The 57,671-nt window shown below is 51.7% G+C and carries 50 protein-coding genes and 1 tRNA gene (2 of these 51 cut by a window edge); 17 read left to right on the top strand and 34 right to left on the bottom strand.

What is annotated here, in order from left to right:
* The 20 genes from HZB62_14100 to HZB62_14005 all read right to left on the bottom strand — a co-directional run.
* On the bottom strand, positions 1–64 hold the start of the coding sequence (locus HZB62_14100) for an SCO family protein (GenBank protein ID MBI5076281.1). Its footprint begins 452 nt before the window's first position; 64 of the gene's 516 nt are visible here — the first part of the coding sequence; the start codon lies at positions 62–64; the stop codon falls past the left edge of the window.
* Positions 65–213: 149 nt separating this feature from the next.
* Complete coding sequence (locus HZB62_14095) at positions 214–1,107, bottom strand: FKBP-type peptidyl-prolyl cis-trans isomerase (protein ID MBI5076280.1); 894 nt, start codon at positions 1,105–1,107, stop codon at positions 214–216.
* Between the two features lie 553 nt (positions 1,108–1,660).
* Entirely contained in the window at positions 1,661–1,873 is a 213-nt protein-coding gene (locus HZB62_14090; protein MBI5076279.1) for a type II toxin-antitoxin system HicA family toxin, read from the bottom strand.
* Complete coding sequence (locus HZB62_14085; GenBank protein MBI5076278.1) at positions 1,866–2,102, bottom strand: type II toxin-antitoxin system HicB family antitoxin; 237 nt, start codon at positions 2,100–2,102, stop codon at positions 1,866–1,868. Before HZB62_14085 ends, HZB62_14090 begins: the two co-directional genes overlap by 8 nt.
* A 172-nt stretch (positions 2,103–2,274) precedes the next feature.
* A complete protein-coding gene (locus HZB62_14080; GenBank protein ID MBI5076277.1) occupies positions 2,275–2,604 on the bottom strand; it encodes a type II toxin-antitoxin system PemK/MazF family toxin in 330 nt (109 codons plus the stop codon).
* Positions 2,585–2,797 (bottom strand): DUF2281 domain-containing protein, encoded by a 213-nt coding sequence (locus HZB62_14075; GenBank protein MBI5076276.1) that lies wholly within the window; start codon positions 2,795–2,797, stop codon positions 2,585–2,587. The genes HZB62_14080 and HZB62_14075 overlap by 20 nt, the downstream gene beginning before the upstream one ends.
* A 198-nt stretch (positions 2,798–2,995) precedes the next feature.
* Positions 2,996–4,696: a sigma 54-interacting transcriptional regulator gene (locus HZB62_14070; protein MBI5076275.1), complete on the bottom strand. Its 1,701-nt coding sequence runs from the start codon at positions 4,694–4,696 to the stop codon at positions 2,996–2,998.
* A 9-nt stretch (positions 4,697–4,705) separates the two neighbouring features.
* The gene (locus HZB62_14065) at positions 4,706–7,297 is read right to left on the bottom strand and encodes a PAS domain-containing protein (protein MBI5076274.1); all 2,592 of its coding nucleotides are present in this window, start codon (positions 7,295–7,297) and stop codon (positions 4,706–4,708) included.
* A 48-nt stretch (positions 7,298–7,345) separates the two neighbouring features.
* Complete coding sequence (locus HZB62_14060) at positions 7,346–8,359, bottom strand: NAD-dependent epimerase (GenBank protein ID MBI5076273.1); 1,014 nt, start codon at positions 8,357–8,359, stop codon at positions 7,346–7,348.
* Positions 8,360–8,514: 155 nt separating this feature from the next.
* Positions 8,515–8,871 carry a four helix bundle protein gene (locus HZB62_14055; GenBank protein MBI5076272.1) on the bottom strand — a complete coding sequence of 119 codons (357 nt, stop codon included), beginning with the start codon at positions 8,869–8,871 and terminating at the stop codon, positions 8,515–8,517.
* 9 nt (positions 8,872–8,880) lie between these two features.
* Positions 8,881–9,231: a MarR family EPS-associated transcriptional regulator gene (locus tag HZB62_14050; protein ID MBI5076271.1), complete on the bottom strand. Its 351-nt coding sequence runs from the start codon at positions 9,229–9,231 to the stop codon at positions 8,881–8,883.
* Positions 9,232–9,520: 289 nt separating this feature from the next.
* On the bottom strand, positions 9,521–10,021 hold the full coding sequence (locus tag HZB62_14045) for a hypothetical protein (GenBank protein ID MBI5076270.1): 501 nt from the start codon (positions 10,019–10,021) through the stop codon (positions 9,521–9,523).
* A 67-nt stretch (positions 10,022–10,088) separates the two neighbouring features.
* Positions 10,089–10,802, bottom strand: coding sequence for a hypothetical protein (locus tag HZB62_14040; GenBank protein ID MBI5076269.1), 714 nt, complete (start codon positions 10,800–10,802; stop codon positions 10,089–10,091).
* Positions 10,803–11,030: 228 nt separating this feature from the next.
* The gene (locus HZB62_14035) at positions 11,031–11,684 is read right to left on the bottom strand and encodes a DUF192 domain-containing protein (GenBank protein MBI5076268.1); all 654 of its coding nucleotides are present in this window, start codon (positions 11,682–11,684) and stop codon (positions 11,031–11,033) included.
* A 143-nt stretch (positions 11,685–11,827) separates the two neighbouring features.
* Entirely contained in the window at positions 11,828–13,258 is a 1,431-nt protein-coding gene (locus HZB62_14030; protein MBI5076267.1) for an O-antigen ligase family protein, read from the bottom strand.
* On the bottom strand, positions 13,248–14,795 hold the full coding sequence (locus tag HZB62_14025; GenBank protein MBI5076266.1) for a DnaJ domain-containing protein: 1,548 nt from the start codon (positions 14,793–14,795) through the stop codon (positions 13,248–13,250). Before HZB62_14025 ends, HZB62_14030 begins: the two co-directional genes overlap by 11 nt.
* The gene (locus HZB62_14020) at positions 14,723–16,030 is read right to left on the bottom strand and encodes a tetratricopeptide repeat protein (protein ID MBI5076265.1); all 1,308 of its coding nucleotides are present in this window, start codon (positions 16,028–16,030) and stop codon (positions 14,723–14,725) included. The genes HZB62_14025 and HZB62_14020 overlap by 73 nt, the downstream gene beginning before the upstream one ends.
* A complete protein-coding gene (locus HZB62_14015; protein MBI5076264.1) occupies positions 16,020–18,323 on the bottom strand; it encodes a polysaccharide biosynthesis tyrosine autokinase in 2,304 nt (767 codons plus the stop codon). Before HZB62_14015 ends, HZB62_14020 begins: the two co-directional genes overlap by 11 nt.
* A 7-nt stretch (positions 18,324–18,330) precedes the next feature.
* Positions 18,331–19,326, bottom strand: a complete 996-nt coding sequence (locus tag HZB62_14010; GenBank protein ID MBI5076263.1) for a polysaccharide biosynthesis/export family protein — start codon at positions 19,324–19,326, stop codon at positions 18,331–18,333.
* A 47-nt stretch (positions 19,327–19,373) separates the two neighbouring features.
* Positions 19,374–20,117, bottom strand: coding sequence for a FecR domain-containing protein (locus HZB62_14005; GenBank protein MBI5076262.1), 744 nt, complete (start codon positions 20,115–20,117; stop codon positions 19,374–19,376).
* A 184-nt stretch (positions 20,118–20,301) separates the two neighbouring features.
* Here HZB62_14005 and HZB62_14000 point away from each other — a divergent pair, with 184 nt between their 5' ends.
* From HZB62_14000 to HZB62_13960, 9 genes are all read left to right on the top strand, one after another.
* A complete protein-coding gene (locus HZB62_14000) occupies positions 20,302–20,595 on the top strand; it encodes a hypothetical protein (GenBank protein ID MBI5076261.1) in 294 nt (97 codons plus the stop codon).
* A 117-nt stretch (positions 20,596–20,712) separates the two neighbouring features.
* Entirely contained in the window at positions 20,713–21,843 is a 1,131-nt protein-coding gene (locus tag HZB62_13995) for an FtsX-like permease family protein (protein ID MBI5076260.1), read from the top strand.
* Positions 21,844–21,975: 132 nt separating this feature from the next.
* Entirely contained in the window at positions 21,976–22,659 is a 684-nt protein-coding gene (locus HZB62_13990; GenBank protein ID MBI5076259.1) for an ABC transporter ATP-binding protein, read from the top strand.
* A gap of 186 nt (positions 22,660–22,845) precedes the next feature.
* Entirely contained in the window at positions 22,846–23,838 is a 993-nt protein-coding gene (locus HZB62_13985; protein MBI5076258.1) for a hypothetical protein, read from the top strand.
* Between the two features lie 85 nt (positions 23,839–23,923).
* On the top strand, positions 23,924–24,907 hold the full coding sequence (locus HZB62_13980; protein ID MBI5076257.1) for a hypothetical protein: 984 nt from the start codon (positions 23,924–23,926) through the stop codon (positions 24,905–24,907).
* The gene (locus tag HZB62_13975) at positions 24,904–25,788 is read left to right on the top strand and encodes a phosphate/phosphite/phosphonate ABC transporter substrate-binding protein (protein ID MBI5076256.1); all 885 of its coding nucleotides are present in this window, start codon (positions 24,904–24,906) and stop codon (positions 25,786–25,788) included. Before HZB62_13980 ends, HZB62_13975 begins: the two co-directional genes overlap by 4 nt.
* A complete protein-coding gene (locus HZB62_13970; protein ID MBI5076255.1) occupies positions 25,785–27,764 on the top strand; it encodes a HAMP domain-containing protein in 1,980 nt (659 codons plus the stop codon). The genes HZB62_13975 and HZB62_13970 overlap by 4 nt, the downstream gene beginning before the upstream one ends.
* A gap of 7 nt (positions 27,765–27,771) precedes the next feature.
* Entirely contained in the window at positions 27,772–28,881 is a 1,110-nt protein-coding gene (locus HZB62_13965) for a DUF362 domain-containing protein (protein MBI5076254.1), read from the top strand.
* A gap of 172 nt (positions 28,882–29,053) precedes the next feature.
* The gene (locus tag HZB62_13960; GenBank protein MBI5076253.1) at positions 29,054–29,527 is read left to right on the top strand and encodes a hypothetical protein; all 474 of its coding nucleotides are present in this window, start codon (positions 29,054–29,056) and stop codon (positions 29,525–29,527) included.
* Between the two features lie 61 nt (positions 29,528–29,588).
* On the opposite strand, the gene HZB62_13955 is transcribed toward HZB62_13960, so the two are convergent.
* Positions 29,589–29,665 (bottom strand) — tRNA-Met (locus tag HZB62_13955).
* A gap of 175 nt (positions 29,666–29,840) precedes the next feature.
* On the opposite strand from HZB62_13955, the gene HZB62_13950 reads away from it, so the two are divergent.
* The 7 genes from HZB62_13950 to HZB62_13920 all read left to right on the top strand — a co-directional run bounded on the left by HZB62_13950 (position 29,841) and on the right by HZB62_13920 (position 39,887).
* Positions 29,841–30,611 carry a TIGR00159 family protein gene (locus HZB62_13950; GenBank protein ID MBI5076252.1) on the top strand — a complete coding sequence of 257 codons (771 nt, stop codon included), beginning with the start codon at positions 29,841–29,843 and terminating at the stop codon, positions 30,609–30,611.
* Positions 30,608–31,252 carry a hypothetical protein gene (locus tag HZB62_13945; protein MBI5076251.1) on the top strand — a complete coding sequence of 215 codons (645 nt, stop codon included), beginning with the start codon at positions 30,608–30,610 and terminating at the stop codon, positions 31,250–31,252. Before HZB62_13950 ends, HZB62_13945 begins: the two co-directional genes overlap by 4 nt.
* Positions 31,249–32,598, top strand: coding sequence for a phosphoglucosamine mutase (locus HZB62_13940; protein MBI5076250.1), 1,350 nt, complete (start codon positions 31,249–31,251; stop codon positions 32,596–32,598). Before HZB62_13945 ends, HZB62_13940 begins: the two co-directional genes overlap by 4 nt.
* The gene (locus tag HZB62_13935; GenBank protein MBI5076249.1) at positions 32,598–34,937 is read left to right on the top strand and encodes a DNA internalization-related competence protein ComEC/Rec2; all 2,340 of its coding nucleotides are present in this window, start codon (positions 32,598–32,600) and stop codon (positions 34,935–34,937) included. Before HZB62_13940 ends, HZB62_13935 begins: the two co-directional genes overlap by 1 nt.
* Positions 34,938–35,210: 273 nt before the next feature.
* A complete protein-coding gene (locus tag HZB62_13930) occupies positions 35,211–37,280 on the top strand; it encodes a TonB-dependent receptor (GenBank protein MBI5076248.1) in 2,070 nt (689 codons plus the stop codon).
* Positions 37,280–37,963: a YfiR family protein gene (locus tag HZB62_13925; GenBank protein ID MBI5076247.1), complete on the top strand. Its 684-nt coding sequence runs from the start codon at positions 37,280–37,282 to the stop codon at positions 37,961–37,963. The genes HZB62_13930 and HZB62_13925 overlap by 1 nt, the downstream gene beginning before the upstream one ends.
* A 1-nt stretch (position 37,964) precedes the next feature.
* Positions 37,965–39,887 (top strand): response regulator, encoded by a 1,923-nt coding sequence (locus HZB62_13920; GenBank protein MBI5076246.1) that lies wholly within the window; start codon positions 37,965–37,967, stop codon positions 39,885–39,887.
* A 23-nt stretch (positions 39,888–39,910) separates the two neighbouring features.
* Here the strand turns inward: HZB62_13920 and hemB are convergent, their stop codons facing one another.
* Together hemB and HZB62_13910 are read right to left on the bottom strand one after the other, a co-directional pair.
* Complete coding sequence (gene hemB / locus HZB62_13915; protein MBI5076245.1) at positions 39,911–40,882, bottom strand: porphobilinogen synthase; 972 nt, start codon at positions 40,880–40,882, stop codon at positions 39,911–39,913.
* A 9-nt stretch (positions 40,883–40,891) separates the two neighbouring features.
* Entirely contained in the window at positions 40,892–41,233 is a 342-nt protein-coding gene (locus tag HZB62_13910) for an iron-sulfur cluster assembly accessory protein (GenBank protein ID MBI5076244.1), read from the bottom strand.
* Positions 41,234–41,387: 154 nt separating this feature from the next.
* On the opposite strand from HZB62_13910, the gene galE reads away from it, so the two are divergent.
* Positions 41,388–42,368, top strand: a complete 981-nt coding sequence (gene galE / locus HZB62_13905; protein MBI5076243.1) for a UDP-glucose 4-epimerase GalE — start codon at positions 41,388–41,390, stop codon at positions 42,366–42,368.
* A gap of 6 nt (positions 42,369–42,374) precedes the next feature.
* On the opposite strand, the gene HZB62_13900 is transcribed toward galE, so the two are convergent.
* The 11 genes from HZB62_13900 to HZB62_13850 form a co-directional block, all read right to left on the bottom strand.
* Entirely contained in the window at positions 42,375–44,735 is a 2,361-nt protein-coding gene (locus tag HZB62_13900) for an O-antigen ligase family protein (GenBank protein MBI5076242.1), read from the bottom strand.
* 60 nt (positions 44,736–44,795) lie between these two features.
* Positions 44,796–47,006: a polysaccharide biosynthesis tyrosine autokinase gene (locus HZB62_13895; protein ID MBI5076241.1), complete on the bottom strand. Its 2,211-nt coding sequence runs from the start codon at positions 47,004–47,006 to the stop codon at positions 44,796–44,798.
* The gene (locus tag HZB62_13890) at positions 47,006–47,809 is read right to left on the bottom strand and encodes a polysaccharide biosynthesis/export family protein (protein ID MBI5076240.1); all 804 of its coding nucleotides are present in this window, start codon (positions 47,807–47,809) and stop codon (positions 47,006–47,008) included. The genes HZB62_13895 and HZB62_13890 overlap by 1 nt, the downstream gene beginning before the upstream one ends.
* A 98-nt stretch (positions 47,810–47,907) precedes the next feature.
* On the bottom strand, positions 47,908–49,506 hold the full coding sequence (locus HZB62_13885) for an outer membrane beta-barrel protein (GenBank protein ID MBI5076239.1): 1,599 nt from the start codon (positions 49,504–49,506) through the stop codon (positions 47,908–47,910).
* Between the two features lie 130 nt (positions 49,507–49,636).
* Complete coding sequence (locus tag HZB62_13880) at positions 49,637–50,281, bottom strand: hypothetical protein (protein MBI5076238.1); 645 nt, start codon at positions 50,279–50,281, stop codon at positions 49,637–49,639.
* 26 nt (positions 50,282–50,307) lie between these two features.
* A complete protein-coding gene (locus HZB62_13875; GenBank protein MBI5076237.1) occupies positions 50,308–50,823 on the bottom strand; it encodes a S24/S26 family peptidase in 516 nt (171 codons plus the stop codon).
* Positions 50,824–50,860: 37 nt separating this feature from the next.
* Positions 50,861–51,766, bottom strand: a complete 906-nt coding sequence (locus HZB62_13870) for a hypothetical protein (GenBank protein MBI5076236.1) — start codon at positions 51,764–51,766, stop codon at positions 50,861–50,863.
* Positions 51,767–51,872: 106 nt separating this feature from the next.
* Complete coding sequence (locus tag HZB62_13865) at positions 51,873–52,046, bottom strand: hypothetical protein (GenBank protein ID MBI5076235.1); 174 nt, start codon at positions 52,044–52,046, stop codon at positions 51,873–51,875.
* The gene (locus tag HZB62_13860) at positions 52,036–53,136 is read right to left on the bottom strand and encodes a radical SAM protein (GenBank protein ID MBI5076234.1); all 1,101 of its coding nucleotides are present in this window, start codon (positions 53,134–53,136) and stop codon (positions 52,036–52,038) included. Before HZB62_13860 ends, HZB62_13865 begins: the two co-directional genes overlap by 11 nt.
* An 8-nt stretch (positions 53,137–53,144) precedes the next feature.
* Complete coding sequence (locus tag HZB62_13855; GenBank protein MBI5076233.1) at positions 53,145–53,408, bottom strand: PqqD family protein; 264 nt, start codon at positions 53,406–53,408, stop codon at positions 53,145–53,147.
* Between the two features lie 52 nt (positions 53,409–53,460).
* Positions 53,461–57,671, bottom strand: the 3' portion of a protein-coding gene (locus tag HZB62_13850; GenBank protein ID MBI5076232.1) for a DUF11 domain-containing protein. Its footprint extends 3,637 nt past the window's final position; only the last 4,211 of its 7,848 coding nucleotides appear in the window; the start codon falls outside the window, past its right edge; it ends in the stop codon at positions 53,461–53,463.

The raw sequence follows: 57,671 nt of genomic DNA, 5'->3' as shown, positions 1-57,671 counted from the left end.
CATCAGGCATCGCATATTTCTCAACAGAGCGCTGATAGGTCTTGCTGTCGGCGTGAGCCGGCATAGCCGGCAGGCTGGCAAGCGCGAAAGCTGACAAGCTGGCAAGCGCGAAAGCTGGCAAGCTGGCAAGCAGGCAAGCTAACAAGCTGGATAGCCGACGAGCTGGATAGCTGAAAAGCCGGAAAGCCTGACCGCTGATAGCTGATTCAGACACTATTTCTTCACCTCAAGCAATTCGATCTCGAATATAAGCGTGGCGCCGGGCAGGATGAGATCTCCGGCGCCGATATCGCCGTATGCGATTGATGCGGGGCAGACCAGTTTGGCCTTGCCGCCGGGCTTCATCAGCTGCAGGCCTTCTGTCCAGCACTTGATCACCTTGTCCAGTTTAAACTCAAGCGGCTTGCCCTGTTTGGCAGAACTGTCAAACTCCTTGCCGTCAGGAAGCGTGCCGCGATAGTTGACCCTTACGGTATCGGCTGCTGTCGGACTTGTGCCGGCGCCTTCCTTGAGCGGCACATAGACCAGGCCGGAGGCAGTCTTCACTGCTCCCTTTTCTGCAGAAGCCTTGTCCAGAGCAGCCTTGTTCTGAGGAGCCATCTTATCGCCCTGAGCCTTGCGGCGGGCACGCGCCATCTCCTGGATCTTGTTGTTGTACGCACTTAATTCAATGCCCGGTTTTTTGCCGGTAACAGAGTCTGTTATGCCCTGCTTCACAATCTCGAGTTCAGCAGGGGTGAGGCTGAAGGGCGCCAGCGTACGGCCGACACTCAGGCCGATGGCATAAAGCGTCTTCTGCTCCTCGGTCTTCGGAGCCTCTGCTGCAAAGGCAGGCGTAGTTAGAGACAGGCAGAGGAATAGGTAAAGAACTGAGAGCTGACAAGAAGGCAAGAAAAAGCGTAAGGCGTGAATGCGTAAATGTGTAAATGCGTGTAAAGGCCCGACTGCTGATGACTGACTGCTGATGACTGACGGCTGGCAAGCTGGCAAGCCGGGAAGCTGACAAGCTGGCAAGCTGGAAAGCCGGAAAGCTGGAAAGCTGGAAAGCCGGAAAGCAGGCAAGCAGGCAAGCCGGAGAGGCCGCAAAGCGTTAAGCGTGAGAAGCATGTTGTATCTCCTGGTTATGATAGTTTTGATAGATGTCGCATTCTCTGAAATTACCGCCGCAAAATTTGATCACTTTTTCGATCATCTGACTGTTCATGCGTGAGCAGTAACATTCAGCATGCGGAGCCCCCAGATGTGGACACTTATCCTCATTGCATGATCTTTTCATATTCCACCCGTGTCTGTAATATGAAAATTTATTAACAATTAGCATGCCTGAAATGGAAAAAAGTTAATAAGGAAAAGACTTTAATAAAATAATTACGAATCAATAAGTTGCATAACAATAATATAATTGATGCTATAAAAAGTTGTTATATTGCATGTGCCATGACACATTACTGTGCGGCACGCTTGTGTGGCAGGGCAGGCAAGCTAACAGGCTGGCAAGCTGGCAAGCTAACAAGCTGGCAAGCTGGCAAGCCGGGAAGCTAACAAGCTGACAAGCTGGCAAGCTGGCAGGCTATCAAGCTGGCAAGCTATCAAGCTGGAAATCGTGAATAGTTCAAAAGCAAAGAATAAAAGACGGTGATTCATGAGACTTAGTAATGAGTTATTCAAACTCCTCTTCGAGTTCTGCAGCTTTGATGATCGACATTAGCGTACCCTTTGGGAGATCCTTCTTGTGATAAGGAACAATTACCCGTTTTTTTGTTGACGCATTGAGATAGACCCTGTGACTCCCGGTTTGATGATCAAGCGAAAAACCATTTTTCGTAAGTATCTTGATGAGTTTGTCTGGTGTTAAGGCCGGAACTTTAGGCATATTGAAGCGTCAGCATTCCCTCGAATGTGTCTGCATCATCACGAACAGGTTCCCGGTGCTTCTTCATGCTTGCCAGATATGCGGCTATTGCATCTTGAGCCATATTTTTTGCTTCGGTCATGTCATCGCCATAGGTTATGCATCCCGGTAGAGAAGGGACAATGACAGTGTACCCACCCTCTGGTTCAGGTCTGAATATGATCCGAAATGATGCTTTTTTTGTCTTCATGGGTATGCCTCCTTTGTAAAGATCTTTGGGGACGTTGTTTCTTATGTTGCATAACTCAATAAAGTTTATAGTTCCAGCCACTGTTTCAAGGCTTTGTTGAGCGATACAATATCCCTCTTTGTGTAAAGATCTTTGGGGACGTTGTTTCTTACGTTGCATAACTCAATAAAGTTTATAGTTCCAGCCACTGTTTCAAGGCTTTGTTGAGCGATACAATATCCCTCTTTGAAAGTCTCCCAACCTTTAGCTTAATCAGCCCGGTGTCCACGAGGACACAGCCACGCTTTACTGCTGAAGTAATATTCAGACCGGCATTGCCCCAATCACGCAGCTCAAATTCACCGATATTAAGATTTTCAATCCTGCTGGTGACAGGTACAACGAAAACATCTGAGTACCTTCCGTCTTCGGAGGACGCCACAACGGCTGGACGGACTTTTGTAGTTTTCAGGTCAGTAAATGGGTAACTGAGAAGGATAACGTCACCTTTTGAGTAGTTCATTGTAAACATCATCCTCTTCATTATCCCATATTCTTCCCAGCGATTTTTCTCCAAGAGTCGACCAGTAGGCAGTGTCCTCATTCACCGCTGGCGTCTTTTTCCTGCGATATTTCTGTTTAAGAAACGCGACAAAATCCATCACTTCCATTCTTGCAGCCGGCGGCAATGAATTGACAGCCTGTTCAAGTTTCATGTCGAAATTCTCCTTATTGACTTCCCTTCTCATACTCATATTATACATTTCCTGCGCGGAGGCGGCCCCATTTTCCCAGAAGTCGGGGCAGCTGGCAGGCAGGCAAGCTGGCAAGCTGACAGGCTATCAAGCTGGCAGGCTATCAAGCTGGCAAGCAGGCAAGCAGGCAAGCAGGCAAGCAGGCAAGCAGGCAAGCTTTCAAAGCGTAATATCCGGAATATTAAGGTCTTCGATCCTGCGGTACATGGTCCTTCTGCTTACGCCTAACAGGCGGGCTGCTTTTGCCTTGTTTCCCCCTGCCTTTCTCAGCGCCTGCATGATCTTTTCTCTTTCATCCGCCTGATCAGGGCTGCTGTCAGGATCCGGGCCCTGTTCGATAAAATTCTTTGGCAGGCATTGGTCTGTTATGATCCCATCCTTGCAGAGGATACAGGCATGCTCAATAACATGCTCAAGCTCGCGGATATTGCCGGGCCAGTCATGCTGCATAAAAAGGTCTCTCACGTCAGCCGAGACATCCCTGATATTCTTGCTGAACTTCTTGCTGAAGCGCTGGATAAAATGCGAGATCAGGAGCGGGATGTCCTCTTTCCTCTGTCTCAGGGCAGGAAGGACCACCTCAACCACCTTCAGGCGGTAATAGAGATCTTCCCTGAACTCACCCTTCTGTATTTTTTCGACCAGGTTCTTATTCGTGGCAGCGATCACCCTGACATCTACCCTGATCGGTGTTGCATCGCCGACCCGCTCGAATTCCCTTTCCTGGAGGACCCTGAGCAGCCGCATCTGGACTGACTGCGGCATGTCTCCGATTTCGTCGAGGAAGATCGTTCCCTTGTCAGCGAGCTGGAACCTGCCGATCCGGTCACTGATCGCACCGGTAAAAGCACCCTTTACATGGCCGAAGAGCTCGCTCTCCAGGAGGTTTTCCGGCAGCGAAGAGCAGTTGACCTTGACCAGAGACTTTGTGCCTCGTATGCCCTGGTAGTGGAGCGCCTCGGCAACGAGTTCCTTGCCTGTGCCGCTTTCACCCCTGATCAGCACGGTTGCCGGGAAATCGGCAACCTGCTCGAGAAGGCTGTAGATATTCTGCATCTGTTCGCTCTTGCCGATCATTTTGAAGAAATGTCTGCGCTCTCCCATGTCAGACTCCAGGTCTGCGATACGGGTCTCATCACTGAGCACCATCACTGCGCCTGAAAATTCGTTGTGGTGGCCGATCAGAGGAGAAGTGGTGATGTTGACCACCCGTCTCTCCCTGCCCTTGAGCTGACAGTCGATGTGGTACAGCTCAACCGTCTCTTTTTCTTTGATGGTCTTTGCAAGCGCTTCAACGCATTGTTTCAGGCAGCCGTTCGGCAGGGAACCTATCTGTCGGTCATGCGCCTTGTCGCGCGAAAGTCCGCAGATCGCCTCGGCAGCATTATTCATCTCTATGACCCTCATGTCAGGGTCCACGGTGATGATGCCGTCCCGAACGCTTCTGAATATCGCTTCAAGGTCGGTCCTGATGCGCCTGTTTTCATCAAGAAGGTCTTTGTGTTTCAGCGCCAGGGATGCAGCATGCAGCAGGGCCCTCTGCGTTACCGGCTTTGCTATGTAGTCAAAGGCCCCCAGCCGCAGGGCCTCTGCAGCGGTCTCCAGATTCGGAAAGCCCGTTACCATGACGACCGGGCAGGTGAGGTCTCTTGACCGTATCTCCCGCAGCAGGTCGATCCCGGTTTTGTCCCCTAAAAGGATATCTGCAAAGATGAGGTCAATGTCATCATCCGCAATGCGTGCAAGGGCCTCGTCGAACGACTCGGCAGTGGCAACCTCGTACCCTTCGTCTGTCAGAAAGGTCTCGAAGGTGTACCGCAGGCTCTCTTCGTCATCAATGACCAGAATTTTCTTTTTCATTCTTTATAGCTACTCCTTGTACGCCGGCAGAGAGACAATGATCCGGGTATATGCGCCTTCTTTGCTCTCGACAGACAGCCTTCCGTTATGGTCAAGAATAATCCCGTGGCTTATGCTCAGGCCAAGCCCGGTGCCGAGGCCGACCGGCTTGGTCGTATAAAAGGGGTTCATCACCTTATCGATAATATGAGCCGGGATGCCGGTCCCATGGTCCTCGAACACGATCTGAACAAAGGGTTTTTGATCGATCATCACTTCCCCTGCTGTTATGCTGAAAAGCTTGTCAGGGTCGGTCTGCGGATATTTCTGGCTGAGTGCATAACGGGCGTTATTGATGACATTCAGGAAGACCTGCTGGATCTGCTGGGCATGGACTTTTACGAGGGGGACATGAGGGTCTATGTCCAGTCTTAATGTAATGCCGCTTTTTTTCAGCTGCGTCTCGGCCAGGGCAAGGGAATCGGAAAGCACCTGCCGGACCGATACCGGTATTTTCTCTTCTTTGCGCTCGCGGGCAAAAGAGAGCAGGCTTGTCACAATGAAAGAGATCCGCTCGCCTTCCCTGATGATCCTCTTTGCGATGTCGAATTCCCTGGCCTCCGGGTTCGTGCTGTTGACGATGATCTGTGCATAGTTGATGATGCCGTTGATCGGGTTGTTGATCTCATGGGCAACGCCGGCTGCAAGCTCACCGATCGAGGCGAGATGATTTGCCCTCATCTGCTCTGCCTGTATGCTCTTTTTCTCGGTAATATCGGTGCTCAGCTCCATGACACTCTCGACCTCGCCCTGGTCGTTCTTTATCGGATAGGCACGCACTGCCCATATCCTGTTGTCAGGGGTGGATAGCTGAGACGTCTCCGCATTCCCTGACCGAAAACTTTTCAGAACCGGGCAGTCGTCGCACGGTCTGTCCTGTTTATGCCAGAGGGTGAAGCAGTGTTCCGAGAGCAGGGCTTCTCCGAAGTTGAGCGCCTGGAGCGCGCTTTTGTTTGCCCACGTTATCTTCAGGTCAGGTGACATGAGCACAAGATTGTCAGGTATCGCATCAAGGAGTACATTGAATTCCTGTGAGATCTGCCTGAACTTATTCTCACTCAGCTGCAGGGCTTCGGCAGTATGCTCATGCTCAAGCACCTCCATCTGGAGCTTCTCGTTTGTATGCGCCAGTTCAATAGTGCGCTGATCCACCAGTTCCTCAAGTCTGTTACGGTAGTTCAGGATCTCTTCCTCAGCACGTTTTCTGTTGCTGATGTCCATGAATGAGGCCATAAGACAGAGCGGGTTTCCTGAATCATCCAGCACGACATTTGCCGACAGCTCGACCGGGAAGACGGAGCCGTCCTTTTTCTTTGCCATTCTCTCTCCGCTCCAGCTGCCGGACTCCCTGAGAGCGTCCAGGATCTCCCTTGCATCGCCTTCGTCTTGTCCAAGCACATGAGAGGATCTTCCGATGATTTCGTGCTCCTCATAACCCCACATTCTTAGAAGAGAGCTGTTGACGTAGGTAATATTCCCCTGGAGATCGCCGATCGCAATGGCATTGATCGCAGATGATATGGCGCTCTCCTTTATCTTAAGCGTCTCCGCGTTTTTTTTCTGCGCTGTGATGTCCCTGGCAACATGGACAGACCCGATAAGGTTTCCCCGATCATCGGGCAGGGGGGAGACGCTTACGAGGAAGTATGCATTAAGCTCCTTTTCGTAGATCTCTGCTGCATGCTCCCGGCTGTCATGCAGCAGGCGTGCATGGGGACAGGTCTCTATCGGGCCGGATGTCTTGTGAAAGAGCTCGTAACATTTTTTCCCGAGGATATCTTTTGGGGCGAGGCCCATCTTTTCGGCCATGGCCTTGTTGGCCCGGACGATCCTGTGGTCCCTGTCAATGATCGCGATCAGGTCAGGGATAACATCAAAGGTATGTTCCCACTGGTGTTTTGCATTCACGATCGCTGTCTGCATGCGCCTGCCTAACCGTTCCCTGTACCAGAGCCCTATAATGGCAGCGCCGATGATGCCGGTCCAGGAAACAAGAATAAGGAGTATCAGTTTTTTCGAGCGCTGCTCATCCCTTTCCTGAAGCTCCTCGAACTGTTCATCAAGGATGAACGCTTTTTCAAGAAATTGATGGTATGTGCGATCCATGCTGTTTATCTCATGCGGAGACCTGTCCTTATGCACATTCTGTGCTAATTCCCTAAACCTGACGACCATGGAGCGGAGGCTTTCCATATCTTTTCTGAAGCCGTCATCCGGCAGGGGTTTGATCGCATGCCCGTGGAGCGTCTGCCCTCCGCGGAGCGCTGCCAGGGCCAGCTTCTCCGACCGGTCAATGCCCTGCCAGACCAGTGCGATGTCCTGGCCCTCTATTCCCCTGAGGTTCTCTTCCAGCGCGAGATGGGCCTTGCTGAGCTCGATCTCCATCTCATGGACAACGTCGGTATAGAGATAGAACTGCCGCATGCCCCTGCTGATATGGTCTGTTGCGGCAATGAGACCGATCGAGGTGATGCCAAGGACAAGGAGCACTATCGGCAGCCGCTTCAGCAAGATGTCAATGACCGCAGTTATCGGTTTAGGTTTTTGGGTTTCTTCTAACACCTGACGTCTCGTTCATTCATACTGTTTCTCTGTCTGACATTTTACGCTTTACGGCTTTTTGTAATAATCTTTATACCACTGAACAAACTTGCTGATCCCTTCTTCTATGGAGGTGGAGGGCTTGAAACCGACATCGTTGATCAGGTCGTCCACATCGGCATAGGTGGCCGGGACATCTCCTGCCTGCATCGGAAGCAGATTTTTTTCGGCCTTCCTGCCGAGGCAGGCCTCAAGCACCTCAATATAGTGCATAAGCTCGACCGGGTTATTGTTGCCGATGTTGTAGAGCTTGTACGGCGCATAGCTCGTGGCGGAATCCGGCTTATCGCCTGACCAGGCAGGGTTGGGGGCAGGGACGTTGTCCAGGACCCTTACAACGCCTTCAACAATATCGTCGATATACGTGAAGTCGCGCTGCATCTTTCCGTAGTTAAAGACATCGATAGGCTTGCCATCGAGGATAGCCTTTGTGAAAAGGAAGAGGGCCATGTCAGGCCTTCCCCAGGGTCCGTACACGGTGAAAAATCTCAGGCCGGTGCAGGGTATCCTGTAAAGGCTGGCATAGGAGTGCGCCATCAGCTCATTCGCCTTTTTTGTGGCAGCATAGAGCGAGACAGGATGGTCCACATTGTCATGCACGGAAAAGGGCATCTTCGTATTTGCGCCGTACACAGAGCTTGATGATGCAAAGACAAGATGCTTCACGTTGTTATGTCTGCAGCCCTCGAGGATGTTCAGAAAGCCGCTGAGATTACTGTCTATGTACGAATAAGGATTTATGAGCGAGTATCTGACCCCTGCCTGGGCCGCAAGGTTGACAACCGCGTCGAACTTTTCCTCTTCGAAAAGCCTCTTTATTGCCTCTCTGTCAGCAAGATCAATGCGTACGGGCTTGAAGTTCGGATCCATGGCGACCTGTTTCAGCCGGGCGAGCTTGATGTTCACGTCATAGTAGTCGTTCAGGTTGTCCAGGCCGACGACCTCGTCGCCCCGTTCGAGCAGTCCTTTCGAAAGATGAAAACCGATGAAGCCTGCAGCGCCGGTGATCAGTATCTTTTGCATGTCAGCTCCTTATTGGTAATGGGTGAAAGCGTAAATGGGTAAATGGGTAAATGGGTAAATGGGTAAATGGGTAAAAGCGTGAATGGGTAAATGGGTAAAAGCGTGAATGGGTAAATGGGTAAAAGCGTGAATGGGTGAATGCGTAAGCGCTGCTTCTATATGCTATTTTTTCCCTTCAGATGTTTTATGAAATTAAGCAGTTTCCGTCGAAGTCTTTCGATCGTTTCAGAAAGCATATCTTCTGCCGGGAACCCAAGCCGTTTTGAGATTATGATCTGAGTTTCCAGTTCTGCAAGCGATCCTAATGCTATGTAGAGGTATTGTATGAATTCCTTTCTGCTATTCCTCGCAGCGCCTTCGGCGATATTGGATGGGATAGAAACAGCTGCCCGTCTCAGCTGGGATGTTATCCCATAGGTCTCTTCTTTTGGAAATCTTCCGGTCATCTTGTATATTTCTTCCACCAGTTCAATGCCTATCTTCCATATATCAAGATCCTTGTGAGTAACCATGTCAGCTCCTTATTCGTGATCAGAAAACGCTTTCACGCGTTTACGCATTAACGCATCTTCAATGCGAAGCAGATCGATCTCCTGTTTAAGATGTTCAAATTCCATTGATTTACGAGCTAAGAACGCCCTGGTCTGAAGCAACTTTTCCGACACACCCTTGGGCGTGAGGATATACATGTATGCCATTTTGTTCTTCGAGTTCTTGAACCGCTCTGCCTTGATATACCCTTTTTCGAGCAGGGCATTGACAATATAGTTGACCCTGCCGAGGCTCAGACCCATTTTCTGCGAAAGATCACGCTGCGAAAGGGTGCTGTCCTTGGCCAAGGCACGGAGGGTATTAAACTGGGTCTCATCCATAAAAAATAGATATAAAGCAGGTTAAGGTAAAGACATAAGACAGATAACGAATAGGTATAGCGCCTACCTGAAGTTATCTTTACCTCTATCTGAGTATTTCATTTGCCTGCTGCGGGCGGGCTACCGCCCGATCATGACAATTGCCACTACAATAGGGAACTGCTCTTTGAGGGCTGCGTTCAATCACTGAACGAATTAAGAATACCCCAAAATAAGGGGAAAGGTAAAGAGAAAGGTAGAGAAGAGAAAAAGGAATAGGCTTTACCTGCCTTTGCTTTGTCTTTACCTGTTATTTCTCTGTCTCTGCCTTCCTGACTGAAACGTCTTCTACTTCAAGACGTGAGTTCAGGGCTTCGAGGAGGATGACAACCCTGTCTCTGCCCGGCACAGGATGCTGAAAGATACCGTAGAAATTGGCAAAGGGGCCTTCCCGGACAATCACCCGGTCGCCCTTCGAAAGATTTTCCGGTTTTGGCGTTATGACATCGCCTTCCATCTCTGCCCGCATGATCCCGATGATCTCCTGCGGCACAATAATAGGATGGTCCTTGCCCACAATATATTTCACGCCCCGGGTGTAGCGGATCATGTGGTGGTGCGTATCGTTGTCAAAACAGGCGAAGATGTAGCTCTTGAAGAGTGATTCAATGACCTGTTCATATCTGCCCCGGATATATTTTTTAATGCGGATCTTTGGGCTGATCACCTCAAGACCGGCGTTTCTGAGCATCAGGGATACAGACTCTTCACACTGGGGCTTTGTATATATGGCATACCAGTTCATTGGCAAACAGGTACAGCAGGCAAAGGTAGAGAGAACATCAGGTAAAGGCTGAGGTAAAGGCTGAGGTAAAGATTCACTGCAGTTCCCCATTCTTCAGCACAGTCCCCGGATTTTCAATGAATATCTTTCTTGCCTCGTCTGCATCAAGGATGCTGGTCACATCGCTGTAAGCACCTGAAAGCACCGGTGTTCTCCGGTCTGTGCTGTGCGCGTCAGATGCCACAAAATCAACATACCCCTCTTTGAGCAGATGCAGAGAGAACTTTTTGATGTTCCTGCCGAAATCGCCGGTAATGCTCATGGCAGTGAGCTGGAACAGAGCGCCTGATTCCCTGATCGCATCGGCTTTTTCGAAAGCTGAAAGCAGGCTGTAGTTGCGCTCAGGATGGGTGATGATCGGGACGTACCCCTTGATCTTCGCTTCAAAGATAAAATCATCAAGATGCGGAGGGATAAGGTCAGGCAGTTCAAGCAGAAAATACCGTGAATTGTTGATCGAAGGCATATCTTCCCGGCTGAGGGCCTCGAACAGTTCATAGGTGAGCCTGACATCAGCTCCGCTGTACAGCCTGACCGGACAGCCCCGTCTCACAGCTTCGTCCTGGACACTTCTGAGATTTTCCAGAATATCCTGAAAGGAAGGCTTCTCACCCTGCCGGAAGTGAGGAGATGCCACGATATGGCTTATGCCGTCCTGAGCTGCAATGTCGAGCATCTTCATGGTCGTCTCCATGTCAGGAGAACCATCATCAATGGCCGGCAGTATATGGCAGTGAATGTCAATCATTTAAAGACCGTGATGCGTAGATGGGTGGAAGCGTAAAAGCGTAAAAGCGTGAAGGCGTGAATGGGTGAACGCATAAGCGAAGCGACGCATCTACGCATATACCCGTATCCCCCCGTAAGCGAAGCGTCGCATCTACGCATATACCCGTACTCCCATGAGCGAAGCGACGCATCTACGCATATACCCGTACTCCCGTGAGCGAAGCGACGCATCTACGCATATACCCTTTCACTTCTCAATTACCAGAGTGTCGCCAACAGACAGGCGGTGCTTGCGGGCAAGGCCGGCGTTGAGCTCAAGGGCATATGCCGGCCGCTTCATCGGGAAATATACAGGGCACTTTTCACAGGGCTGCAGATCTTCGAGGATCTCGGTGATCTGCATATCCGGCCCAATGAAGATGATATCGAGGGGGAATTTCATGCCCTTCATCCAGAAGGCGTGTTCCTGCGCAATATCAAGCACAAAGAGCATGCCGTTCTCTTCAGGCATGCTCTTCCTTTGAGAAAGGCCTTTTTTCAGGCCCTGCATATCCTTTATCACCTCAACGAGGAAGGACTTCCCGGCTTTTCCCTTGACAATGTCACGAGTTGATCCGGGCTGTTCGCGGATGGTCACTTTTTTCAGAGCTGTTTTTTCTCCAGCCGAAATATCAGCGCCAAACGTCAGAACGGTTAGAGAGCAGAGAGCGTAAATGACGGTAATGCGTAATAAGTGATGAGTGATGAGTGAATGGGTGAAAGCGTGAAAGCGTGAAAGCGTAGAAGCGTGAAAGCGTAGAAGCGTGAATGGGTGAAGGCGTGAAAGCGTGAAGGCGTGAAAGCGTAGAAGCGTGAATGGGTGGAAGCGTGAACGCATAAGCGAAGCGTCGCATCTACGCATAAACTCGTATCCCCATGAGCGAAGCGTCGCATCTACGCATATACCTGTATCCCCACAAGCGAAGCGTCGCATCTACGCATATACCTGTATCCCCACAAGCGAAGCGCTATCTATACGCACTTGCCTTTTCAACCATGCACGCATTATTGGTTATGCAGCTCCTTTTCCCAATCTTCTATTCCATCAGAGATTAACGTGTCCTGTTCTCTTTTGCCGGTTGCCGGTTCTTTGCTGCCGTTTTCCTGCATATCTTTCCCCAAGCCTTGACCTTTCGCCTTTTTTCTATGGTATTTCTCTTCCGCGCTTATCGAGAGGGAGGAGAGCATGCCGAGCACGACTGCGAAGAGCAGCATGTTCGAAAGGATATGGAGGTTGAAATCAAAGATGCTGTGCATCATTATCGAAAAGACCGACGAGATGACGGCGATCCGTATCATGCCTCTTTTCCCCCGGAAATCCGCTTTTGCAAAGGGGTAGAGGAGAAGGCCGGCAAAGGTGAGAAGCAGTGCTATGCCGATCGTCCCGGTCTCGAGCATATATTCGAGATAGTCATTGTGCGCATGGTCATAGATGCTCTGGAGCGGAGCAGGGGAATAGAGATGGAATGTATCGATAAAGGTGCCCAGTCCTGTTCCGGTGAGCCAGAAGTCCCTGAACCCCGACAGGGTTGACTGCCAGACAATGACGCGCTGTTCTTTGGTGATGTCGGTCTCATAGAAACGATTTATGACCGGGTCAATACCGAGGTAAACGAGATACGCCGCAATGACTATCAGAAAGGCGGCAACTGCCCACATTTTTTTTGTCTGGACCCTGGCGATCACGATAAGAATGCTGAAGAGCGCCATGCTTGCAAAGAAGCTGACAATGCCGCCTCGTGAGAGGGAGAAGAAGAGCGATAAGCTCATGATGACGGTCAGAAACCCGAAGAAGACCAACTTTTCCCTGGACTCCCGGGTCAGGGTATAGCCGAGCCCGAGGGGGACGAGCATGCCGATAAAGCCGGCAAAATGGTTTCTGTTCACAAAGGGGCCGAAGGGTGTTCCGCCGGCTGTGAGCTCTCTGAACCAATAGAGCTTATCGTTCCAGGTCGCTTTCTGCACGATCGCAAAGACCGCGAGGCAGAAGCCGAAGACGGTCAGCATGATGATCATCTTTGTCAGTCTTTCTCTGTTCCTGAAGATGATCGAGGAGATGAAAAAGACCATGAAAAAGGCTGCAGCCTTGAGCAGCTCATGCATGGTCAGATAAGGGTCAAAGCTGAGCGGCATGAACTGCATGCCGGAGATGCTGTAAAAGTCCCTTGTCCGTGCTGTCGCAGGGGCGATGAAACTGATGACAGCTGCGGGAAGAGGAATGAGCTGAAGCCCGATATATCCGCAGAAGATGAGGGCAGTGAGAAACAGTTTCCCGGTATTTTCAGGAAGATCGCCTTTCAGGTTCGCACTGTTTATCGACCAGAAAAGGCCTGTGGCAAAGACAAGGAACATGACGGCCGCAGATGACCAGACCTCAACCGCTCCGAAGAGGAGCGCTGCCAGGACAATTATCGCTGCAAGGATATTATTTATCATAGTTCGTGCTGATGATCCTGAGCTGAGCGTTTTCCCTGATCAGCTTCCATGCGATCTTTCCGCTGTATCTGACCCACCGGTCTTCTGCGGATAGGTATCTGTTGATATTATAGATGCCGGACACGGTTGCTGTCTGGCCGTCTGTCCTGATATCCATATTGATGATCTTGTAGTGATTGATCTTTTCGCCGAAGGTCTCTTTGTAGGCGTTCCGTATTTCGTTATAGGACAGGGTGTTGTTCTCCATTGCAGCGCGTGAGAAGAGCGCCATAAAGGTGTTGATATCGCTCTTTGTGTACGCACGGACATATCTCTGCATGAACTCCTCAACCTCATCCCTGGTGATCTGCTCTGCAATGGGTGGAGTGACTGCAGGCTGCTTTGGCTCCGGCGCCGGTTTTGCCGGTTCAGCCGAAACTCTCGGAGCCTCGGAATGCTGCTGAGGGAGCGTGTCTTCTCTGCGCATCTGTTCTCCGTTTGAAGGCTTGAGAGGGGCTATTATCGGCAGGCCCTCATGGTTCTGAGCCCTGTTTGCATTTTTCCCGGGCAGCGCTGCGTTGGCTTCCCTGACTGTATCTTTGGCCTGAGGCTGAGCCTTTTCCCTCGCCTGCTTCTTTTCGTTCGGCTGGAACCAGCTCTTTATCGTCTGCAGAGGGGAGTCTGATGCAGAGGCAGATCCTGATCCCTGAGGTATCTGAACAGGGTCTTTCCTATGCTCAGCGGGACCGGCCTGCATGATCTTCGGCGTATTCTGTTCGACTGCAGCCGTGTTTGGCGCAACAGCTGCGAGGGTCTGCGTCTTTTCGCTGCTGCCGGCCTTCGGCGGTTCCGGCGCAAGCTCTGCTTCAAGATGTGCTGATCTGTTCTGGATGTATATAAATCCGAAGACGGCCAGCGCAATGAGGATATAGAGGGCAAGCAGGATCTTCGTCATGTAAGGACGGATGCTGCTCCATCCTGAGGACGATTCACTGCTTCTGCGTCTGCTGAACGTTTCACGCGGCCGGCGGTGATGCGCAGTGCCATGAGAAGGACCGGAGGGGAATTTCTGGTTCAGCATCTGCTCTGTCAGCCTGCGGTCATATTCTGCCCGCTTTGTCTCGTCCTTGAGCGCTGTATATGCCTCATTGACTTTTTTTGCCCGCTCCGAAACCCATTCTTCATTGCCCGGCTGCTTATCCGGATGATAGAGCAGCATGAACTTCTTCCATCTTTTGCTTAATTCTTCCGGCGTTGCATGCTGCGGCAGGCCGAGGGTTATATAGTAGTTGTTCTCAGGGTTGAAGTGCATCTTCGAAATGACAAAGCTTGCGCCGTCAACGAGGTACTTCATGTCAATGCTGCGGCGCTGGGCAAATTCCCTGATCGTCTCATTGCCATGGGAGATCTCAATAAGGCTGTCAAAGCACGTGATCGCCTCGCGGTACAGGCGTTCAGGTTCATCACCCTTATACGACAGGGAGATTACTTCGTATGCTTTTTGGAGCTGCTCGTCTGAATGGCTGTTTGGGGTTTCAGGATTATCCCGTCTATCCATGCCGTTCCCTCGATCTTATTGTCAAGCTTTTGAGACCTCTCTCTCCGTATTTTTACGATCGCTGCACTGCATGAAGCAGGCATTTCGAAATTCACGGTCACTTCTTTCCAGTATCCGCTGCCAACGACACTGTCTGTCCGGGCCTCAAGACCGGTGCAGTTATGCCCCTGTATCTGTATAAAAATGCCGTTTTTTGTGGTGATGCCATCGGTCTTGATATAGGTCCTGAGCACGTAATGTATTCCAGGAGTGATTGGCACGACCTGCCGGGCAATGGTTATATCAGGATTATGCTGACCGTCGAAAACAATGCCGAGGGAACGGGTGCCCGTCATCTTGATCGAATCGTCGATAAAGACATTGGCGCCCTGGCCTTCGGTTATCTTCCAGTCAAACCCTCCGTTGAGGGGCTCGCTTTCAAAGCCGTGATTCCAGAGGATTGAGTTCACTTCGCGTCCATGCATGCCCTCGATCTTTGCCGTGACCTCATTCCAGATCGTTTCTGCCTCTGCGTAAAGGCCCTGTTCGATCAGGAAGTTGGTATATGCTATGAAGTCCTTCTTCTCGATGCTGTTTGGATCGAGCGTCTTCCATGCCTCTGCTGATTCTGCGGCCTTCTTTGTTGAGATAAGATATGACAGATACCCCGATTGATACGGGTAGGACTGCGGAACAATATTGCCGATAATAAAACTGTTTTCGAGTTTGAGCTTCCAGCAAAGATCATAGACCATTGTCTGCATCGCAGGCTCAAGGAGGAGATACTGCTTCAGCACGGCAACTGCCTTTTCTGTCATGTTGTTCATGAGCCAGAATGTCCCTGCTTCCCAGAGGAGCGAGGGGTTGTTGGGATTCAGCTTTACCGCCCTCTCGAGGGCATGCTCAGCCTCTGGCATCTGACCGTTCAGCTGGTACGCCTTTGAAAGGTCGATCCATGCGCCGGGCTGCAGGGGAGTTCGTCTGAGTGACTCCTGGTATGCTTCGATCGCTTTCTGCATGTCAGGGCTGTCCAGGTTTATGTGGTAGTATTTCCCGAGGAGGTAGTGATACGATGCGTTCCCGCTATCCCAGCGGACCGCTGCTGTCAGTGCCTTCTCGTTCTGTTCTCTGAAGGAATACCAGCCAAGGACCCTGGCGCCAAGGGGGATGAGAGAGGCGATGAAAAGGATAAGCGCCAAAACAGGGATAAGAGCTGCCAGGGCGGCTCCTCTCCTGCCCGATCGGCTATTTTTCATCACTCGTATAATTTTGGTAGTAATACTGGTAGTAGGAATAATAGCCGTACTTCATGTTCGGCTCGTCGATGGCATTCAGCACAACGCCCAACACCTTTGCATTGACACTCTCGAGGATCTTCTTTGCCTGTACAGCCGCCTCTTTCGGGGTCTGTCCTGATCTGACGACCATGATGACCCCGTCCGTTTGTGTGCTCGCTATGGCAGCGTCAGCAAGGCCGAGGATGGGCGGTGTATCGAAGATGATGTAATTGTACAGCGGGTACAGGCCGTCTATCAACTCCCGCAGCCTGTAGGAACCTAACAGTTCTGCAGGATTGGGCGGCAGGGGGCCTGAAGTTATGACATCAAGGTTCGGGATGTCTGTCTGCTTCACCAGGGTATCCCCGAACTCCTCGTTGCCCGAGAGGAAGGACGACAGCCCTGCAGTATTGCTTATCTTGAAGACCTTGTGGAGTCGCGGTCTGCGCATATCAGCGTCAAGAATGACAACTTTGGCATCTGATTTGGTAAGGCTGATGGCCGTATTGATCGCCGTCGTCGTCTTGCCTTCCTCCCTCCGCGCACTGGTGACCATCATCACCTTTGGCGGCTTTCCTGCTGTAGAGAAAAGGAGAAATGTCCTGATGGACGAGTACGCCTCGCTCAATTGGCTCTTGCTGTCAGAATGACTTATGTATTCAACGGGCGAAGTCTTGGTCTGCTTTGCAGGGACCCTGTTTTTTCCGCTGCGGGATTTTAACGCTATTTTCTCAGGGGCGTAGAGGGGGACAAGGCCGAGGGACGGCATGTACATTTTCTTTTCAATATCTTCAGGCGTCTTGATCGTGTTGTCCAGATACTCGGCAAAAAAGGCAAGGCCGATGCCTCCAAAGAGGCCGATGATCAGGGCAAGCAGAATATTCCTGCCCTTCTTGGGAGTGAAAGGCCCTTTCGGGACTTCCGCACGGTCAAGGACCTGGATGTTGCTTGAGGCGAGGCTTGCTGATATGCCGGTCTCTTTCAGCCTCTGGAGCAGGCCGTTATAGAGTTCCTTGTTCGTATCAGCCTCACGCTTCAGGATCTGATACTGGACAGAGCGGTTATTAAGGTCAAGGGCCTCCTGTTTCTGCTTTTCAAAGGCAGACTTCAGGTACGTTTCGCGTCTGACCGCTGCCTCATAGTCCTTTTTGATGCTCGATACGACCCTCCTGGTCTCCGTATCCAGCCGCTTCTTCACCTGGTCCATCAGTTCCTTGAGCTTCACCATCTTGGGATAGTCGGCCTTGTAGGTCTTGAGGTTCTGATTGTAGTCTGACTCAAGGGCAGCATAGTCCTTGCGCATTGACATGACCAGGGCATTGTTCAGCACAATAGGGCTGGCCTCAGCCTCGCCGGACTTTACTTCGTTATAGATTGCTTCTTTCTGTATCCGCTCGGAGGTCGCCGTGATCATCTCGGTCGAGAGCGCACCAAGTTTTTTTGAGACAAGGTTTTCACTTCCGCCGCTCTTGCCGTCTTTGTCATCGAACTTTGTCTCAAGAAAGATGATCCCGTTTTTTCCGGCATACTCGTTCAGTTTTTCTTCTGCCTGCTCTACCTTGGCCTTCATCGCTTCGAGCTGTTTTTCGAGCCATTCGCGTGCCTGCTGCGTTGCCTCGAATTTTGATTCGATGTTCAGGTCAATGAATGACTTTGCAAGGGAATCAGTCACCTTTGCTGCGAGCTCCGGGTTATAAGAGGTGAAACTTACATTGACGAGCCGCGACTTCTGCTGGGGAATGACCTCTACTCTTTTGAGAAAGCCGTCCACAAGGGATGAGTCTATGCCCTCTTCCTTAAGAAGCGGACTGTCAGACTTTTTCAGAAATGAGGCAACCTTGATCTCGGCCTTCTGCCCCGAAAACTCAGGATTTACATCCAGCTTCATCTGCCTGATCACGCGCTTTGCAAGATTTCTTGACTTGAGGATCTTGAACTGGGTCTGGTAGTAGTCCTCTTCCGGCCTTTCTACGGCATAGACATCCTTAAACGTGAGGATATTGGGGTTTTCCTTGTCGATCTTCATGGTTACGGTAGATTTATATTGGGGCTTCATCATGAAGGTGCCGATCGTTACCGTCGTAAAGACGGTCAGCAGGAAGGTGATGACAATCCATTTTCTTCTGAGGATGATCTGCAGATAGTCCCGGAGATGGACCTCGTCTTCACCATACGGATAATAGGAGCTGGGAACAAGAGGGTGCTCGCCTATTTTTTCAAGCGCCCTGCTTTTGTTATCTTCCTGAGATGAATTTATTCTGTCGTCTGCCATGAGTTAACTACATTGCACGAGTTCCAAACGATACAAACCCTCTTATGGTGTTGATGAACCCGTTAAAGAAATTCTTCATATCGCTCTGGGGCACAATAATTATATCATTTTCGGCGATCTGAATGTCTGATTTGGAGCCACTCATGATGTCGTTGTAATCGACAATTATGATATCACGGTCACCTTTTCCATTTTCGCGGTATATTCTGACTTCGGTGAGATCAGCAATAGGGGAGGCTCCCTGGGCGATTGAAATTGCCTGGGTAAGGTTTGTCTTGCCCTTCAGGTTATACACGCCCGGCGTTCTGACTGATCCGTCAACAAAGAAGATGCCGCCCTTCGGCACATTGATGATGTCTCCTGCAAACACAGGGATGTTCAGGCTGAAATTGCCTCTCATGATAAGCTCATCAAGGTCTATAACTATGGTCTCTGCCTTACTATTGGGGTTTGTCCTGAGCGTCGGCCTGACGACATAACAGATGTTGCCGGCCTCGGCAGCAAGCCCATCAGCCATCAACAACATATCCAGAAGATATCTCTGGCCGGTAATGGCAAAGACCTGGGACTTTTTGACCGCGCCGATGACCGATATCCTCTGGCTCTTGTATTCCCTGACAAAGACTGTTACCACGGTCTCCTGTACATATTTCTCGAGTCGTTGCGCGATAAGCTTCTCAGCCTCGGCAGTGGTGAGCCCTTTTATATTGAGAATGCCGACCAGGGGCAGGGCTATATCTCCCTGAGAATTGACCCTGACCGTCTTTTTCAGTTCCTCTACATTATAGGCCTCAATATCAAGAAGGTCCTCAGGTCCTATCAGATAGCTCTCCTCTAAAGGAGTCTGCTGGGTTATGGCAGAAATCAGGAGGGCTTCATTGAGCTTATCTGATTTTTTGGAAGAGGCCATGATATCTGCCGGGGAAGAGGTCCTGACCGCAGAAGAGCCGCCGCATCCGGCGAGAAACATGACAACGAGAAAAAAGAATGCAACTCTGGGCATTGAGATATTCATTACCTGCAAAAAGTTGTTATAAGGATATAGGTTGATCAGGGGGCTGAAGGGCTCGCCAGCTTTTTGTTACTGCCTCCATGAGCAAGTAATGCGATTGTGCCAACAGTTACACCTCCGAGAATAAGGGCGCCAGGCATGGGCCACCATGACCCTGAGTCCTTTTTCTCGTCTCCAGAGGGAAATGCCTGCGTATTATAGGCTTTATAGGTATTGTTTACATCAACAAACATGCTCTCTCCGGAAGAAAGAAGTTTTGTCTCGGTAGGGGTGACATCAATGGCAACGCGTCCGGCAATGCATCTGACCTCGGTCCCCTTATCTGTTGCTGAAATGACGCCCAGGACCCTCCCTGATTTTTCAAGGCTCACTTTCTGAACAAGAGAACTTTTTTTGTTTACCGAGACGGATGCTGATGATGTTTGCACGGACAGGGAGGCTCCCGGAGCAATATTAAAGGCTAATGTCCCCTTGCTCATCTGGACCGTATAATTACCGCTGCTGCCGTCTATAAGGGCCAGAGAATTTTTTGAAAGGTCAATACGTGATCCGTCTTTGAAATAGAGGGCAGCGCTGCCGTCGTCTGTCTTGATGCCTGTATTTTGCAGAAGGGGATAGGTTGCAGGGGCAGAGAGCCACTGGCCGCCAGTTGATTCTATGAAGACCTTGCCGTTTGCCTTGACCTCGCCAAGAACCGCGATACTCTGGGCAGAAACAGGAGCTATCATTGAAAAAGAAAAAGCAAGTAATAGTAAGACAGCAACCATATTTTTTTGTGTCATCTCTCCCCTCCGCTCTCCGTAATATACTATAAATAATAGTATGAACTGTCCGCTCCAGCTATTTTTTTACCAAAAAAGGATAGAAAAGTCAATTATTTCTCTCAATGTGCTCTCTTAAAAATGCATACAGTTGCAGATATTTGTGGTAATATTTCTTTTAACTGCCTATGGCGCACCTGAGTCGATGAGAAAATCAATGGTTTATCTTGCGGTTGTTGTCAGCCAGGTGGTGATAACCGTTGTGCTCAGTATTCATGCAGCGACCGTGATAAAGGCTGCCAGACCACGGCAGGAGGGAGTAAGCCGTGTGGTATCGGCCCTGAAGCTTACTGACCTCTGTCTTTTTACGGAAGCGCGCTATACCCGCCATCCGTCCATGGCGGATCGCAATACTGCTTTTCAGGACTATCCTTTTTCCTTCGAGCATTTCCCGTCCGGTTCGCTTATGACTGTTCCGGAAATTGTGAGAAAGAGATGAAAAGACCGTGGACCGGGAAGCGTGAGACGTGAGGCGGGAAGAGTAGATGGGCAGATGCGGTGTTTTACTTTCGCATCTACGCATTAACGCGTTTACTTTGTTATTTTTATTGCTGATATGTGGATAGATAAACAGAAAAATATACTGGACTTTACGCTTTCGTCCCTTCTGCGGAGAAAGGGCAAGAATGCTGCCCTTGTCTGTGTGTACTCGGTTGTGGTCTTTGTGCTCGCCTCGGTCATGTTCTTTACTCATGCCATTAAAAAGGAAGCGATGATCATCCTGAAAGACGCTCCTGAGGTCATTGTCCAGCGCATGGTTGCAGGCAGGCATGACCTCATGGACCTGAGCTATGCAGATGAAATAAGAAAGATAACGGGTGTGAGCAGCGCAGAAGGCCGGCTTTGGGGATATTACTATGACCCGCTCTTCAAGGCAAACTACACGCTGATGGTCCCTCCCGAGTTCAAATATCAGGAGGGGGAGATAGCCATTGGTCAGGGGGTCTCACGGTCTGCGGTCACTGAGGCGGGCAACGTCATGCCCTTTTTCGGCATTGACGGCAAGCTCACGAGTTTCAGGATCAGGGAGCTGTTGTCGTCTGAATCAGAACTGGTAACGTCCGATCTGGTGCTCATGTCTGAGCAGGATTTCAGGGCGCTCTTCGGTATACCGAAGAACAGGGCGACCGATCTTGCCGTGACCGTAGGCAATCCCCAGGAAGTGGTCACGATAGCGAACAAGATAAAGAAGCAGCTTCCGGACACACGGCCCATCATACGCGAGGAGATCATCAGGACCTATGACACGATCTTTGACTGGCGGAGCGGCATTATGCTGGTCATCTTTTCGGGCGCACTGCTTGCTTTTATCATTTTTGCCTGGGATAAGGCCTCCGGACTGAGCGCAGAGGAACGGAAGGAGATCGGCATTCTCAAGGCAACGGGCTGGGAGACCTCGGATGTCATTTTGATGAAGTTCTGGGAAGGCGCAGTCATATCGCTTACGTCATTCCTGGCAGGCATGATCTTCGCCTATGTGCATGTCTTTTTCAGTTCGGCTGCACTGTTCGAGCCTGTGCTCAAAGGGTGGGCAGTGCTGTATCCCCAATTCAGGCTGGTGCCCTATATTAATGCATACCAGGTCACCACGCTGTTCTTCCTTACCGTGGTCCCTTATACAACGGCAACGATCATCCCTGCCTGGAGAGCTGCCATTGTGGATCCTGATTCGGTAATGAGAACGTGAGACGGTGAAGAGAAAAAAAGTAAGAAGTAAGGAGTATGCAGTGAAAAAGCGAGGCATGAGGAGTGGAGAGCGAGGAATAAGGAGTGACGTATCAAATACTGACACCAATCACGAATGACGGATAACGACTGTATGATAGTTCTCGATAAGGTAAAAAAGGTTTTCAATCAGGGCAGACCCAATGAGCTCATTGCGGTAGCTGATGCCAGCCTGTCGCTCGCTGCATCGAAGGTGACGGTGCTTAAGGGGCCGAGCGGTTCGGGTAAGACCACGCTGCTCAGCATTATCGGCTGTATGACGCGGCCTACTGCCGGCAGGATACACCTTGACGATCGGGAGATCACCAGCCTGCCTGAGCGTTTTCTGACCGCAGTCCGCAGTCAGACCTTCGGTTTTATCTTCCAGCAGTTCAACCTGATCCGCGGCATCACGGCGCTTGAGAATGTGATGATACCCGCGTACCCGAAGGGTGAACGGTATGGGATGCTGAAGGCAAGGGCGATGAACCTGCTATCCATGTTCGATCTTGCGGCCAAGGCAGCGTCAAAGGCCGAGTGGCTTTCAGGCGGGGAGGCTCAGCGGGTTGCCATAGCACGCGCCCTGATCAACAATCCTTCAATCCTTATTGCTGACGAGCCGACCGCTCATCTTGATACAAAGCTCTCGGGAGAGTTCATGGAGATCATGGCAGGGCTTCACCGGGAAGGCCGGACGATCATTATCGCAAGCCATGACCCCGTGGTGTATGATTCCTCTCTTGTGGACAGGGTCGTTGAGATGCGCGACGGGAAGATAGAACGGGAATCAGCAGCATAGTAAGGTAAAGGGTAAAACGGAGAGGAAAAGTTAGAGCAGGTAAGTCAGAAGAATGGGAAGAGACATGCGAAGAGAGAAAAATAGAAGGCAGACGGTCTGCTGTGAGATACAATCGGCTGGTTTTTTTCTCCGATGTCTCTTTATCACCTTTACCTCTACCTCTGTTCTTTCTGATTGCCACTCCCTATGATCCTCCATCCTGCGATACTCGCGCTTCTTTCCGGATCGTTCATGGTCGCGGCAATGCTTCTTTACTCTTCCTGGTTCGGCCTCCGGATCATCAGGACGTGGGATCTCCGGTCAGGCAGCGAGGCGCAGCTTGTCCTCGAAAAGCGCACATACCTTATCTCAACGATCATGTCCTACGCATTTATTTTTCAGCTTGTCTCGCTCTTCCTCTTTATCTACACGGCTGACAGTCTCTGTACGCTTTTTGTAGGGGCCATGTGTGCTGCGGGTACGCTTAATGTGAATGCTTACGGCTATCCGGCCTTTATCCTGAAACTCGGCAACTTCATCCTTGCAGGCCTCTGGCTGATCCTGAACCATGCAGATAACAGGGCCTATGACTATCCGCTCATACGGAAGAAATATCTTCTGCTGCTCTTCATAACCCCTGTTGTGATCGTCGAGACGGTCCTCCAGGCGCGGTATTTTCTCGGCCTTGAGGCTGAGGTGATAACGTCCTGCTGCGGCAGCCTTTTCAGCAGGGAGGGGCGGGACTCCCTCCCTCTTCTCTATGCGGCTCCTCTTGTTCCGATGAAACTGCTGTTCTATTCTACCCTGGCAGGGACGGGTATATCCGGGCTCCTGTTCCGGCGTACAGGGAAGGGTGCCTATATTTTTTCAGCCTTCAGCCTGCTTGCATTCCTGGCCTCTGCCTGGTTTCTGGTGCATGTAATCGTGCTGTACATTTACGAACTGCCGACGCACCACTGCCCCTTCTGCATATTCAAGAAGGAGTATGCATATGTCGGGTACCTCTTTTATCTGACGCTCTTTACCGGCGTTATCTCCGGTATGGGCGTTGGTCTGCTCCAGCCTTTTACAAAGGTCAGCAGTTTGAGAAGTTTCGTCCCGGGGATACAGAAAAGACTTTCTCTGTTCTCCCTGATCTCATACGTGGGCTTTTTTCTTCTTGCCGTATATACTATTACCACCTCTGCTTTAAGAATGTAACGGTCCTCCGCGTCACAGAGCAGAAGAACATGGCCGCATAGGTCGTGTGCCGACGGCTATTTACAATGATGCATAAAGCTGATATATGTATAAGCAGAAGGACGGTATTTCCGGTGAGGTGTGCATGTTCGTGATCAACAAGAGAGCTCTCGTTTGCCTGTCAGGAATGCTCGTTATCGTATTTCTGATGCTCCCCTCTGTCGGTCTTTCTGCTGAAAACAGGATCGGCGTCATCATGACAGGGAACGTCCCCTATTATCAGGAGATCCACAAGGCTTTTATGACGCGTCTCGGCAGAGAGGGAATTTCTGCAAAGACCGAGATCATTGTCCAGAACCCTTATCCTGATGCCATCTCGCTGAGCAATGCAGCGCGCAAGCTCATCGCGGCCGATGTCGATGTCATTGTTGTGTACGGAGCCTCTGCCGCTGTTTCGGTCCTGCAGGAACAGACCAAGATACCGATGGTCTATGCGGCTGCATATGAGCCGTACATGTCCCGGATAAAGAGCCGGAACAGTACCGGCATAACCATAAAACTGTCCATATCGCGGCTGCTGCGGTATTTGAGGGAATTGACACCGATATCAGTCCTTGCCGTTGTTTACAGCGGGAACGAGGAGGATTCCCTGTTCCAGTTCAGGGAGGTATCGAAGCTTGCCGGGCAGTACGGCATCAAGATCGAAGGGATCAACCTCAGCAGGCACCAGGAGGCAAAGGCAAAGCTCAGCGGTTTAAAAATAGATGCCCTGTTTGTCACCGGCAGTTCTGTTGCCCATATGGCATTGCCGGTGATCAGTGAATTTGGCAGGGAGAAAAAGATACCGCTTGCATCATTTTTGCTCTCCAGGGATTCCTACGCCGCAGTGGCACTGTCGACAAGTCCTCTTGAGCAGGGCGAGAAGGCCGCTGAAAAGACCATACGGATTTTTGAGGGCACTGCTCCGGATAAGATCAGGGTCGAGTCGGCCCATGACGTGGAACTGGTGTTCAATTTCAAAGAGGCGATCTCCATGGGCTGGAAGATGCCTATGGACCTCTTAACAGAAGCTACACGGCTGATAAAATGAACCGGCGGATTTTCATAGCGCAGATCATCATGGTGCTGGTGGTCCTTCTGTCTCCGGCCAGGGCGTTCGCGGAAGAAGAGATCCTTATCGGCCTTATCCCGGAGGAGAATATTTTCACGCAGATGGACAGGCACCGGCCGCTTGCCGCATATCTTACCAAGAAGCTCGGGACCGGGATCAGGTTCACGATATTGAGCAGATACGGTGATGTGCTGGACAGGTTCATGTCCCGCAAGATGGACGGCGCTTTTTTCGGCGTCTTTACCAGCGTGCTTGCCATGGAACAGCTCGATGCCGAACCTATTGTTCATCCGGTGAACCTGGATGGTGCGTCAGCGGTGCAGAGTTACATCTTTGTCCGAAAGGACAGTAATATCCAGAGTATTCAGGACATGAAAGGGAAAAAGATAGCCTTTGTTGACAGGGCAACGGTCACCGGATATCTCTATGCACTTTCATTCCTCAGAGAGCGGGGCGTGCAGGATATCAATACGTTCTTCAGGGAGGTCTCCTTTACCGGAAGCCACGGTTCAACGATCTACGCGGTGCTGGACGGCAGGGCAGACATCGGGACCGCAAAGAGCAAGATCTTCCAGCAGCTGGTCAAAAAAGATTACAGTATTAAAGAAGAACTTGTTATTCTTGCGAAATCACGGGAATTTCCTGATACCACGCTTTTTCTGCGCAAGGACCTTTCTTCTGCCAAACGTCAGCAGATCCGGGATATCCTTTTGAACATGGATAAAGACGCTGAAGGGCGGGAGGCCCTGAAAAAACTGGAATCAATGATGTTCGTTGAGGCAAAAACAAGTGATTTTCAGCCCTTTTTCGAAATTGCCCGGAAGTCCGGTATAACCGTGAAGACCTACAAATATAAATGAAAAAGCGGCTTATATACTCCCTGTCGTCGCTCTTTTTGCTTTTCACGTTAGGCGCCGCGCTTTCCATGCTGTATACCTACAGGATCTCCCATGATCTTGAGTCTGTTATCAACCTTCACCGGATAGAGATCGTCAGACAGAGCTTTGTGATCAATATCCAGAATGTGCAGTCGAATCTCTACGCCACAGGAACGGTCTTCGGCAAAGAACTTGACACGATCGTGGACAATGTCTCGGCCATGGATGATTCCATCAAGAACTGTCTGAGCTGTCATCACAATCCCGAGATGACCGAGAGGCTGAACAATGTTCACAAGGTGGTGGAGCAGTATAAAGATGCCATCAGTTATCTTGTGACGAGCACGGCGAACGAGGAGAGGATAGCGCGTCTCAAGATAGTAGCGGTGGGTATCGGCGATTCTCTTCTGTCAAAAACACAGGAGATGGCCACTATTGCGGACAAGACCCTCAGAAATCGCACGATAGAGGCTGTAAATGCTATTAGAAAGTCCAGGATTATTCTCGTTATTACTCTTGCTGTATCGTTTATTCTTGCCCTTGGTATTGCGGCAACACTTACCAGGCAGATAACCACGCCTGTGTATGAGCTTGTGAATGCGGCGAGAATGATCGCATCAGGGAACGTGGGATACAAGACCGGATATAAAGATAGTACTGAATTCGGCGAGGTTGCAAACAGCTTCAATGCCATGAGTACCGCGCTTCAGGCAGAACATGACAAGACAAGGCATTACATTGAGCAGTTGTCCGGTCTGTACAAGGTCACGCTCTCGTTCTATGACATTTTTGAAATGGAGCAGGCATTTCAGGAGATCTGCGGCAGTATTTCGGACATCCTGAAGGTGGATCAGACGATCCTCCTGCTCTTCGATGAGAAAAAGAAGAGCTACGCCCCTTTTGCTTCTGCCGGACCGACCTCTGACAGCTTGCGGGCGGCAATGCAGCTGCCGCTTGAAACGGTGGTTGAGCTGTATCAGAGATCAGAGGGTCAGCCGGTTATCATTAACGATGCCGGCCGCATCGAAGTCGACCTGTTCAGAGTGCTTGTCCCCGAATCGGAACACGGACAGAATATGATGCTTGCCTGGCTTCTTACCAAGGAAAAGATCCTCGGTGCGATACGGGTCTCGGATAAAAAAGGCTCTTTCACCGACGAGGACTCCAAGATCCTTATCATTCTTGCCAACCATATGGCAGTTGCGATGGAGAACGCGGATCTCTACCGCAACCTGCAGAATAATATGGCAGAACTGAGAGAGACCCAGGAACAGCTTATTCAGTCGGCGAAGCTGGCAGCCATTGGAGAACTTGCTTCGAACGTTGCCCATGAGATCAACAACCCTCTTACCAGTATTATCGGCTTTGCCGAGCTTTCCCGGGAAGACGAGGATATTGAATCCATACGGAAGAGTCTTGATATCATAGAGAAAGAATCACTCCGCGCCAGGGACATTGTAAAACAGCTGCTCGGTTTTGCACGAAAGAAGCCTCTTCATCTGACCGAAGTGGATATCAATGCCGTGGTCAGGGAAGTGATTGTATTCTCTTCCTCGCAGACGCGCATGGGCAAGGTCAAGGTCACCGAAGAATACGGCAGCATTCCGCTTACCAAGGGGGATGTTGACCAGCTGAAGCAGGTTTTCCTGAATATCATTACGAACGCAATCCATGCAATGCCTGATGGGGGCAGTATTGCCATAAGGACCTTTACCCTGGGCGAGTATATCCTGGTAAGCTTCTCTGATACCGGTCAGGGCATTTCGAGCGAGGTCAGGCAGCGCATCTTCGAGCCCTTCTTTTCGACCAAGAAGGAAAAGGGGACCGGGCTCGGCCTTTCGATCAGCTACCGTATCATACAGGACCACCTCGGCAGGATAGATGTGGAGAGTGAACCGGGTAAAGGCACTACCTTCACGGTCCGCCTGCCGCAAAAGCTGCCGGTAAAGACCGCATAGGCCGCCATTGGCCAGAGTCTTTGTCAGGAAGGCAGCGTATACTTATCAGACGTTACAACCTCTTCTTTTCAGCCTCCTCAGTTCGCTTGATCATGGTGTCATCCAAAAGAACAGTCGTGTCCTTATAAAGCCGAATCTCCTTGCACCCGCAGCGCCGGACAGGGCCATGCTCACGCATCCCCTGATCGTCAGGGCTGTCGTTGAATACGTGCTGGAGCAGGGCGGCCGGCCCCAGGTATCTGACAGCCCGGCTATGGGAACCTTTGACAAGGTCATGAGGGAGAGCGGTATTGCAGAGGCGCTGCAGGGGCTTGCTGTTGAATGCCGGCCCTTCAAGGAATCCGTCTTTGTGGATGTCGGGCCGCCTTTTCAGAAGATCGAGATCGCTGCCGATGTAATGAACGCTGATATGGTCATCAACCTTCCGAAGCTGAAGACCCATACCCAGATGTTCCTGACCCTCGGCGTAAAAAATATGTTCGGCTGTATTGTTGGCATGAGAAAGCCCGAGTGGCACTTCAGAACCGGTATTGACCGGGACAAATTTGCAGAGCTGCTTGTCAGGATATATGCAGCGGTCAGACCGGCTGTCACGGTGCTTGACGGCATCCTTGCCATGGAAGGGCAGGGGCCGGGCAAAGGAGGCAGACCCCGGGCGCTTGATACGGTGATGGCCAGTGATGATGCCGTGGCGCTTGACAGGGTTGTCTGCAGGATGCTCGGCATAGGTGAAGATGAGCTTTTTACGAACAGAGCCGCGGCACGCATGGGACTGTTGCCGGAACATATTGTCATTGACGGCGAACTGCCCGCAGTTGCGGATATGCATTTCCCTGAAATGTCTCCTCTGGTGTTTGGGCCGAAGGGACTTCACGGTTTTATGAGAAGGCATCTCGTCCAGCGGCCGGTCTGCGATGCGGCGCTCTGCAGACATTGCGGGGAGTGCTGGCGCTACTGCCCGTCCAGGGCCATTGAGCCGCAGATAAACGGTTTGAACTTTGACTATGACAAATGCATCCGGTGTTACTGCTGTATCGAGGTCTGTCCGTATGGCGCTCTTTCGTCCAGGGAGACCCTGCTTGGAAAGGCAGTGAGAAAGACCGTCAAGAGAGTGTGATGCACGCGGCACCGGCAGCAGAGGCTCAGGCGCCACGCCTTCATCAGGCGTCCCTTGCATCCGGAAAGACCAGGGACATATCTGGAAAAGTTTCGGAAGAATATGTAAAAATATTCTATAAGATCTTTGAAGACTTGCAGGAAAAAACAATCTTATTTGAGGAGACCATCTCATGAACAGAACCCCTAAGGCACGGAAATCTGCGGCTGCCCTCATTATTGTTTCTCTTATGGTCGTTGCCCTGTCCTCGCCTGTTGCCGCATCAGACTGGAAGTCATACGGCACGGTGCAGTATTATGACTATGAGTATGATGCCGAGTCTGTTACCTGGCCGACTGATGACACTGTCCGCGTCTGGACAAAGGACACGGTGAAAGGCGAAGAGGGGGTCAAATACATCACGAAGGAACGACAGAAGAGGGAACTACCCACTGACGGATATGACAACTATCTGTATACCGCGCATTATGTTGAGTTTCAGTGTTCTTCGAAGCAGGATCGTCTTCTTGCCATGTACGATTATAACAGGGAAGGTATTGCGTTATATGCTGAAGAATTTCCCTCCTCGGACTGGGTCAGCATAGTCCCCGGTTCGCAGGCCAGCCAGCTCTTTAAGATCGTCTGCTCAGCGAACCAGCGTCAGTAACGAGATACCTGCTGCAGCAATGATAAAAAAGGGCCTGCTTTCACAGACCCTTATATTTGTTTGGTGGCGGGGAGAGGATTTGAACCTCTGACCTTCGGGTTATGAGCCCGACGAGCTACCAGGCTGCTCCACCCCGCGTCAGACCTATAAAATACCTTATTGTTTCTCATGTTGTCAAATATGCGGCATCGAGATCCTCTTTACGGCAGCAGGACAGGGATATATTCCCGGCAGCCGTCGCCTTTCTGTAATTTTGTGCAGGCCATAATATATAATAGGCCATCTTTATGGCAGAGGCAGGCTCTTTTATATAATGCTCGAACTCCTGAGACAGCACCGATGGATCCTCGACATCCTCGACATCCTTGTGATGTCGCTGATCCTCTATCGTCTTCTTCTGATCATCAAGGGGACAAAGGCCGTTCAGATGCTGCTTGGGCTCGGCGTCCTGCTCGTTGCTTCTTTTGCCTCCCGGCATCTTGAGCTGTTCACCATAGACTGGCTTGTCCAGAGCTTCTGGGCGCAGATCGTCCTTGCCATCATCGTCCTGTTTCAGCCGGAGATCCGCAAGGCGCTGGCGCATATGGGTGAAGCGCAATTCCTGACCTCTTTTACGACTGCCGAAGAGCTGCGGTCTCATGAGGAGATCGTCAGGGCTGCGGTTTCTCTCGCAAACAAAAAGATCGGCGCACTGATCGTCATCGAGCGGGAGACGAGTCTGAAGGACTTCATTGAGGTCGGTACAACGCTTGACGCAAAGGTTTCCCGGGAACTTCTCGTGAGCATTTTTCATCCTTCATCGCCGATCCACGACGGCGCTGTCATTATCAAAGGCAACAGGATCGCTGCTGCCGGCTGCTTCCTCCCTATCACCCTGAGCGCTGAAGTGAGCAAGTCCTTTGGAACGCGCCACAGGGCAGGCATCGGCCTTACTGAGGATACAGATGCTGTTGCGGTCATTGTGTCAGAAGAAACCGGCCAGATATCCATAGTTCTGGGCGGCAAGATAGAGGGCAGACTTGACATGGGGATGCTGAGAGATATGCTGACCGATATATTTGCGACCAAGAAGGCCAAGAAATGAAACAGGCTATTTTTGAGAATCTGGGGCTTAAAGTATCGGCGGTGCTGATAGCCGTCTTCCTCTGGTTCTTTGTCACGTCCCAGGGGCAGTCTGAGATATCGCTTGAAGCGCCGCTTGAGTTCAAGGATATCCCTGCTGAGCTCGGCATTGCCGGCAGCACTGCCAAGGCGGTAACGCTCACCATAAGAGGTCAGGAGCGCTTCATGAAAAATCTGAACGCCTCTGACCTCAGGGTTTTTCTGGACCTGGGCAGGGCTAAGCCCGGTGAGACGGTCTATCCGGTCAATAAGGAAGACGTGAAACTTCCCTTTGCCATGACCGTGACAAATGTTGCTCCTCCTTCCGTACGGGTAAAGCTGGAAGAGATAGCGGTGAAGACCGTTCCTGTCCGGCCTCAGCTGTTGGGTTCGCCCGAAAAGGGAGGGGTGACGACAATGGTCGTTGAGCCGAGAACAGCGGTCATCAGGGGGCTTAAATCAGAGTTGAGAAAGATCGATATGATCAGAACTGAACCGTTCGATATTTCGCATATTTCGGGCTCAAAGACCGAAGAACTTGACCTTGATACGTCAGGGACAAACATAAAATCCGATATTTCGAAAGTGAAGGTAAAGATAACCGTTGCGGAGAGGAAGAGATGAAGCTGTTCGGCACTGACGGTATGCGGGGCAAGGTTAACAAATATCCGATGACCCCTGAGATAGCCCTGAGGGTCGGCATGGCAGCTGCCATTGTGCTGAAGAAGCAGCACCATGGCAGGAACATGGTTCTTATCGGCAAGGATACCCGGCTTTCCGGGTACATGATCGAGAGCGCACTCACCTCAGGCATCTGCTCCATGGGGATGAATGTAACGCTTGTGGGCCCTCTTCCCACGCCGGGCATTGCATTCCTGACGCGTGCCCTGCGGATCGATGCTGGTGTTGTGATCTCCGCATCGCACAATCCTTTTTATGATAATGGCATAAAATTCTTCTCATACAACGGCTTTAAGCTCCCTGATTCCCTTGAGGCCAGGATCGAGGCCATGGTCAAAGATGACGGCCTTGAGCGGTACCGGGCAAAGGGTGAAGACGTCGGCAAGGCCTTCAGGCTCGATGATGCAACCGGGCGATATATCGAATACATCAAGTCAACACTGAGAAAAGGTGTCACGTTCGAAGGCATGAAAGTAGTCGTGGACTGCGCAAATGGTTCTGCGTACAAGACGACTCCCTGGCTTTTGCGCGAGCTTGGCGCCGAGGTGATATCCATTCATGACCGGCCGAACGGCACGAACATAAACGATAACTGCGGTTCCCTGCATACAGAGGATCTGGTGAAGGCTGTCCTGAAGAACAAGGCTGATATCGGTATCGCCCACGACGGGGATGCCGACCGGGTGCTTCTCTGCGACGAAAAGGGCAGGCTCGTTGACGGCGACCAGATCATGGGTATGTGTGCTGTTGAGATGCATGCACAGGGCGGCCTTAGGCAAAACACGGTTGTTGCAACGGTCATGAGCAATATCGGTCTTGAGATCTTTCTGAAGAAACAGGGTATCAGGCTGATCAGGACAAAGGTTGGTGACCGTTATGTGGTCGAGAGGATGTTGGCGAATGACTATAATTTCGGCGGCGAGCAGTCAGGCCATATTATCTTTCTTGACCACAATACGACCGGTGACGGGCCGATCACCGCTGTTCAGGTGCTGGACCTGATGAAGGCGAGAGACCTGCCGCTTTCAAAGCTGGTGTCGCCGATAAAGCTTTTCCCGCAGGTGCTGATCAATGTTGAGGTCGAAAAGAGACAGGATTTCCGCTCCTTTCCTGCCATAGTACGGGCGGTGCAGCAGGCAGAGGAGACCCTTGCCGGCAAAGGCAGGGTGCTGGTCAGGCCCTCAGGCACTGAGCCCAAGGTACGTGTCATGCTTGAAGGCGAGAGCCTGAAGGAGATCAACCGGCTCGGCAGGAACATTGCAAAGGTGATCAAAGAAAAGATGGCCTGATGTCTTTTTTGCTGAGCTTTCTTTCCGGCATTATCTTTTTCTTTATCTCCCGGTATTTTTTGTTCTGCAGTATTGTTCTCTTCCTTTCCTCTGCTGCCTGGCTCATAAAAAATAAGAAAAGCAGATGGATCCCTTTCATCGTCCTCGGGATCGTCTATGCGCTGTTCAGGGCGCCTGTTGCGGAGCAGCCGCTGCAGCCCTGGAACAAGAAAATGGAGATAACAGGCAGATTTCTGCAAAAGGGCAGCGCACCTTCGGCTGCTCCTGATGCACAGAACTTTGTTATCGAAAAAGCGCTTGATGAAGAGACCGGGCAGGAGATCGGGGCAATGGAGGATGAGAAGATCAGGCTGCGCGCAGATGCAGCGTTCGACCCTGACGATACCTATGAACTTCTTGTTGAAACGGGAAAGGACAGGACCCGCCTGAACCCCGGCAGCAGCGGAAGGGTTTTTCTCACGGCTCGGCTTCTTGGGATCCTTGGTCAGGAAGAAGCAGAAACTGCTCTTGGGAATATGTTTGAACGCTCGCGGGCTTCTCTGCATGAGTACATTGTGGGCCGTTTCAGCAAGGCGGATGCGGATTTTATTTCTGCGGTGACCATTGGTGAGGTCCATTTTGATGAAGATCTGAAGAACGCCTTCAATGCAACCGGTCTTGCCCATATCCTCAGCATCTCAGGTACTCACTTTGGCCTTCTGTCGGTCGTTATGTTCACCCTTTTTCTGTTCCTGATAAGGAGTTTGCCATACCGTGTTTTTCTGCGTCTGACCCTGTATCTGAGCCCGCAGCAGGTTGCAGCAATGATCTGTCTCCCTCTCATGGTGCTCTATCTGGGCATTTCAGGAGGGAGTGTGCCTGCGGTCAGGTCCTTTGTCATGATCAGTCTTTTTCTCTTCGGTCTTCTGATAGGCAGAAAGGGATTTTGGCTCAATACGGTCCTTCTCGCTGCCTTTGCGCTTGTTCTCTGGGACCCGGCAGTGATCATGACCCTGACCTTTCAGCTATCATTCATCGCGGTCCTCTTCATCGGGTTTTCTGTGGAACGCAGGGGGGAAGATGATGAGAAGACCGCAGAGACGAAGAAGCACAATGCATTGGCAGAATTCCTGAAAAGTTCCCTGCGGCTGACCCTGGCAGCAACCATCGGTACAGCGCCGCTGGTAGCATATCACTTTCATTATTTCTCTCTCATATCCCCTTTTTCGAATCTGGTCGCTGCCCCGCTGATCGGATTTGTTGTCCTGCCCCTGGCCCTTATCTCTTCATTTGCCTATCTCCTGACCGGATATTATATCTTTGGCCCCCTGGTCGAGCTGACAACGGATCTTTCTCTTTGGCTTGTGACCACGATGGCGAAAATACCTTTTGCTGATATAAAGATATCTGCATTTCCCCTGGCACTGGTCGTCTTCTTCTATGCCGGGATTTTTTGCTATCTCGCCTGGGGGAGAAAGAAGATCTTGCTCCTTCTGCCTGCACTGCCGTTTCTTATTTATGCGAGTATCAGTTTATTCTCCCCCAGGGAACTCAGCGTGACATTCCTTGATGTGGGGCAGGGAGATGCCGCTGTTGTTGAACTGCCCGACGGAAAGGTCCTTGCGGTGGATACCGGGAGAAGCGGATATGAGACCACGAACTTTCTCAAATATCTCGGCCGAAGAACAGTCGATGCCCTTGTCATTACCCATTCTCATCCTGACCATTCAGGCGGCGCAGATCTCATGCTGAAGCAGTACCGTATACAGGAGATATGGGACAATGGCCGTCTTGAGTTTCCCGAAGAACTGGTATTGCCTGAAACGCACCGCAGACTGGAGCGGGGTGATATTGTCGGGGGCAGGAACTACAGGATAGAGGTGCTTCATCCGTACCCTGAATTTTATACGCGGGAGGACAATGATTTTGTTGACGAGAACAACTCCTCGCTCGTTCTGAAAGTAACAGGAAGGGATCATGCATTCCTCTTTGTGGGAGATGTTGAGGATGAGGCAGAGGATGATCTGTCTCATCTCGGCCTGCGGCTCAAGAGCGATGTACTCAAGGTCCCTCATCATGGCGGAAGATCGTCTGTTCATGAGAAATTTCTCTCTGAGATATCGCCCTCTATTGCGGTGATATCGGTTGGAAGAGACAATTCTTTTGGCCATCCGCGGCCCGAGATGCTCGATGTATTGTCAGACGCGCAGATATTCAGAACAGACAGGGATGGGGCGGTCAAGATCACCGAAACAGCAGGAGGGTTGCAGATCAGTACATATCAGGACTATGCCCTGGAGAGGGCTGATACCTGGGCAAAGGAAGTTAAGAATATCAGGAGGCTCTTCAGTATCTGGTAAAAACGCTGAAAGCATAAGCAGGAGGAGCCATGATCAATGACACTAAGGAGTTGCCTGTCCAAAACCGGTGATGCCGGCAGAGGAAGCGGTGATCAAGATGGCGAACGGGTCGTGAAGAAATTCCGCATTTATTGCTGTTTTGCAGTGTCATGGCACTACTTGTGAGTATCAGATCTCCCCTGCCAAGTCTTCAGTTATGATATAATTTGATAACTTTTTATAATATTTTTGCTTTCCGAAGCTGTGGGGAAAATGATGAACAATCCTATTCTTATGCATAGAACGGTCTCATTAAAGAAGGCTCTCTGCCTCACTGCAGTTCTTGTTCTGTCCCCTGTCCTTGCCTGGGGTGCTGCCTCTCAGGACTCATTGGCAATGTCCTCACTCCTGAAAAAAGGCCTTGCAGAACTGGTGGAACTCGAAGTTTCGCTTGCAACGGGCACCTCAAGGTCGCTGAAGCTCGCACCGTCTGTAGCAACGGTCATTACCTCCCAGGATATCGAGGACATGGGAGCGACGACCCTGGATGAGATTCTTGAAACCGTTGCCGGCCTGCATGTCCAGCCTGGCGGCTCCAATATCTTTTCGCCTGTATGGAGCATCCGGGGCATTTATACACAGCTGAATCCGCAGGTGCTCCTGCTGATCGATGGGCAGCCGGTAAAGATAAATACTAATGGGGTCAAGCCCTATAGACTCAGAATGCCGGTATCGATGATTTCAAGAATAGAGATAATCCGCGGTCCGGGCTCTGCAGTGCTTGGTGCGGATGCTTTTGCAGGCGCTATCAATATAATAACCAGAAACAGCAGCGATATTAACGGCACAAACTTTGGTGCGCGGGGAGGATCCTTTGGCAGTTATGATGCATGGGCCCAGCACGGCGGCACCTATAATGGTTGGGATGTCGCGCTCGGCGCTGAATACGCAAAAGGAGATGGTGACCGTAAACGGATAATAGAAAAAGATGCTCTTGGCAGCGGGCCCCCATCTCTTGCCCCCGGCCCTCTTGACACGCACTATGAAACGCTTAGCGCCAGCATGTCGGCACGGAAGGGAAAATTCACATTCAGGTTTCATAACAGCGGGATGATCGATAATGGATTAGGCGCCGGTATTAGCACTGTCCTGAACGATGGCAAGAGCTATACCGATAATTTTTTGTTATTGGGGTCTTTGAGTTATAAAGAAAAGGATCTTTTGCCGGACGTTGACCTTACCGCAACTGTTCACGGAGAATATCTCTGGCTGGAAAATACGTTCTATTTTTTTCCCGAGAATTTTCGCAGAATGATCGGAAAGCCAGGAGTCAGGGAATTAAGCGGCGGACTTGAACTGGCGGGTGAATACCACGGCTTCAGCGATCACGGGGTAAGACTCTCCCTGGGCATGAACAATTATGATATCAATACCTTTCAGCATAAGAATTATGGGAGCGGCGTACCTGTCCAGTTCGGGGAGCTTGTGGACATTTCTGACACTCCCTATGTCTATCTGAACGATCATGATCGCCAGCTATATTTTGCCGGTATACAGGATGAATGGTCATTTGCAAAAGGCTGGGAGCTGACCACCGGGATCAGATATGATTCCTATTCAGACTTTGGCAGCGCTGTGAGTCCGAGAGTAGCCCTTGTTTGGAGTGCAACCCCGGAGCTTATCGCCAAGTTGATGTACGGCAGGGCATTCAGGGCACCATCATTTGGCGAGATGCATACTCAGAATAATCCCTCAATACTCGGCAATACGAATCTCGAACCAGAAACGATTGATACTTACGAGGTTGCCTTTGATTACCGCCCGACCAAAAGCATGCGACTGGGCCTGAATCTGTTTAAGTCCCGGATCAGCGGTTTGATAGATTATGTTTCTGATCCGGCGCCTGCGACTTCGAAGACAGCGCAGAATGCCCGTGATCAGGACGGACAGGGAATTGAGATCGAGGCTGATTGGCAGACCACCGATGCTCTGAGGTTCCGGGCCAACTTCTCATACCAGAGGTCTACAGATACAAAGACCGGAGCAGTTGTACCGGATGTCCCGGCCGCAAAGTTTTATGCGAATGCCAACTGGAAGTTCATGCCTGACTGGTCCCTGGATGGTCAGTATTTCTGGGTCGGGGGAAGACACCGGGCTGTTGGCGATATCCGTCCTGATATCAAGGATTACGACCTTGTGAACCTAACTCTTAGAAAGAAGAATATTGCCAGACATTGGGACATATCCGTTGCTGTCCGGAATCTGTTTGACTCTGATATACGTGAACCGAGCCCGCCAGTCGTGCCGAACGACTTCCCGATGGAGCACCGCAGCGTTTGGGCTGAACTGAGATATCATTTCTAATGCGCTATCCTGACAGATATCTGCTGAATTTTGCTCAGTCTCCCCTGCCTCCTTTTCAGAGCAGGACTGCCAGGACAAGAAAATGGGCAGGATATTCGCAATTCAGCAGATTTGCTATTCTGGCGGCCTTCCTGAGTTCGCTCTTTTCGTTTGTCTGGGCAGTGCCGCTGCAGCGGGTCAGCTATGCACAGCAGCAGTCTGTGAAAGAGTATGAGCTCAAAGCAGTCTACCTTTATAATTTTCTGCAGTTTGTTCAGTGGCCCCCATCGAAACGTCTGATCTCAAAAGACGGAGCTATGGTGATCGGTGTTGTCGGTGAATCCCCGTTTGGCGATGCCCTGGACGTACTGCAGGCAGATGTCCGAAACAGCGGAATGAAACCGGTAAAGGTCATCCAATACGGGGCTTACCAGGAAGATATGGATCTGGGCTCATGTCATCTGCTTTTTGTGAGCGCATCGGAAAAGAGCAATTTCAGAAAGATCACTGCGGGCCTCAGAGATGCCCCGGTGCTCACGGTTGCAGACAGCGAGAATTTTCTCTCCTCAGGCGGCATGGTCAATCTTGTGCAGAGCGGGGGAAAGATCCGATGGTCGATCAACCGGACTCCTGCTGACCGGGCCGGGCTTCGCTTCAGTTCACAGCTGCTCAATATTGCGGTGAGGATCGTGGACGGCCGCTGATATGTCGCTTGGTACGCTGGCAGCAACGTTTCGCAACATGACGATCAGGAAGAAGCTCTCGGTGCTTCTGCTGACCGCCGGCACCACAGCGGTGCTGATCGCCTGCATTATCTTTTATGTTATGACGACAAGTCATTTCCGCAGGTCTCATGAAGAGGGAAGCAAAAGCCTTGCAAAGATTATGGCCCGCAATTGCGAAGCATCTCTTGCTTTCCGCATACCGGAGGATGCTGACCGTGTTCTTAATGCCCTGTCTGCAAAACCTTCTGTCACCTATGCCGTAGTCAAGGATCTAAGGGGTGAAGTTTTTGCTGCATATGGAACGCTTTCGAAAGACCTTTCAACCGGAAAGGCCGCTAATGCAGATGCCAGTGACGAGGCTCCTGACGGATATCTGATGATACATGAAAATATCATGATGGCAGGCAGCGTTATCGGATCGATCACCCTGTATGATGATATGCGCGAGGCTGGCAGGATCAGGCTGTTTGCCCTGTCCATGATGGGAGTTGTTGTGCTGATCTCGATGGCTGTCTTTTTCGTGATGATCTCACCTATGCAGAGGATGATATCAGAACCTATCCTGTCGCTGTCTGCTGCTGCCAGACGCATATCGGGCCAGCAGGATTTTTCGCTGCGGGTTGAAAAGCTCGGCAATGATGAGGTGGGTCAGCTTGTCGATGACTTTAATGCCATGATAGGCCATATTGAAGACAGAAATATCGAGCGCAAGAGAACGGAAACGGAAAGACAGAAGCTTGAAGCGCAACTGCTTCAGGCACAGAAGATGGAGGCTATCGGGCATCTTGCCGGCGGGATTGCGCATGACTTCAATAATATGCTTCAGGCGATCATCGGGTACGCAAGCCTTCTTGATATGCAGGTCGATCAGGATAGTCCGCTGAAAACGTATGTGGCAGAGATATTAAATTCTTCGGAAAAATCTGCTGATCTGACAAAGCAGCTGCTGGCATTCAGCCGCAAACAGATAATAAGCCCGAAACAGATCGATCTGAACCAGCTCATTCAGGGGATGGAGAAGATGCTGGGCAGACTTATCGGCGAAGACGTTGAGTTCGAAACGTATCTTGCGGACAGGGATCTTTCAGTCGTTGTAGATCCTGGCCAGATCGGTCAGGTGCTGATGAATCTTTGTACGAATGCGCGTGATGCAATGCCTGATGGAGGACACTTGTCGATCAGTACGGAAGCGGTGCAGTTGGGTGATGACTATATTGCAGCAAACATTATAGAAAAACCTGGCATGTACGCACTTATATCGGTAACTGATACCGGAGTGGGAATGGACGACGAGACCAGGCAGAAGATTTTTGACCCTTTTTTTACGACCAAAGGGATCGGCAGAGGTACAGGATTAGGTCTTTCAATGGCATATGGGATCATCAAGCAGCACAACGGCCATATTAATGTATACAGCGAAATGGGAAAAGGTTCCACGTTCCGGATCTATCTGCCCCTGAGTGAGGCAGTGACTGCAGTGACTGCAGTGACTGCAGTGACTGAAGCAGCAGTGACGATGCCGAGGGGCGGGAAAGAGACCATACTGGTTGCCGAGGACAATGAAGAAGTCAGGGGCCTTATACGAAGCGTGCTTGAAGGGTTCAGCTATACGGTCATAACAGCGGGCGATGGAGAGGAGGCACTTCATAAGTTCAGGGAAAATGAAGACAGGATCAAACTTGTCATTCTCGATGTCATCATGCCCAGGAAGAACGGGAAAGAGGTCTATGATGAGATCACCCGGACAAATCCCGGCATGAAAGTCCTGTTCAGCAGCGGGTATACGGCAGATGTGATCAGCACAAAAGGGGTGCTGGAAGGGAAAATGGACTTCATCTCCAAGCCGGTTACTCCGCACGATCTTCTGAACAAGATACGGGAGATCTTAGACCGGCAAGCTTGACGCAACCGAGGGGTGCTGAACGGCTATCTGTTTAAAACCCTTGCCGCGTCCTTGGCAAAATAAGTGAGAATCAGATCAGCGCCGGCGCGTTTGATCGAGGTGAGCAGTTCCATCATCGCGCGCTCTTCGTCTATCCAGCCCATCTTTGCCGCAGCCTTGATGCAGGAATATTCGCCGCTCACGTTGTACGCGGCGACCGGAAGATCAAAGCTCTCTTTTATGTCAGAGATTATGTCGAGATAGGTCATGGCAGGCTTCACCATCACGATGTCTGCACCTTCTTCGATATCGAGAGCAACTTCCTTAAGTGCCTCTCTCCTGTTGGCGGGGTCCATCTGATAAGAGCGGCGGTCGCCAAACTGGGGTACTGATTCTGCTGCTTCCCTGAACGGGCCATAAAAGGCAGAGGCATATTTTGCAGCATAGCTCATGATCGGCAGTTCAGAGAAACCATTTTCATCCAGGGCCAGCCTGATTGCCTCGACCCGGTTGTCCATCATATCAGAAGGGGCAACCATGTCTGCACCCGCTTCTGCATGGGAAAGGGCTTCCCTGGCCAGCAGTTCAAGGGTCGGATCATTCTGGACCTCGCCGTTTTTTACGATGCCGCAGTGGCCGTGACTCGTGTATTCGCACATGCAGACATCAGTAATGACATACAGATCCGGCACTTTATTCTTGATGGCCCTGATGGCCTTCTGGACTTCGCCGTGGGGATCAAAGGCCCCTGATCCGATCTCGTCCTTATGCTCAGGAATGCCGAAGAGGATGATCGCAGGTATGCCGAGAGCATAGACCTCTTTGGCATGTTTAACGGCCATGTCCACAGACTCCTGATAGCAGCCGGGCATGGACTTGATCTCTTTGCGGACATTTTTGCCATACGTGATAAAAAGCGGGTAGATGAAGTTATCCGGAGAAAGCGAGGTTTCCCTCACCATCCTCCGGATCGTTTCGTTCTTTCTGAGCCTTCTTGGCCTCTGATACGGAAACACGGGCGATTCTTAGTCGCAGCTGCTGCCGCAGCCGGAACCGCATCCTGTGCCGCAGGAGGGAGCTTCACCACCAAGGTTATTGATCACAAAGCCTTCACCCTGTTCGGTCTTGATGAAGTCGATCTCTTTTTCTGCCAGGCTTGCAAATGTCTCGTCATTGACAAAGACCTTCAGCCCGTTCTTCTCGACGGTCTGGTCGCCTGCAGCTGCGTTCTCATCAATATCCATGCCGTAGCTTGGTCCGCAGCAGCCGCCGCCCTGAACGAATATCCTCAGTCCCCAGCCCTCTTTGCCCTCAGCCTTGAGTATCTCTTTGGCCTTTTCGGCCGCATTATCAGAAATTTTCAACATGGTATCCTCCGTAAATTGATTTCTTTTAGCATAAAAAAAAGATGCTTCAAAAAGCAATTTTTCAGATCTCAGGGGCAGCGGGACAGGAAATAGGGCTTGTATTCGTGCTAAAGTAGCGATACTTTTTTACGGCGGAGGGCAGAGGGTCAGGGTTATGAAAATACTTGTTACAGGCGGTGCAGGGTATATCGGCAGTCATATGGTCAGGACCCTTGGAGAGCAGGGACACGACGTGGTTGTTCTTGATAACCTGTCAACCGGGTTCCGGGAATCAGTGCTGCAGGGCAGACTGGTCGTGGCTGATCTCGCTGACATTGCAAAGCTTGACGGTCTTTTTTGTGCGGAGAAGTTCGATGCGGTTGCGCATTTTGCGGCCCATATTGTGGTCGATGAGTCTGTCAGGGAACCGGTCAAATACTACCGGAACAACTTCGTCAACGCGCTCCATCTGATCGAGGCCTGCATCAGGCATGATGTGGATAAGTTCATATTTTCTTCGACTGCTGCTGTCTATGGTGTGCCAAGCCGGGTGCCTGTTGCAGAGGATGCGCCTCTTCTGCCGATCAATCCCTACGGAGCTTCAAAATGCATGGTCGAGCAGGTACTGCAGGACGTGAGCCGGGTCAGCAGTCTGCGATACGTTGCGCTTCGATATTTTAATGTGGCCGGTGCTGATCCTCTGGCAAGGATCGGGCAGAGATACAAGGCTGCTACTCATCTCATCACGGTTGCGCTGCGCACTGCGCTCGGCATGCGTGATGCCCTGCAGGTCTTCGGAACTGATTATGATACTCCTGACGGCACCTGCATCCGGGATTATATTCATATTGATGACTTGATCCATGCTCACCTGCTTGCTCTCGGACATCTCTCAGGCAGAGGGGTGAGCAGGGTCTTTAATTGCGGGTACGGACATGGTTATTCAGTCCGTGAAGTTGTTCGTATGGTGAAGCAGGTCACGGGTATTGATTTCCCGGTCAGGGAAGTGCAGAGAAGGGACGGCGATCCGCCTGCCCTTGTTGCAGACCCGGCAAGGATCAGGACCGAGCTTGGCTGGAAGCCGAACCACGATGACCTCGCATACATTATCAGGACGGCATGGGAGTGGGAAAGGAAACTGCACGGAAAGCAGTGAAGCGCCTCAGGGCCTGGCAGCTGTCTCTCCGGTGATCTCTCTCAGCCGTTTTTTTGCCCTCCTGTTTTCCGGATCAAGGCTGATGATCTTGCGGTAAGCGGCTGCAGCCTGGTCTGTGAGGTCTAATTTTTCATAATAGCCTGCCATCGCCAGCATGATTGCGATATCTTTCGGAAAACGCTCGCCGGCAGACCGCAGCACCGAGAGTGCCTCTTCCACGCGGGACTTCCTTGCCGCGAACTGTGAGATCCGCCAGTAGATCCCGGCGGATTCGGGGCGGTTCCTGCTCAGTTGGACAGCTGCCTTTTCATACGCAGAGAGCGCTTTTTCCTGACTGCCTGTTGCATCGAGATATTCTGCGAATGAGATATAGGCCTCTGCAGTTTCCGGCAGGATGCCCAGAATTTCCGTATCGGACAGACCTTCAAGCACAAGGGATGCTGTATAGTCCCGTATCTTTTGCGGCTCAAGGGAAAGTGCGGTTCTGAACTGAACAAGGGCGTCCTCTTTTTTCCCCGTACTCAGAAGAAAACTGCCGTATTGCCTTATCACAGCCGAATTGGTTCGCGCACGGGCAACGCCTGCGGCAAAGAGCTTGCCGGCTGACGCAGTATCACCGGTTTTATCTAATGCTGATCCCAGCGCCTGCAGATATCCTGCATTCGAGGGCGAAAGGCGTACCGCGCTGAGACAACTGCGGCGCGCGGAGAGCCCGTCTGAACGTTCTGCAGCTGCACGACCGGTCAGATAGTGATGAGAAGGCTCAAGGGGGTCAAGAAAAGACGCCCTGACAAGGGTGTCGCGATAATACGAAATAGTGTCCGCAGACGCTCTGCTGAGAGATATGGCCGCGGCCTCGGTCTGCAGTATCATACCGAGCATCTGTCCCATATTGAACAGAACGCTCAGAAGCAGCAGTCCTCCGGAGCCCCAGGCAATGGCCCTGCGCGCGGAACGTCCGGCCGCAGCCGTTGGCAGAGATCCTTCGCCGGCAGCCGGCAGGTGGGCTGCGTTTACCAGAAGGCCTGACAGCAGAAACAGATAGAGGCCGTTGGCGCCGATAAACAGATTGAAGTCTGTGATGCCGTGCAGAAGGAATGCGGTCATGCCTGCAAGAGCACCAACGAAAAGGTGACGCGCGTATCTGTCCGTTCTTTTCAGAAAGGCCTTGTATGACCTGATCAGCACTGCGGCAATGAACCATGCGAAGAGGCCCGCACCGATGAGGCCGTTGTCAGTCAGAAGTTCAAGATGATCGTTATGCGCATGATCAGCGATCCCCTCGCCGCGTATCGTCCGGTACGCAGGGTACACCTGCATAAAAGAACCGGCACCTGTTCCGGTCAGGGGGAAGTCACGCACAATGCCAAGGCTGTCCTTCCATATATCAAGACGCAGTTCGGAGATCTCCCCCTGAGGGGTCCTGATCCCCCTGAAACGCTCGAATACGGGCGTCCAGCCGAACCATCCGACCGCGTACAGGATCACCATGACCGTTGCCATGAGAAGCAGCCGTCCCTTTCGGGAGCTGATCCGTCTGCTCAGAAGAAAGGCCAGGAGAGACAGAGAGACGCAGAGGCTCAGAATGCCGCCGCGGGAGAGGCTCAGGAATATCGAGAGCGCAACGACAATTGCACCGAGGCCATGAACAAGATGGACATTCCTGAGAGATCTGTCTATGAGGTCAGAGACCTTTTTGCGGAGCGATCCCTCACGGGAGGAAGGACGTGAAAGGAGAAAACTTACCATTACGATGGGGAAGAGCATACCCATCAGCCCGGCAAAGTGGTTCCGGTTGACGTACGGACCGAAGGGCGTACCGCCCTGGGTAAGTTCTCTGACCCAGTAGATCTTCCCGTTGGACACCAGATGCTGAATGATCGAAAAGAATGCCAGTGCTCCGGCGAAAGCCGTAAGCAGATCAACGGTTCTTCTGAGCCGGCCATTGTCAGACAGGAACTGCGTTGTCAGGAGATAGACGCCCGCATAGGAAGCGAACCTCAGGAACTCGGAAACAGTCCCCTTCGGGTACACGGAGAGCGTTGCCCATGTTCCTGGCTCAACGATCCAGACGGACTGTTGATAGAGCTCAAACGTCGCAGGGGATATCTTCTCTATTACAGCAGGCGGCAGAGGAACAGCCTGGAAAAGCATATAGCAGAGCAGTGCTGCAAGTGGCATAACGCCAGGCACCTTCAGAATGGCGCGATGCCTCTGTTCCCTGATGAAATACAGTGCCAGGGCTGAGAAGACCCCTGCTTCCATGATCAGAAGAGACCAGGTCTCGACCGTGCCGAACGCAAGAGGGCAGAATATCAGCGTGCCGAGGAAGATGCGAAAGACAGTGGTTTCGGTGACAGCTTTCACGCCGGGGCTGGCAGCATGGAGCAGGACTTTTTCGTGCTTACGGCAGGGGAGACAAGGGTATCAGGGCTCATGCGGGAGCTTCCCGGCCGATTCACGTTCCTGCGCTCCGTAGTATCCATAATACCGGTAGTTATACCGCATGTTATCCTTGATGTCCAGACCGTTAATAACAATGCCCAGGATACGTGCTTCTATATCACGGACAGATTTGATCCCGCGCTCAAGGTCTTTGTATGTGGTCTTGCCTGCGCGCGTCACAATGATCGTTCCGCTCAGCATACTGCTCAGCACAAGACTCTCTGCAGCAGCAAAGAGCGGCGGCGAGTCCCAGACCACAAAATCGAATTTTTCTTCCAATGAAACAACAAGTTCCTGCAGGTGCTTCGACCCGATCAGCTCAGAGGGGTTCGGCGGCACAGGGCCTGAAGGTACTACCTGCAGGTGTTCAACCCCTTCCGGGGCGATGAACTCTATTGCAGAAGTGCCGGCAAGATAAGTGCTTAAGCCGGAATCGCTCTCGATCCTGAAGATCCGACGGAGCCGCGGTCTGCGCAGGTCTGCATCCACAAGCAGCACGTTATGACCGGACTGCGCCAGTATTGCCGCGAGATTCACCGCTGTGGTGGTCTTGCCTTCCTGCGGGGCAATGCTCGTAACCAGGATATGTTTCGGCGGTTTGTCTGCGGTCGAGAGCATGATGCTGGTCCTGATCGCCCGATAGTTCTCGGAGATGTTCGCATGAGGATCACGCAGAACAATATCCTCGGCCGGGCCCTTCTGCTCGTCGAGAAGTTCTATGGTGCCCAGTACCGGAACATCGAACCTCTGCTCGACATCTTCAGCTGATTTTACCGTATTGTCGAGATACTCGATGAAAAAGGCCAGTCCGACACCGCCCATCAGACCGATGACCAGACCCAGGAGGATGTTCCTGAACTTGTTCGGCTTCGCAGGGCTTGAAGGGACCTCTGCCTTTTCGATCACCCAGACCGTGACGGTCTTGATGTCCTGCGTTATGCCCTGCTCCTTGATCCTCTTTACGATCGCTCCGAAGAGTTCCCTGCTCGTTTCGGTCTCACGCTTCAGTACGCCGTACTGGACGAATTTTTCGCCGAGGCTCAGGGTTTCAGCCTTTGCCTGCCCTGCCAGTCTGCGCAGGTTCTCCTCACCTGACCTGGCGATTTCGTATTCGTTCCTGATCGTTGCGACCACGCGCCTGACCTGTTCCCGTTTCTTGTCCATGAGCACCGCAAGATCGTTCGTCGCCGTGACCATGGCAGGATGCCGCTTACCGTATTTCTGTGAAAGTTCAGCGACAGCCTGTTCTGCCTTCAGGATCTGAGACCTCAGGGACTGCATGACAGGATCAGCAGCAATGGCAGGGATCTCGTCAGCGCCATCAGGGTTCGCGGCGAAGACCTTCACGGCGTTGTAGAGTGTTTCCAGCTCTTTCCTCTTTGTCTCGGACTGTGCGAGTTTGATCGCGATCTCGGACATGCGTTCAGGCACCATGGTGACCTTATTTTCAAGCGTTGCGATATCCTTGTCGCGCATATATTCCTGGAGTGCCTTCTCTGTCTTGTTGAGACGCTCCCGCTCTTCATCAGCCTTCTCGGTCAGCCATTTAAGGGCATACTGTGAAGACCCCATCTTTATGTCAAGAACCTCGTCGGTATAGGCCTTGGCAACGGTATTGACAATGAGCGCAGCCTTTTTCGGATCTGCAGATGCAAAGCTGATATTGACGATCTTGCTGTTCTTTACCGGCGTGACCGTGATGGCCCCGCTGATTATCTTGGCCTGCTGATAGAGCCTGAGAGGGTCTTCTGCCTGCGTTTCTGACGGAGCAGGGTCAGAGGTTGCAGGGACCGGCCTTGCTCCTCCGACATGGAGGACTGTCGAGATAAGATCGCGGAACCAGCGGAATGTTCCACTCGCGATATTTGTGCTGTTGTCCTCTGCCGGATCAGGACGCATGTTGAGTCCGAGCATCCTGACAACGCGCTGGGCAACGGAAAAGCTCTTGATGAGCTGGAATTGGGTCTCGCTGAAATCAGGATCATACATCATGGCATAGGGATTGAGCGAAAGATTTGCAGGCTCGCTCTTTTCGATCAGGACCTTTGTGGTTGCAACATAGACCGGCGTGGCCGAGAACGTGACGAGCAGTGTCAGCGCAAAGACGATGCCGAAGAACTGCAGGGCCTTATGCCGGTGTTTTAAGACAACATGCAGGTAATCGCGCAGGTGGATCTCTTTATCTTCGAACATCAGAAAAAACTCTCCGGTATGATGATAATGTCGTCAGGAAGGATCAGCTCGTCCATGCCGGCACGCTCGATCACCTTCTCTTTTTTGTCCACTTTTCGGATGATCTTGATCCTTCCGGGAGCTGCCTTGTCCGAGAAGCCGCCGGCCATGGTCGCTGCCTTGATCACCGTAAGACCTTCCTCATGTTTGTACGCGTCAGGTTTTCGTATCTCGCCGGTGATGTAGAAGACACCTGCCTTTGCAATGTATATGCTGTCATTGTCCATGAGCATGACATCGAGCGACGCATCACCCTGATCGATCAGTCTTCTGAGGTCTATAGTGATGAGACCTTCCCTTTCCCTGTCCGCATCGAGCGTCTTGCGCTTGATCGTGGCCTTGTCGCCGGCCTCCTTGGTCAGGCCTCCTGCGAGCGTCAGCAGTTCAAGAAACGTGGTGCTGCCGCTGAGCGTGAATACGCCGGGGCGGAAGACCTGCCCCATGATCATTATTTTGCGGCTCCGGAACTCAATAACAAAGACCGAGACCTTCGGGTCCATGATAAAGCCGTCGCTCAGGAGCCGACTGATCTTCTTTGCTGCCTGTTCAACCGAGAGACCTGCGAGTTTCACGTCGCCTATGAGCGGCAGCATGATCACGCCTTCGCCGCTTACGCGGTCTGTAGCAGTCAGGTCAGGGTGGTTGTAAACCGTCACCTTGACCACATCATCAGGTCCGATCATGTAATCCTGTTCTGCGTATGCTGCTGCTCCAGGAAACGTCAGGAAGAGCATGGCAAGAAAGATATAGATTATTCTTTTCATTACAGTACAATTATAGACCATTTTCGATGCCTAAAGCACCTGCTGTCGGTGCCTGGAGCACCTACTGTTGGCCAATGCAAGAACAGGACAGGCTGCCGTCAGAACGAGCCGGTGAGGCCTAAAAGCAGGGTATTGGAACGATAGTCAAAGGCAGGGTCTGTTGAATCTTTTACGGTGAAGAGGTATTCCGCGCGTGCCCTGAGCCATCTGCGGAAGGCATACTGGACTTCAATGCCGGCCTGATAAATGTTGTCCTTTACTGCAGTTTCCGAAAGCAGTGCCGGAGAAGTTCCCCTGTGCCGGTCGTTCAGATAAAAAAGCTTGGCCGCTGCAGTGATCCTGGCGGTTATCATATGACTGAGAGCAAGGCGGGCACCCGTTGATATCGCAAAGGCAGTCCCTATGACCCGTGTCTCGTTCGTCTTGCGGTATGCGGCCAGGGCAACCTGTGTTTTCGGTGTCAGTCTGTGTTCCAGCTGAAGCTCAAAGCTGTAGCCTTTGTACCTGCTTCCGTGTTCGAAGTCTTTCATCTCATAACCTGCCTTGAGGCGGCCGAAAGACTTTTCCGTGAGCCTCCATTCGAGACCTCCCAGAAGATATTGCTCCCTGCTGTCCAACAAGCTGTTGCCGTCGTAGGAAATGGAGTAGAAGGTATATTCGGCCAACAGGTTGATCCTGGGAGTGATCCTGTACCGAACAGCCGGAGTAAGCCCATAGTCGTGTCGGTCAAGGAGCGCCGAGCTTTCGCCGCTATACTGAGTGGTGAAGTTTGTATAGTCGAGGCTGAAGATCAGGCGGTTTCTGGTATCATAGGCTGCGCTTGCGCTTAAGCGGTTTGCATCATAGCGATTTTCGGCATCAGCACGGATGAGCTGGCCTGCTTCCCGCTCCTGATAGGACTTCTCGAACTGGTCTGACAGGATGAGAGAAAATCTGTTGCCGATCAGGGCAAGTCCGGCTGCAAGCTTGTGCGTTGCAGCATTGCCGTAAGGTGAGGTCTTTGCTGTTATCAGCGGCAGATCAGCCCGATAATAGAGTGAAGCCTGATATCCGAAGAGCCGCTCGCCCAGAAGCGTATCAACGAGATGCCCGCCTGCCGAGCGGGGAGAAACACTTTCGTAGGAAATGCCCTTGTCTGTGCGCGGAAGATTCAGCCAGACCTCCGGCGTGAGGAACAGGGAAAAGTCGCTCTTGCGGTTTTCCTTTGTATTAAAGGCATTGTCTGTGAAGATACCGGTGAGGGTCACTGCACCGTGTATGTTCTTTCCCTTTGTCCCGAGAAGAGACCAGGTCAGACTTTCAGAGCCTGCGCCTGCCTCAGGCACGGAGGAAAGCAGAACATGCACCTGATACTCGATCTGTCCGCTGCTGTCTTTCTGTTGTTCGATGCCGCCGATGTACCCGCTTTCCGTGAGATTCAGGAGAAAGGCCTTTGCAGTTTCCATACTGCTGAAGCGCCCCATTTCCAACTTCTGAGCCGGTGCTGCGGCAGCTTTTTCGGGCTGCAGATCTGATGGAGTGACAGCTTGCACAGCCGGGATCTCGTTCTGATTGCCCGGTCCGGATGCAGCCCACGCATTACAGATCGGCAAAAAAAGAGCTAATACAAGAAAGATCTCCTGACATGCTCTGCGTAGGGGGAAAGCAGGACCGGACCATCTTTTTCCCGAGAACATCTTTTTCTTAACATAAACCATATTGTTATATTATTGCATAAAAATATCGCAAAAAAATATTAATATTGGTGAGGCAGGGCGCCGAAAAGCTGATAGTGAGAGCTAAAAAAAGCAGCTTAAAGAAAAACGTTGGGGCAGCAAAGCTGACAAATTAAAAGCCTGATGGGCTGAGGTATCCGGATTTTGTGCCTCCCGGCCTTGTCGGTTCAATGGGGATGACCCTGTCAGGTTCACGCAGGAGTCTGGCAACGCGGTAAGGGTCTGCGCAGCCGTCCATGCAGCAGCGTGAAATGATATCATCGGATACCTTTGCGTCACGCGCAGCCTTGATCACGCCGTCAAGATCGGCGCCTGCAGCCACTGTACACTTGAGCACAATGCAGGCCTGATATCCCTGACGAAGTTTTTCGAGGGTCACCGCAGCAGCATCTTTTCCGCTTGCGACCTCCCGTTTTATCTGTTTGCAGACCTCATCTGTTTCGAAGAGTCTGAAGGTCTGACTGCAGGCTGAAGTCGAGCAGCGGGTTACCACGTCGTCCTGCAGGGCTGCGTCTCTTGCTGCCAGATGTACTGCCTTAAGCGGTATGCCGATCTCAAGAGCGCAGCGTATGATCGGGCAGAATTCCTGCTTTGTCCTCAGTATGTCCCTGAGCGCAGAGCGCGGTTCTGCGCCGCTCCTGACAGCAGCCTTCAGGGAATCGCAAGCCTCCTCTGCGGTGCGCGGCTGCCCCAATGTCTGACTTGCAAACAGCAAGACGACGGACAGAGCTATTGTCAGTATCTTCGGGAAGTTCATATAGTTATTATCACAGGGATCATATACTATGTCAATCTCTGCGAGCTGGTACGTGCGCGGCCTCTGCCCGGTTGTTGCAGGCTGCGGAGAAGAAAACGGCCGGGTACTCTGAGTATGCCAAAAAGCGCGGGCCGTTTTCTCATGCGGAGTGCAAGGGCCACGAGCGCGCTGAGCGGAAATCTGAGGTGGAAGCTCAGGCCGCCGACAACAAGGACAGCTCTGCCGAGAACCGCATTATGATGAACCGTCCCGTCTTCATGGCAGGTAGAATCACCTCTTGTTACATAACCGTCAGCTGTTTTTCTGACTATGCGGTGGAGCGTCAGATGCTGTTCTGAGGACCCAAAAAGGATTACATCACCGATGCGCAGACTGCTGGATGGCGGCTCAACTATGACGGTTTCATTGTCACGGATAAAGGGTGACATGGACCTGCCGCCTGCCCGAAATGAGAGCTGTGCGCCTTCTCTGAGAACTGCTCCGGCCATTTCCCTGAAATAAAGCACTGACCCCTTCTGCATATGCTTATCGTAAGGCATCATCTATGCTGCGGTCAACAGCCGCCGGCCTCCGGGCTGATCATATCCTGCCCCGGGTGATGAAATCTTCAAGAAATGTGACCATTTCAGCATCAGGCCTGAAATATAGTTCATATGCAGGTATATTCAGAACCAGGTCCTCACAGAATGTAAGTATGCTCTGCATTGCCTGCCTGTCATACCATGGAACAGAGGTCACCGGCATAAGCCTTTTAACCGCCTCTGCTGGTGTAAGCTCCTTTACCCTGTTTGTTCCGGCATGACGAATAAAGAATATGCGGTCAAGCGTGACACGTTTATTCTCGGCTATCCCGGCATCCCCTGCCCAGGGTGTTCCGCACGCCATGAATATGCCGTCTATTTTTCTGATTATAATGCGATCATCGCTGAGCACCTGTGCTGTCTCTATGGGGAGAAAGAGACGTGACAGGGTGCTTTTGCCGGCGCCGGATCTGCCGGGGAAGACGTATCCCCTGCTGTTCATGTCAGCTCCGGCGGCATGAAGCAATGCACCACCTTTCGCTGCCAGTATGTACATCAATAGGAGTTGGTCAAGGGGATAGGTCAGCGGCGTAAAACAGGTTGTCTGCCCTTCACCTTCACCTTTGTTGATGAGCAGGTCACTGCAATAGATTGTTATGGTATCGCAATACATGTCGAACGCTGCAAGCCAGATGCCCCGGCCGCCTGCCGAGGGGAAATTGAGCGACAGGAAATAATCAGTACCCTGTCTGAACATAGACCAGGACTGGCCGGTATCAAAGACCTTTGTCATCTGTCCGGTGTCAGGCATGTCGCCGGTCTCGATCCGGACATTGACGTGTATATCTGCCGCTGGAGAAACGGCATTGTTTATGAACGGGTGGTAAGTATCCTGAAGCCTGTCGACGGAGAGCGGGTAATGACAGCTGACGGCAAAATTAATGCCGGCGACTTCCATATGCATGACGTTTTCCATCAGGAGTGCGCAGAGGAAACAAGAAATTCTATGCGCTGGTGAAAAGGCAGAAAGAGATGAAAAAAAATAGAGTTCAAGGGATTCCCAATTCTGGTTATGATCCCGGGAGTGAACACGCGCCAGAGGCACAGAAGGATGCACCAAGCGCGGGACTCGCAGCAGTTTTGCATCCGACGCCCATCACTTCTTCGGCGACCAGCTCGATAACCCTGAGCTTTGGTTTTTCATATGCCTGTTTGCTTGTCATTTCATGGTCGCTATTTTTCATGCTGAGCTCCTTTTGAGTAGATATTTTGCAACTTTTCGTGCCGACTGATCCCCATGGCGCAAAGGTATTCGGAACGCACCTGTTCATCCCTGTTTTCAAGTTCGAAAAAAGCAGGACAATAACCGCAATGCAGTTTTTTGTCACACGTATTACAGGCGAACTCACGACCTGCTTTTTTCTCTCTGATACGCGATGATATTTCGTTCCAACCGGTAAAGAAGCTTCCTTTTAGAAGGTCATAGGAAAGGGTGGTCGTCATGAGACAGGGACGCAGATTTCCGAAGGGGTCTATATAGAAGCTTGTAATTCCGGCCCCGCATTGATAGAGGTCATCAGAGAAAGATCCATGCCAATGATTGTCAAGAAACTTTTCCCACTCGGCGATACGTTCGATGGCTGAAAATTCCTTGTCCACTGACTCAGCTGGTGCAACTCTGAAACTGACAGGAGATTGGTCTCCATTTAAACGAGGGAATATCCCTGCATCAAAACGGAATTTCACCCCGAAGTCCTTTGCCATGCGTTCTATATCAGAGAATTCGTGGCTGTTAAGGGTCATAAGAATGGTTTTCAGTCTGACATTTATCTTTTGATCCAACAAGTTATTGATGCCCAAAAGGCATTTTTGGTACGAACCCGTTACGCCGGTGATGCTTTCATACGTCGGCCCAGTAGCTCCATACAGGCTTATCTCAACGATGTGAGGCGGCATTTTCTCGAAAAGTTGTACGATTTCGTCTGATATCAGCGTGCCGTTTGTAAATACGGTTATGACGAAACCTTTCTCTTTTGCATAACGATAAATTTCAGGGAAATCCTTTCTCAGCAGGGGTTCGCCTCCTGTCAACAGGAGATAGAGACAGCCGGCATCACTGAGTTCATCGAGAAGTGATACTATTCTCCCGGTATCCATCTCCGTAACGGACATATCGCCGGCATGATCGCCGGTATAACAGTGCAGGCATCTGAGATTGCAGCGGTGTGTAAGATCAAGACTGCCGGAAAGCGGCACACGAAGTCTGGCTGACCTTGCATTGAATTCCCGGAGATACTGCATATTATCAGGGTATGTCGTTTCCAAACATTCCATGGTTCTGTTCACTCCCTGATCAGATCCGCATCCAAAAGCTCTCTGATAAAATCCGCGATATCAGTATTTGCCTGATCTTCCGGGACTTCATACGCGGATAAGACGCCTCTGCGGATATCTTCAATGCTTGCCCGGCCGTCAAGAGAATCCCAGATGTATTCAGCAACCGGATTGAGGGTGAAGATCCTCTGCATATCAGCCAGCCTTCCCCTGACAGGCACAATGAAGAGCTCCCCGGCGATCTTCCGGGTGACAATATCTTCATTTTTCATGAAGACCTTTTCCCTCAAGGGAGCTTCCTGATCCTTCATTTTTTCTGACATGCTACCACAACCGCAGCGCCGGATCGCCCTGCAGGTTGAAGATATCCATGATATAGGCAGGTCTGCCCGCAGCCTGGTAATTTCTGAATGCCTTGAGTATTACATTGCCTAAGGCAACCCTCTCGTTTTGAAGTCCGCTCCGGAAGAACTGTCTGTTTTGGAGTCCGCCCCGGAAGAACTGCTCATCCAGCACCTTTGACAGATAGTTATACGACAGTCCGGAAGGTGCCCAGACAGCCACAGCGCCTCCCCGGTCTTTTGTCACCAGGGCCTCGCTGAGGGAATCATATCCCGGCAGGGCAAAGTTTCCCACGCTGCAGGTCATGGCTGCCAGCACAAAAGGCTTTACGGTATTTTGCAGGGAAGCCACGTCGCTCATCTGCAGCAGCCCCTCGCCGGCCAAACGATCCACACCTGCATGGCCTGTGTAGTTCACCAGGACGGCCCCGGTCTGTATTTCATTGAAAAGAAGCTGCCGGGCCTGCTCCAGGGTATTCCCCGAAAGATAGATCCTGGAAACCGAGTAGCCTGCCGGAACAAGCGCTGCAACGTCATCGCTGTCAGAGGGGAACTTGCCCCCGGCATCCGGATTGTCCGCAAGCATCACGATCCTGCTGCCGGCAGTGCTCTCATAGGCAATGATCTTGGCGATCACACTGCGCAGTTCTTCAGCAGTCAGCACCGGAAGCCTGCCTATGGCAATATCAGGGACATGATCATTGTCCATGTCTGCATACAGGTTGTCGGAAGGCGAGATGACCTGCGGCGTCTCGGCCATCAGGGTCGGCAGAAGGTTGTCTCCCATGCCCATGTTATCTTTGTAATCATAGGTCCCGTCCCCTGCAAGCAGAACATATTTCGGTGCCTTCCTCCAGTTGGTAAAAGCATAAGCCAGAAAAGTCCGGATTGCATGAGGGTTTGATATGCCGTGGTTAAACTCATCCATGATGTTTTCGATATCTGCAATCATGCTCGTAAGGCCCTGTCCCTGCCGATAATCGGCAAGTTCCTGCGCAGCGGTAACAAGTTCTTTTGTGGTTATGATGAGGTAGTCAGCCATGTTCTCCATGGAGGAAAGTGATGAGGGGTTGGATGCCACCGCATCAACAGGGGCAGCTGCCGCATCAGATGCTATAGCAAGATAGCGGGAGCCGGGCGACGGTCTGAAACTTATGCTGTAATTGCCGCCTGAGCCGTCAATGGTTGCGGCCCTGTTCAAGACCGGCCTGTCAGGGTCGGTTATATCAAAGATGAACAGATCGGGTTTGGTAAAGCCATGCACGGTCAGAGGCTGGCTGCCCGCTGCGGTGAAGGCAAGTGAATCATTATGGGCTGCCAATGACCGCTGGTAGGTAAGGTCAAAGGAATCCACAAAGAATACGCTGTAAGGAATGCCGGTATCAAGCAGGCCTTTGACCTCTATGATATTTGTTCCCTCAAGGAGCAATGACTGGCTGAAACTGAGGTTGACGATATGCTTCTCCATACCTTTCCAGCGGTCTTCTCCAATAACCGTACCGTTGAGGCTGATGCTTACATGATGCTCATTGATTACGCCGGTAGCGGTAACGCCATGCAGTGTTGCCGTCAGAGCAGCGGCAGATAAGCTGTCAGCAACACCAAAGGCCTGCAGGTCAAAGGGTTTCCTGCCCAGTGAAGGATTGCCGGCTATCACATAATCCCAGAACCAGTAGTCAGACTCCGGGCCTGTGGCAAGCACCGGGGCTACGGTCTTGTCTTCCTCGGCATGGATTGTTTCTCTATAGCTGCTGTATCCCGCCGGAGCGGGCCCTGAACCTTCCAGGCTTGCCATCTGCAGCCCGTTGCCGCTGTATAGCCAGTAGACATTTTCTTTTGTGTATATGCTGTCTATGCCCCGGCCGTAGAAGAACAGACCGGTCATGTCTTCGGCAGGGACGTAAGCAACATTGTTGCCCTGATTGGTTAATGCGAGCTTGCCGGATCTGATCAGCTGCCTTACCCAGGCATCTGTCAGCCCAAGCAGCGAGGAGATCTCTGCAGAGTCCATATAGTAAAGTCCGTCTTTGCTGACAGTGATCTTCACTTTATTGCCGGTCTTCTGCTTCTGCAGAAGGCCGAAGGCTGCCCTGGCTTCTGCCCTGCTATCCAGTGCTGCCTGTTTGGTCCCGGGGATGGCTTTTGCCACCCTCGTAAAGTCTGATACCTCATTGGTAACGAGGCTGCCAATGCCCGGGGAAGATGCGCTGCCGGCCGCAATGACAAGGGTCCCTTCACGGTCAACGTACTTCGTGATGCTTCTTGCCTGAATGCCTGCTGAACCCGGAGTTATGCCGGTCAGTGCCCCGGCTGCCTTCGGCGCAGAGCTGTATTGGCTTTCCAGTGCATTGCCTGCCCCTGCCATAACCGTGAACGGCCCGTAGGTGTTCTTGCCGCCTTTGCCTTCTATCTCCATCAGCAGATAGGTATTGCTGCCGGTCAAAGAGGCGCCATTGTCGATGAGGCTGTATGTGCCTCCCTGCTGTGAGGTGATCAGCGCAGGCAGAAGGCCGCTGTTGATCTGGCGGTAACTGCCGGATTTGCCATCGAACCGGAAAAGGTAAAATCCTGCGGTGTCTGTTTCGGAGGATGTGGTCCACTGCACAACGAGCCTGCCTTTGTCCTTATACGCGCTGAAGTCAGAAAGGGTCACAAGCGTGGGTGTTGGTTTTTTGAAACCAAAGTGCACAGTTGCGATGCTGCCGCCGGTCAGGTCCACCGGGGCCTGATTGTCAAAGGGGCCTCCGGTACCAACGCCGTATTCGAAGGTCGGCTCGTAGTCAATAAGTACGCCTGAGGTGTCAGTGATACGTACCGTATAGATGCCAGAGGCGAGTCCCGGTAATGTGTAGACACCCGAAGCATTGGTAGTTACCGTACCCACAACAGTGCTGCCCGAAAGGATGTCGAGCGTAACTCCAGCCAGTCCGCTTTCTCCACCGTCTATCACCCCGTCAGCATCAAGGTCTTCCCATACTGTGCCGGAGACTGTGCGTGGAGTCGTGGCCTGGAAGCCAAAGTCTTTACCCAGGTCGTTGACGCCGCCCGCGATCGCAGCCCTGTTTTGGATACCGTTTGCCGCGTTGCCGTCCATGTCAGGGTTAACGACACCGTTGGGGATAAAGCTGTAGCCTGCAGTGACAGACACGCTGACGATATACTCCCCATCGGCAAGCCCCGAGAAGAGATACTGGCCTGACGCATCGGTGGTTACGGTGCTGATGAGGGTATCGCTGCCGTCAAAGGTGCCGAGAGGGGCATTGTTACTGTAGAGGCTGACGATGACCCCTGCGATACCCGGTTCTCCTGAATCCTGGACTCCATTGCCGTTGAGGTCGTTAAATACCGTGTCACCGATGCTGCGCAACGGGCGGAACCCGTAACTGCCAAAGGGCGACGCTGAGGTGTGGTCCACATTGGCGCTGAGGTTGCTCTCGGCGCGCTGCAGGGCCAGAGAATAGGAGGTTGTACCGTAGTAGTCCAGAAGGACACCACCCGTGTCGTTGATGCGTACCGTATAATCCGCACCGCCACCTGTCACGCCGCTGAAGATAAATGTGCCGTCAGCAGAAGAAATTGTCGTGCCGATGACATTGAGGCTTGCATCCAGCAGTTCTATTGTTACCCCGGCAAGTCCGCTTTCTCCCGCGTCAAATACTCCATCACCATCAGTGTCTGTCCATACGCGGTCCTTGATGGTGTAGGTGGTGACCGTGTCGTCCACGAAGCCAAAATCAGCAAAAAGCAGGGTGCTCCCGGCTGTGACATCGATATAGCGGAATTGCGTAGCCCCTGTCGCAAGATAGCCTGCAGGGGTCGTGACCGAGACGAGGTAGTCCTCAGCCCCTGTGGCAGTGGCGCCTGTGAAGAGGTAGGTCCCATCCGGTGCAGTCGTCTGTGTCCCGGCAAGAGTGTCGCCGCCATCGATGACGCCGTCGCCGTTATTATCAAGGTAAAGTTGGACTGTGACCCCGCCCATGCCAACTTCGCCGGCATCGCGAATCCCGTCAGAATCGGCATCTACCCAGACCTGGTCTCCGAAGCTCGCTGTTCCGGCTGCTGCGCGATAACCAATATTCCCTGAGGTGTAGACCTGCCCGTCGACTAACGTGAAGGTCGTGGTCCGATTGTTCGTCAGATCCCCGGGTGTTGAGGTGTAAGGGTATGTCTGCGTCAGCCCTGCAGGGAGGCCGT

It is taken from the genome of Nitrospirota bacterium (genome assembly GCA_016214855.1).
Taxonomy (GTDB): domain Bacteria; phylum Nitrospirota; class Thermodesulfovibrionia; order Thermodesulfovibrionales; family UBA6898; genus UBA6898.
Note: the sequence above shows the minus strand (reverse complement) of the source record. Positions and strands in the feature narration are given on the sequence as shown.

Excerpts from the sequence above, each read along its gene's own strand:
- HZB62_14095 (MBI5076280.1), bottom strand. The coding sequence starts at position 1,107 with ATGCTTCTCACGCTTAACGCTTTGCGGCCTCTCCGGCTTGCCTGCTTG.
- HZB62_14090 (MBI5076279.1), bottom strand. The coding sequence starts at position 1,873 with ATGCCTAAAGTTCCGGCCTTAACACCAGACAAACTCATCAAGATACTT.
- HZB62_14085 (MBI5076278.1), bottom strand. The coding sequence starts at position 2,102 with ATGAAGACAAAAAAAGCATCATTTCGGATCATATTCAGACCTGAACCA.
- HZB62_14080 (MBI5076277.1), bottom strand. The coding sequence starts at position 2,604 with ATGAACTACTCAAAAGGTGACGTTATCCTTCTCAGTTACCCATTTACT.
- HZB62_14075 (MBI5076276.1), bottom strand. The coding sequence starts at position 2,797 with ATGAAACTTGAACAGGCTGTCAATTCATTGCCGCCGGCTGCAAGAATG.
- HZB62_14070 (MBI5076275.1), bottom strand. The coding sequence starts at position 4,696 with ATGAAAAAGAAAATTCTGGTCATTGATGACGAAGAGAGCCTGCGGTAC.
- HZB62_14060 (MBI5076273.1), bottom strand. The coding sequence starts at position 8,359 with ATGCAAAAGATACTGATCACCGGCGCTGCAGGCTTCATCGGTTTTCAT.
- HZB62_14055 (MBI5076272.1), bottom strand. The coding sequence starts at position 8,871 with ATGGTTACTCACAAGGATCTTGATATATGGAAGATAGGCATTGAACTG.
- HZB62_14050 (MBI5076271.1), bottom strand. The coding sequence starts at position 9,231 with ATGGATGAGACCCAGTTTAATACCCTCCGTGCCTTGGCCAAGGACAGC.
- HZB62_14040 (MBI5076269.1), bottom strand. The coding sequence starts at position 10,802 with ATGATTGACATTCACTGCCATATACTGCCGGCCATTGATGATGGTTCT.
- HZB62_14035 (MBI5076268.1), bottom strand. The coding sequence starts at position 11,684 with ATGCGTAGATGCGACGCTTCGCTTATGCGTTCACGCTTCCACCCATTC.
- HZB62_14030 (MBI5076267.1), bottom strand. The coding sequence starts at position 13,258 with ATGATAAATAATATCCTTGCAGCGATAATTGTCCTGGCAGCGCTCCTC.
- HZB62_14025 (MBI5076266.1), bottom strand. The coding sequence starts at position 14,795 with ATGGATAGACGGGATAATCCTGAAACCCCAAACAGCCATTCAGACGAG.
- HZB62_14020 (MBI5076265.1), bottom strand. The coding sequence starts at position 16,030 with ATGAAAAATAGCCGATCGGGCAGGAGAGGAGCCGCCCTGGCAGCTCTT.
- HZB62_14015 (MBI5076264.1), bottom strand. The coding sequence starts at position 18,323 with ATGGCAGACGACAGAATAAATTCATCTCAGGAAGATAACAAAAGCAGG.
- HZB62_14010 (MBI5076263.1), bottom strand. The coding sequence starts at position 19,326 with ATGCCCAGAGTTGCATTCTTTTTTCTCGTTGTCATGTTTCTCGCCGGA.
- HZB62_14005 (MBI5076262.1), bottom strand. The coding sequence starts at position 20,117 with ATGACACAAAAAAATATGGTTGCTGTCTTACTATTACTTGCTTTTTCT.
- HZB62_14000 (MBI5076261.1), top strand. The coding sequence starts at position 20,302 with ATGAGAAAATCAATGGTTTATCTTGCGGTTGTTGTCAGCCAGGTGGTG.
- HZB62_13995 (MBI5076260.1), top strand. The coding sequence starts at position 20,713 with ATGTGGATAGATAAACAGAAAAATATACTGGACTTTACGCTTTCGTCC.
- HZB62_13990 (MBI5076259.1), top strand. The coding sequence starts at position 21,976 with ATGATAGTTCTCGATAAGGTAAAAAAGGTTTTCAATCAGGGCAGACCC.
- HZB62_13985 (MBI5076258.1), top strand. The coding sequence starts at position 22,846 with ATGATCCTCCATCCTGCGATACTCGCGCTTCTTTCCGGATCGTTCATG.
- HZB62_13980 (MBI5076257.1), top strand. The coding sequence starts at position 23,924 with ATGTATAAGCAGAAGGACGGTATTTCCGGTGAGGTGTGCATGTTCGTG.
- HZB62_13975 (MBI5076256.1), top strand. The coding sequence starts at position 24,904 with ATGAACCGGCGGATTTTCATAGCGCAGATCATCATGGTGCTGGTGGTC.
- HZB62_13970 (MBI5076255.1), top strand. The coding sequence starts at position 25,785 with ATGAAAAAGCGGCTTATATACTCCCTGTCGTCGCTCTTTTTGCTTTTC.
- HZB62_13960 (MBI5076253.1), top strand. The coding sequence starts at position 29,054 with ATGAACAGAACCCCTAAGGCACGGAAATCTGCGGCTGCCCTCATTATT.
- HZB62_13950 (MBI5076252.1), top strand. The coding sequence starts at position 29,841 with ATGCTCGAACTCCTGAGACAGCACCGATGGATCCTCGACATCCTCGAC.
- HZB62_13945 (MBI5076251.1), top strand. The coding sequence starts at position 30,608 with ATGAAACAGGCTATTTTTGAGAATCTGGGGCTTAAAGTATCGGCGGTG.
- HZB62_13940 (MBI5076250.1), top strand. The coding sequence starts at position 31,249 with ATGAAGCTGTTCGGCACTGACGGTATGCGGGGCAAGGTTAACAAATAT.
- HZB62_13935 (MBI5076249.1), top strand. The coding sequence starts at position 32,598 with ATGTCTTTTTTGCTGAGCTTTCTTTCCGGCATTATCTTTTTCTTTATC.
- HZB62_13930 (MBI5076248.1), top strand. The coding sequence starts at position 35,211 with ATGCATAGAACGGTCTCATTAAAGAAGGCTCTCTGCCTCACTGCAGTT.
- HZB62_13925 (MBI5076247.1), top strand. The coding sequence starts at position 37,280 with ATGCGCTATCCTGACAGATATCTGCTGAATTTTGCTCAGTCTCCCCTG.
- HZB62_13920 (MBI5076246.1), top strand. The coding sequence starts at position 37,965 with ATGTCGCTTGGTACGCTGGCAGCAACGTTTCGCAACATGACGATCAGG.
- HZB62_13910 (MBI5076244.1), bottom strand. The coding sequence starts at position 41,233 with ATGTTGAAAATTTCTGATAATGCGGCCGAAAAGGCCAAAGAGATACTC.
- galE (MBI5076243.1), top strand. The coding sequence starts at position 41,388 with ATGAAAATACTTGTTACAGGCGGTGCAGGGTATATCGGCAGTCATATG.
- HZB62_13895 (MBI5076241.1), bottom strand. The coding sequence starts at position 47,006 with ATGTTCGAAGATAAAGAGATCCACCTGCGCGATTACCTGCATGTTGTC.
- HZB62_13890 (MBI5076240.1), bottom strand. The coding sequence starts at position 47,809 with ATGAAAAGAATAATCTATATCTTTCTTGCCATGCTCTTCCTGACGTTT.
- HZB62_13885 (MBI5076239.1), bottom strand. The coding sequence starts at position 49,506 with ATGGTTTATGTTAAGAAAAAGATGTTCTCGGGAAAAAGATGGTCCGGT.
- HZB62_13880 (MBI5076238.1), bottom strand. The coding sequence starts at position 50,281 with ATGAACTTCCCGAAGATACTGACAATAGCTCTGTCCGTCGTCTTGCTG.
- HZB62_13875 (MBI5076237.1), bottom strand. The coding sequence starts at position 50,823 with ATGATGCCTTACGATAAGCATATGCAGAAGGGGTCAGTGCTTTATTTC.
- HZB62_13870 (MBI5076236.1), bottom strand. The coding sequence starts at position 51,766 with ATGCATATGGAAGTCGCCGGCATTAATTTTGCCGTCAGCTGTCATTAC.
- HZB62_13865 (MBI5076235.1), bottom strand. The coding sequence starts at position 52,046 with ATGAAAAATAGCGACCATGAAATGACAAGCAAACAGGCATATGAAAAA.
- HZB62_13860 (MBI5076234.1), bottom strand. The coding sequence starts at position 53,136 with ATGGAATGTTTGGAAACGACATACCCTGATAATATGCAGTATCTCCGG.
- HZB62_13855 (MBI5076233.1), bottom strand. The coding sequence starts at position 53,408 with ATGAAAAATGAAGATATTGTCACCCGGAAGATCGCCGGGGAGCTCTTC.